Origin of the sequence: Sphingomonas tagetis, from assembly GCF_024211275.1 — a bacterium.
Taxonomy (GTDB): Bacteria; Pseudomonadota; Alphaproteobacteria; order Sphingomonadales; family Sphingomonadaceae; genus Sphingomonas; species Sphingomonas tagetis.
The window spans coordinates 1-56,247 of sequence record NZ_JAMLDX010000018.1 but is presented as its reverse complement, the minus strand read 5'-3'; the positions used below and the strand labels follow the sequence as shown (position 1 = coordinate 56,247).

Annotated in this window: 54 protein-coding genes and 1 tRNA gene (1 of these 55 only partly in view); 26 read left to right on the top strand and 29 right to left on the bottom strand. The window is 67.8% G+C overall.

The genetic code is table 11. The annotated features are described in order from the left end of the window. From M9978_RS18610 to M9978_RS18600, 3 genes are all read right to left on the bottom strand, one after another. Positions 1–242 carry the start of a circularly permuted type 2 ATP-grasp protein gene (locus M9978_RS18610; RefSeq protein WP_254295876.1) on the bottom strand. 1,237 nt of this gene lie to the left of the window's left edge, so only the first 242 of its 1,479 coding nucleotides appear in the window; it begins with the start codon at positions 240–242; its stop codon lies off the left edge, out of view. Positions 243–893: 651 nt separating this feature from the next. Then, on the bottom strand, positions 894–1,502 hold the full coding sequence (locus tag M9978_RS18605; protein ID WP_254295874.1) for a redoxin domain-containing protein: 609 nt from the start codon (positions 1,500–1,502) through the stop codon (positions 894–896). Positions 1,503–1,524: 22 nt separating this feature from the next. After that, positions 1,525–3,555: a protein-disulfide reductase DsbD family protein gene (locus tag M9978_RS18600; RefSeq protein ID WP_254295872.1), complete on the bottom strand. Its 2,031-nt coding sequence runs from the start codon at positions 3,553–3,555 to the stop codon at positions 1,525–1,527. A 70-nt stretch (positions 3,556–3,625) separates the two neighbouring features. On the opposite strand from M9978_RS18600, the gene M9978_RS18595 reads away from it, so the two are divergent. Continuing rightward, entirely contained in the window at positions 3,626–5,254 is a 1,629-nt protein-coding gene (locus M9978_RS18595) for an alkaline phosphatase family protein (RefSeq protein WP_254295869.1), read from the top strand. 3 nt (positions 5,255–5,257) lie between these two features. Here M9978_RS18595 and mmsB read toward each other — a convergent pair whose 3' ends face one another. The 5 genes from mmsB to M9978_RS18570 are packed head-to-tail and all read right to left on the bottom strand — an operon-like array spanning position 5,258 to position 10,640. Then, complete coding sequence (gene mmsB / locus M9978_RS18590; RefSeq protein WP_254295866.1) at positions 5,258–6,136, bottom strand: 3-hydroxyisobutyrate dehydrogenase; 879 nt, start codon at positions 6,134–6,136, stop codon at positions 5,258–5,260. 3 nt (positions 6,137–6,139) lie between these two features. Beyond that, positions 6,140–6,913, bottom strand: a complete 774-nt coding sequence (locus M9978_RS18585; protein ID WP_254295864.1) for an enoyl-CoA hydratase — start codon at positions 6,911–6,913, stop codon at positions 6,140–6,142. An 8-nt stretch (positions 6,914–6,921) separates the two neighbouring features. After that, entirely contained in the window at positions 6,922–7,965 is a 1,044-nt protein-coding gene (locus M9978_RS18580; protein ID WP_254295862.1) for an enoyl-CoA hydratase/isomerase family protein, read from the bottom strand. Continuing rightward, complete coding sequence (locus M9978_RS18575; RefSeq protein ID WP_254295861.1) at positions 7,962–9,122, bottom strand: acyl-CoA dehydrogenase family protein; 1,161 nt, start codon at positions 9,120–9,122, stop codon at positions 7,962–7,964. Before M9978_RS18575 ends, M9978_RS18580 begins: the two co-directional genes overlap by 4 nt. 3 nt (positions 9,123–9,125) lie before the next feature. Next, a complete protein-coding gene (locus M9978_RS18570; protein ID WP_254295859.1) occupies positions 9,126–10,640 on the bottom strand; it encodes a CoA-acylating methylmalonate-semialdehyde dehydrogenase in 1,515 nt (504 codons plus the stop codon). A 92-nt stretch (positions 10,641–10,732) separates the two neighbouring features. Here M9978_RS18570 and M9978_RS18565 point away from each other — a divergent pair, with 92 nt between their 5' ends. Both M9978_RS18565 and M9978_RS18560 read left to right on the top strand, forming a co-directional pair. Beyond that, a complete protein-coding gene (locus M9978_RS18565) occupies positions 10,733–11,614 on the top strand; it encodes a LysR family transcriptional regulator (protein WP_254295857.1) in 882 nt (293 codons plus the stop codon). A gap of 81 nt (positions 11,615–11,695) precedes the next feature. Then, positions 11,696–13,015: a methyl-accepting chemotaxis protein gene (locus M9978_RS18560; protein WP_254295855.1), complete on the top strand. Its 1,320-nt coding sequence runs from the start codon at positions 11,696–11,698 to the stop codon at positions 13,013–13,015. Here M9978_RS18560 and M9978_RS18555 read toward each other — a convergent pair. From M9978_RS18555 to M9978_RS18530, 6 genes are all read right to left on the bottom strand, one after another. Next, positions 13,012–14,262 (bottom strand): adenosylmethionine--8-amino-7-oxononanoate transaminase, encoded by a 1,251-nt coding sequence (locus tag M9978_RS18555; protein WP_254295853.1) that lies wholly within the window; start codon positions 14,260–14,262, stop codon positions 13,012–13,014. The two genes, M9978_RS18560 and M9978_RS18555, sit on opposite strands and share 4 nt — an antisense overlap. Continuing rightward, complete coding sequence (gene bioD / locus M9978_RS18550; RefSeq protein WP_254295851.1) at positions 14,259–14,855, bottom strand: dethiobiotin synthase; 597 nt, start codon at positions 14,853–14,855, stop codon at positions 14,259–14,261. The genes M9978_RS18555 and bioD overlap by 4 nt, the downstream gene beginning before the upstream one ends. Then, positions 14,852–15,973: an 8-amino-7-oxononanoate synthase gene (locus M9978_RS18545; RefSeq protein WP_254295848.1), complete on the bottom strand. Its 1,122-nt coding sequence runs from the start codon at positions 15,971–15,973 to the stop codon at positions 14,852–14,854. Before M9978_RS18545 ends, bioD begins: the two co-directional genes overlap by 4 nt. Further along, positions 15,970–16,806, bottom strand: a complete 837-nt coding sequence (locus M9978_RS18540; protein WP_254295846.1) for an HpcH/HpaI aldolase/citrate lyase family protein — start codon at positions 16,804–16,806, stop codon at positions 15,970–15,972. Before M9978_RS18540 ends, M9978_RS18545 begins: the two co-directional genes overlap by 4 nt. A gap of 58 nt (positions 16,807–16,864) precedes the next feature. Next, a tRNA-Gln gene (locus M9978_RS18535) sits at positions 16,865–16,939 on the bottom strand. A gap of 50 nt (positions 16,940–16,989) precedes the next feature. Then, on the bottom strand, positions 16,990–18,075 hold the full coding sequence (locus M9978_RS18530; RefSeq protein ID WP_254295844.1) for a branched-chain amino acid aminotransferase: 1,086 nt from the start codon (positions 18,073–18,075) through the stop codon (positions 16,990–16,992). A gap of 58 nt (positions 18,076–18,133) precedes the next feature. Here M9978_RS18530 and M9978_RS18525 point away from each other — a divergent pair, with 58 nt between their 5' ends. Then, positions 18,134–18,616 (top strand): MarR family winged helix-turn-helix transcriptional regulator, encoded by a 483-nt coding sequence (locus M9978_RS18525; RefSeq protein ID WP_254295842.1) that lies wholly within the window; start codon positions 18,134–18,136, stop codon positions 18,614–18,616. A gap of 121 nt (positions 18,617–18,737) precedes the next feature. Here M9978_RS18525 and M9978_RS18520 read toward each other — a convergent pair whose 3' ends face one another. From M9978_RS18520 to M9978_RS18475, 10 genes are all read right to left on the bottom strand, one after another. Next, on the bottom strand, positions 18,738–19,343 hold the full coding sequence (locus M9978_RS18520; protein WP_254295841.1) for a hemerythrin domain-containing protein: 606 nt from the start codon (positions 19,341–19,343) through the stop codon (positions 18,738–18,740). Positions 19,344–19,415: 72 nt separating this feature from the next. Further along, positions 19,416–19,919 carry a type III secretion system chaperone family protein gene (locus M9978_RS18515; RefSeq protein WP_254295840.1) on the bottom strand — a complete coding sequence of 168 codons (504 nt, stop codon included), beginning with the start codon at positions 19,917–19,919 and terminating at the stop codon, positions 19,416–19,418. Positions 19,920–20,032: 113 nt separating this feature from the next. Next, entirely contained in the window at positions 20,033–20,341 is a 309-nt protein-coding gene (locus M9978_RS18510; protein ID WP_254295839.1) for an accessory factor UbiK family protein, read from the bottom strand. A gap of 16 nt (positions 20,342–20,357) precedes the next feature. Next, complete coding sequence (locus M9978_RS18505) at positions 20,358–20,909, bottom strand: TspO/MBR family protein (RefSeq protein WP_254295838.1); 552 nt, start codon at positions 20,907–20,909, stop codon at positions 20,358–20,360. Between the two features lie 34 nt (positions 20,910–20,943). Next, positions 20,944–24,045 carry an efflux RND transporter permease subunit gene (locus M9978_RS18500; protein WP_254295837.1) on the bottom strand — a complete coding sequence of 1,034 codons (3,102 nt, stop codon included), beginning with the start codon at positions 24,043–24,045 and terminating at the stop codon, positions 20,944–20,946. Continuing rightward, a complete protein-coding gene (locus M9978_RS18495) occupies positions 24,045–25,106 on the bottom strand; it encodes an efflux RND transporter periplasmic adaptor subunit (protein WP_254295836.1) in 1,062 nt (353 codons plus the stop codon). The genes M9978_RS18500 and M9978_RS18495 overlap by 1 nt, the downstream gene beginning before the upstream one ends. A 139-nt stretch (positions 25,107–25,245) precedes the next feature. Then, on the bottom strand, positions 25,246–26,268 hold the full coding sequence (locus M9978_RS18490) for a glycosyltransferase family 4 protein (protein WP_254295942.1): 1,023 nt from the start codon (positions 26,266–26,268) through the stop codon (positions 25,246–25,248). Positions 26,269–26,279: 11 nt separating this feature from the next. After that, the gene (locus tag M9978_RS18485) at positions 26,280–27,167 is read right to left on the bottom strand and encodes a UDP-2,3-diacylglucosamine diphosphatase (protein WP_254295834.1); all 888 of its coding nucleotides are present in this window, start codon (positions 27,165–27,167) and stop codon (positions 26,280–26,282) included. Positions 27,168–27,250: 83 nt separating this feature from the next. After that, entirely contained in the window at positions 27,251–27,868 is a 618-nt protein-coding gene (locus tag M9978_RS18480) for a glutathione S-transferase family protein (protein ID WP_254295832.1), read from the bottom strand. After that, positions 27,865–28,845 (bottom strand): NAD(P)H-quinone oxidoreductase, encoded by a 981-nt coding sequence (locus M9978_RS18475; protein WP_254295940.1) that lies wholly within the window; start codon positions 28,843–28,845, stop codon positions 27,865–27,867. Before M9978_RS18475 ends, M9978_RS18480 begins: the two co-directional genes overlap by 4 nt. 86 nt (positions 28,846–28,931) lie before the next feature. Between M9978_RS18475 and M9978_RS18470 the strand changes: the two genes are divergently transcribed. The 11 genes from M9978_RS18470 (at position 28,932) to queA (ending at position 40,910) form a co-directional block, all read left to right on the top strand. After that, positions 28,932–29,126: a DUF1192 domain-containing protein gene (locus M9978_RS18470; RefSeq protein WP_254295830.1), complete on the top strand. Its 195-nt coding sequence runs from the start codon at positions 28,932–28,934 to the stop codon at positions 29,124–29,126. Between the two features lie 135 nt (positions 29,127–29,261). Further along, positions 29,262–31,586 (top strand): ATP-dependent Clp protease ATP-binding subunit ClpA, encoded by a 2,325-nt coding sequence (gene clpA / locus M9978_RS18465; RefSeq protein WP_254295828.1) that lies wholly within the window; start codon positions 29,262–29,264, stop codon positions 31,584–31,586. Positions 31,587–31,769: 183 nt separating this feature from the next. Further along, a complete protein-coding gene (locus M9978_RS18460) occupies positions 31,770–33,209 on the top strand; it encodes a calcium-binding protein (protein ID WP_254295826.1) in 1,440 nt (479 codons plus the stop codon). 112 nt (positions 33,210–33,321) lie between these two features. After that, positions 33,322–34,980 (top strand): GGDEF domain-containing protein, encoded by a 1,659-nt coding sequence (locus M9978_RS18455; protein WP_254295825.1) that lies wholly within the window; start codon positions 33,322–33,324, stop codon positions 34,978–34,980. Between the two features lie 79 nt (positions 34,981–35,059). After that, positions 35,060–35,263, top strand: a complete 204-nt coding sequence (locus M9978_RS18450; protein ID WP_254295823.1) for a hypothetical protein — start codon at positions 35,060–35,062, stop codon at positions 35,261–35,263. 44 nt (positions 35,264–35,307) lie between these two features. Continuing rightward, positions 35,308–37,002, top strand: coding sequence for a long-chain-fatty-acid--CoA ligase (locus M9978_RS18445; RefSeq protein ID WP_254295821.1), 1,695 nt, complete (start codon positions 35,308–35,310; stop codon positions 37,000–37,002). Between the two features lie 31 nt (positions 37,003–37,033). Beyond that, entirely contained in the window at positions 37,034–37,279 is a 246-nt protein-coding gene (locus tag M9978_RS18440) for an exodeoxyribonuclease VII small subunit (protein ID WP_254295819.1), read from the top strand. Then, the gene (locus M9978_RS18435) at positions 37,276–38,187 is read left to right on the top strand and encodes a polyprenyl synthetase family protein (RefSeq protein ID WP_254295817.1); all 912 of its coding nucleotides are present in this window, start codon (positions 37,276–37,278) and stop codon (positions 38,185–38,187) included. The genes M9978_RS18440 and M9978_RS18435 overlap by 4 nt, the downstream gene beginning before the upstream one ends. A gap of 28 nt (positions 38,188–38,215) precedes the next feature. After that, a complete protein-coding gene (coaD, locus tag M9978_RS18430) occupies positions 38,216–38,716 on the top strand; it encodes a pantetheine-phosphate adenylyltransferase (RefSeq protein WP_254295938.1) in 501 nt (166 codons plus the stop codon). 210 nt (positions 38,717–38,926) lie between these two features. Next, on the top strand, positions 38,927–39,583 hold the full coding sequence (locus M9978_RS18425) for a peptidylprolyl isomerase (protein ID WP_254295815.1): 657 nt from the start codon (positions 38,927–38,929) through the stop codon (positions 39,581–39,583). A gap of 301 nt (positions 39,584–39,884) precedes the next feature. Further along, on the top strand, positions 39,885–40,910 hold the full coding sequence (queA, locus tag M9978_RS18420) for a tRNA preQ1(34) S-adenosylmethionine ribosyltransferase-isomerase QueA (RefSeq protein WP_254295813.1): 1,026 nt from the start codon (positions 39,885–39,887) through the stop codon (positions 40,908–40,910). Here queA and M9978_RS18415 read toward each other — a convergent pair. Beyond that, positions 40,907–41,419, bottom strand: a complete 513-nt coding sequence (locus M9978_RS18415) for a hypothetical protein (protein ID WP_254295812.1) — start codon at positions 41,417–41,419, stop codon at positions 40,907–40,909. The genes queA and M9978_RS18415 overlap by 4 nt on opposite strands. A 170-nt stretch (positions 41,420–41,589) precedes the next feature. Between M9978_RS18415 and M9978_RS18410 the strand changes: the two genes are divergently transcribed. The 3 genes from M9978_RS18410 to M9978_RS18400 are packed head-to-tail and all read left to right on the top strand — an operon-like array spanning position 41,590 to position 43,748. Then, entirely contained in the window at positions 41,590–42,096 is a 507-nt protein-coding gene (locus M9978_RS18410; protein ID WP_254295810.1) for an EF-hand domain-containing protein, read from the top strand. A gap of 52 nt (positions 42,097–42,148) precedes the next feature. After that, positions 42,149–43,093 (top strand): cation diffusion facilitator family transporter, encoded by a 945-nt coding sequence (locus M9978_RS18405; RefSeq protein WP_254295808.1) that lies wholly within the window; start codon positions 42,149–42,151, stop codon positions 43,091–43,093. Next, complete coding sequence (locus tag M9978_RS18400; RefSeq protein ID WP_254295806.1) at positions 43,086–43,748, top strand: HAD hydrolase-like protein; 663 nt, start codon at positions 43,086–43,088, stop codon at positions 43,746–43,748. Before M9978_RS18405 ends, M9978_RS18400 begins: the two co-directional genes overlap by 8 nt. Here M9978_RS18400 and M9978_RS18395 read toward each other — a convergent pair. Further along, on the bottom strand, positions 43,728–44,342 hold the full coding sequence (locus tag M9978_RS18395; protein WP_254295804.1) for a cupin domain-containing protein: 615 nt from the start codon (positions 44,340–44,342) through the stop codon (positions 43,728–43,730). The genes M9978_RS18400 and M9978_RS18395 overlap by 21 nt on opposite strands. 28 nt (positions 44,343–44,370) lie before the next feature. On the opposite strand from M9978_RS18395, the gene tgt reads away from it, so the two are divergent. The 4 genes from tgt to M9978_RS18375 all read left to right on the top strand — a co-directional run bounded on the left by tgt (position 44,371) and on the right by M9978_RS18375 (position 49,819). Then, positions 44,371–45,504, top strand: a complete 1,134-nt coding sequence (gene tgt / locus M9978_RS18390; RefSeq protein WP_254295802.1) for a tRNA guanosine(34) transglycosylase Tgt — start codon at positions 44,371–44,373, stop codon at positions 45,502–45,504. A 51-nt stretch (positions 45,505–45,555) separates the two neighbouring features. Further along, the gene (locus M9978_RS18385; RefSeq protein WP_254295800.1) at positions 45,556–45,762 is read left to right on the top strand and encodes a hypothetical protein; all 207 of its coding nucleotides are present in this window, start codon (positions 45,556–45,558) and stop codon (positions 45,760–45,762) included. Positions 45,763–45,790: 28 nt separating this feature from the next. Further along, positions 45,791–48,619 carry a M16 family metallopeptidase gene (locus M9978_RS18380; RefSeq protein ID WP_254295798.1) on the top strand — a complete coding sequence of 943 codons (2,829 nt, stop codon included), beginning with the start codon at positions 45,791–45,793 and terminating at the stop codon, positions 48,617–48,619. Between the two features lie 195 nt (positions 48,620–48,814). Beyond that, a complete protein-coding gene (locus M9978_RS18375) occupies positions 48,815–49,819 on the top strand; it encodes a cell wall hydrolase (RefSeq protein WP_254295797.1) in 1,005 nt (334 codons plus the stop codon). 64 nt (positions 49,820–49,883) lie between these two features. On the opposite strand, the gene M9978_RS18370 is transcribed toward M9978_RS18375, so the two are convergent. Further along, on the bottom strand, positions 49,884–50,237 hold the full coding sequence (locus tag M9978_RS18370; RefSeq protein WP_254295795.1) for a hypothetical protein: 354 nt from the start codon (positions 50,235–50,237) through the stop codon (positions 49,884–49,886). 190 nt (positions 50,238–50,427) lie between these two features. On the opposite strand from M9978_RS18370, the gene M9978_RS18365 reads away from it, so the two are divergent. Beyond that, a complete protein-coding gene (locus tag M9978_RS18365) occupies positions 50,428–50,649 on the top strand; it encodes a hypothetical protein (RefSeq protein ID WP_254295794.1) in 222 nt (73 codons plus the stop codon). Between the two features lie 42 nt (positions 50,650–50,691). On the opposite strand, the gene M9978_RS18360 is transcribed toward M9978_RS18365, so the two are convergent. Together M9978_RS18360 and M9978_RS18355 are read right to left on the bottom strand one after the other, a co-directional pair. Continuing rightward, entirely contained in the window at positions 50,692–51,288 is a 597-nt protein-coding gene (locus M9978_RS18360; protein ID WP_254295792.1) for a glycine zipper 2TM domain-containing protein, read from the bottom strand. Positions 51,289–51,381: 93 nt separating this feature from the next. Further along, positions 51,382–52,206: a class I mannose-6-phosphate isomerase gene (locus M9978_RS18355; protein ID WP_254295790.1), complete on the bottom strand. Its 825-nt coding sequence runs from the start codon at positions 52,204–52,206 to the stop codon at positions 51,382–51,384. A gap of 123 nt (positions 52,207–52,329) precedes the next feature. Between M9978_RS18355 and M9978_RS18350 the strand changes: the two genes are divergently transcribed. The 3 genes from M9978_RS18350 to M9978_RS18340 all read left to right on the top strand — a co-directional run bounded on the left by M9978_RS18350 (position 52,330) and on the right by M9978_RS18340 (position 56,136). Continuing rightward, positions 52,330–53,181: an outer membrane protein assembly factor BamD gene (locus tag M9978_RS18350; protein WP_254295788.1), complete on the top strand. Its 852-nt coding sequence runs from the start codon at positions 52,330–52,332 to the stop codon at positions 53,179–53,181. A 62-nt stretch (positions 53,182–53,243) separates the two neighbouring features. Beyond that, a complete protein-coding gene (gene recN, locus M9978_RS18345) occupies positions 53,244–54,905 on the top strand; it encodes a DNA repair protein RecN (protein ID WP_254295786.1) in 1,662 nt (553 codons plus the stop codon). A 49-nt stretch (positions 54,906–54,954) separates the two neighbouring features. Further along, positions 54,955–56,136 (top strand): DUF885 domain-containing protein, encoded by a 1,182-nt coding sequence (locus tag M9978_RS18340; RefSeq protein WP_254295785.1) that lies wholly within the window; start codon positions 54,955–54,957, stop codon positions 56,134–56,136. Positions 56,137–56,247: the final 111 nt, after the last annotated feature.

Genomic DNA, 56,247 nt, shown 5'->3' with positions numbered 1-56,247 from the left:
TCGTGCAGGAAAATGCGCGGCACGATGTCGAACGGGATGATGCGTTCGCTCGCGTCGCTGTCGCCATAGACGGCAAAGGTGATGCCGAGCTGGCGGAAGGTCGCTTCGGCGGATTGCTGTCGCCGGTGGAGTTCGGATTGCGGGGTTTCCGCGACCCATTGCGACAGCGCGGCGAATTCCGGACGCGGGCGTTCCGGCCCGCCGTGCCCCCAGATTTCATCGAACGCGCGGCCTGTCCCCATTCAGCCCCCTTGAATGCCGGACACGACCGGCGGGTTCCATGCTGCAACGCTTTGCTGCGTTGCACAAGGGGGTGCGAAGTTGACGAAGTTGACAGTTTCACGGGGCTTTCGGGACGAAGCGACGGCGAAGCGCCCGGATCGCGACAGGATGCGACCGCGACGCGCCACCGACGCGACATCCACGCGACAACACGACGACGCTGGCGCGACACCGACGCGACACTCACGCGACGGTAAAGCGCCGACAGCGGACAGCTTTGCGACGCGACGCGACGCCCGGGCGACGGGTTCGCGACGCGCGGCTGGCGCGGCGGTTGGAAAAAAGGCGGCGTTGCACATCGAGCCAGTGAAGCACGGCGTGTCCAACAAGTATCCAACAATCGCGTGGCACGGGCGGGAGAGAATCGCGTCCTGACCGCCGTCACCCCGGCCTCGTGCCGGCGTCCACGGAGAGACGAATGACGGACAAGAGTCTGTAGCCCCCTCGCGGCACGGTGGACCCCGGCACAAGGCCGGGGTGACGAAGTGATGACTGCGGCGCTGATCGTCGCCTGCCAGAAGGGCAATTGCAGGCGGCCTCTTCCTCAAAAAAAAGGCCGGGGTTTCCCCCGGCCTTCGCCCTTCCCTGCCCCCTATAACAGGGAAGGAACCTCAATCGGCGTATTTGACCGAACAGCCATAGGGCTGGGTCTGTGCCACCGACACGGCCTTGCCGGCCTTGATCTCGTTCAATGCTGCCAGCGCGTGGTTCCGGGCGGCCGGCATCTCCTCGACGCGCGCGGCCGGCTTGTCGTCGATGGCGCCCTGATAGCGCAGCACGCCGCTCGCATCGATGATGTAGATGTGCGGGGTCGTCTTGGCAGCATAGCCCTTGCCCACCACGCCCTTGGGATCGAGCAGATAATGCGCCGGCGCGGCCTTCTTGGCCGCAACGAACTGGCGCGCGCCAGCGGCGTCCATATGGCCCTGCTTGCCCGGCGCGCTCGAATTGATCGTCAGCCACACCGCACCGCCGGCCTTTGCCGCGGCCTGGGTCTTCTGCATGTTGCCGCTGTCATAGTGGCGTTGCACGAAGGGGCAGCCGGGGTTGTTCCATTCGAGCACCACGGTCTTGCCGCGATAGTCGCTGAGCTGGACATTCTTGCCGCTGGCGTCGGTCAGTTTGAAGTCGGTCGCGGCCTGGCCGTTGGTCTGCTCGGCGGCGCCCGGCGCAGCGAGCGCGAAGGCGAGCACAGCGGCAACTGGAATGAACTTGGTCATCGAAGCCCTCTCCTGGTTCGCGTCATCCCCCCGGAAGCGCAGTCAACATGCCTTGCGTCAGCACCTGAGGCAAGACCTTCGGTTCGCTTACCCCTTTGGGATACCACAGATAAAGCGGCACGCCCGCGCGGTTGTGGCGTTCGATGAACCGGCCCAGCGCCGGATCGCCATCGGTCCAGTCGCCGACCAGCACCGCGACCTCGGCCTTTTCGAACGCCTGCGCGACCGCCGCGGTCTCGATCGCGGTCTTTTCGTTGACCTTGCAGGTCACGCACCAGTCGGCGGTGAAATAGGCGAAGACGGGCCTGCCCTCGGCCTGCAAGGCCGCCAGCCGCGCCTCGCTGAACGGCTCGGCTGCGCCCTTGGTCTGCGCGGCGGTGGCGGGCTTTTCGACCGCCGCGACCGCCCAGATCCCGGCCGCGGTCACCAGCGCGGCGGCGAGCCACGCCACGCCATTGCCCGCGCCGCGCATCTGCCGCCGCCCAAGCGCCCACAGCACCACTGCGAGGCCGAGCGCAACAAGGAGCCCGATCGCCATGCCGTTAACGCCCTTGAGCCCGCCCAGCACCCAGGCGAGCGCGATCGCGGTGAGGAACATCGGCACCGACAGGATCTTGCGGAAAATGTCCATCCACGCGCCCGGCCTGGGCAACGCGCGCCGCAGCGCGGGGACGAAGCCGAGCAGCAGGAAGGGCAATGCCAGTCCCAGCCCCAGCCCGAGAAAGATCACCAGCGCGACATACCAGGGCAGCACCAATGCTGCGCCCAATGCTGCGCCCATGAACGGACCGGTGCAGGGCGTGGCGATGAACGCCGCCAGCGCACCGGCCATGAACGCGCCGCCCGAACCGCCACCGGCAAGCTTGCCCGCAAATTTGGGCGTCATCAGCTCGAACAGGCCTGCGAGGTTCAGCGCGATGCCAAGCACCAGCAGCAGCAGGAACAGGATCACGCGCGCATCGGTGAGCTGGAACGCCCAGCCGACGCTCGCCCCGGCGGCGCGCAGCCCGAGCATCGCGCCACCGAGCGCCAGCACGACCAGCACGACGCCGGCGGTATAGGCCAGCGCCTCGGCGCGGGCATGGCCCTCGCTGGTGCCGCTCTTGGCGAGGCTCAGCGCCTTGAGGCTGAGGATCGGGAAGACGCACGGCATGATGTTGAGGATCAGCCCGCCGAGCAGCGCGCCGCCGAGTGCGACAAGTGCCGCCTGCCAGTCGATGCCCGCCGGGGTTGCGGCGCCGACCGCGCCCGGCATGGCGGTGAGCGCAAAGCCCTGACCGTTACCCGGCGCCAGCACGCCCTCGAGCTTGGCGACCGATCCCGTCGCCTTGGTCTCGATCACCAGCGTGTCGCCGTCGCGCGTGAGCTTTTGGGGCGCATTGTAGGTCAGCGCGAGCTGAGTCAGCGGGTAGAAATAGGCGTCACCGGTCAGCGGGGCGTTCGCCGGATACGGGATCGCGATGCGCGCCACCCCGTCGGCGATGGCGAACTTGCCCTCACTGCCCAGCGGCCGCGGGAAGGCCCGCCGCCAGCCGTCGAAGCGCGCGCGCCGCTCGGGGCGAATCGCGCCGTCGCCGACGGTCAGCGTGATCGACAGGTTCTCGGTCTCGGGCACGCACACTTCGTCGGTGCAGACGAGGTAATCGGCGCGCACCGCGATCGGCAGCGCGCTGCCCGGCTCGAGGCCCGCGGGGATCCTGAGCGTCGCGAACTGGGTGAAGCTGCCCTTGTAGACATAGTTCATGATGCCCGCGATCATCAGCCGCGTCGGCACCGGGTAGCGCAGCTCGCCCGCGGTCACGCCCTGCGGCAGCTTCCAGTCGAGCCGCGTTTCCAGCCCTGCATCGCCCGGATTCTTCCAGTATCCGTGCCAGCCGGGATCGGGGGTCGCGGCAAAGGCGAGCGTGACTTCGCTGCCCGGTGCGGGATTGTCGGTCTCGGCGACCAGTTCGACGGTGAGATTGTCCTGCCCGGCCTGTTGCGCCTGTGCCGGGGCCAAGGCGGCGATCAGGCAAATCAACCATGTCACGAACGCGAAACCGAATCTGCGCATTGGGCATCCTTGCCGGGCCGGAATGGATCGAACATAGCGGGCGCGGCCGTTTTAGCCATCCGGAGGGAAGATGTTTCGCCCGTTCGCCGCCGCCTTGCTGCTCGCCGCCCCCGCTCTTGCGCAGGAAGCGGCGCCACCGGCGAAACCGCCGCGGCTGATCGTCGCGATCGCGGTCGATCAGTTCTCGGCCGACGTGTTCGCGGAATATCGCCAGCACTTCACCGGCGGGCTCGCGCGGCTGGCCAATGGGGTGGTGTTTCCTTCGGGTTATCAGAGCCATGCCGCGACCGAGACTTGTCCCGGCCACTCGACCATCCTCACCGGCAGCCGCCCCGCGCGCAGCGGGATCATCGCCAATGACTGGGTCGATCTGAAGACCGCGCGGGCGGACAAGACCGTCTATTGCAGCGAGGACGAACGCGTGCCGGGCAGCAGTTCGTCCAGCTACACCGTCTCGCCATGGCATCTGAAGGTGCCCACGCTGGGCGAGCGGATGAAAGCCGCCGCGCCTGCGACGCGCGTGGTCGCGGTCGCGGGCAAGGACCGCGCGGCGGTGATGATGTCGGGGCAGAATCCCGATCAGGCGTGGTGGTGGGGCGGCAAGGGCTTCGTCAGCTATGTCGGTCGCGCCGAACCCAGCGCCGTCACCCGCGCGAACGCCGCCGTCACCGCGGGGATCGCGCAGGCTCAGCCCGCCCGCGACCTGCCCGCCTTTTGCCGCTCGCGCGACGTCGCGGTGCCGGTCGGCGGGGGCAAGACCGTCGGTACCGGCCGCTTCGCGCGCGCCGCGGGGGAGACCGGCAAGTTCCGCGCCTCGCCCGAATTCGACGCCGCGATCGTCGCGCTCGCCGCGGAGATGCGCGCGGAGATGAAGCTCGGCGAAGGTGCGGCGACCGACCTGCTGATCGTCGGCGCCTCGGCCAGCGACTATATCGGGCACACCTATGGCACCGAGGGCACCGAGATGTGCCTGCAGATGGCCGCGCTCGACCGCACGCTCGGCACGTTCTTCGAGACGCTCGACGCGACCGGCATCGACTATCAGGTGGTGCTGACCGCCGATCATGGCGGCCATGACCTGCCCGAGCGGCACAACATGCACGGCATCACCGAAGCGGCACGAGTCGATGCCGGATTCAGCGCGAAGCAGATCGGCGAGCCGATCGCGCGCAAGCTCGGCATATCGGGCCAGCTGCTATGGGGCGGGAATTTCGGCGATATGTGGGTCGATCCCAAGGTCACCGGCGGCAAGCGCAAACGGGCGATGACGGAGATCGCGCGCGCGCTCGCGGCGCACCGGCAGGTGCAGGCGGTGCTGACCCGCGAGGAAATTCTCGCCACGCCCGGCCCGAAGGGGCCGCCCGAGACGTGGACGCTGCTCCAGCGCGCGCGCGCTTCCTATGTCGAGGGGCGCTCGGGCGATTTCGTGGTGGCGTTGAAGCCGCGGATCACGCCGATTTCGGACGGATCGAAGGGCAGCACCGCCACGCACGGCAGCTTCTGGGACTATGACCGGCGCGTGCCGATCCTGTTCTGGCGCAAGGGGCTGACGGGGTTCGAGCAGCCGATGTCGGTCGAGACGGTCGATATCCTGCCGACGCTCGCCGCGACGATCGGGCTCAAGGTGCCGGCGGACGAGATCGATGGCCGCTGCCTCGACCTGGACGCCGGGCCGGGCACGACCTGCCCCGCCCCGTAAGGCTCATTCGTCGAGCATCCGGATGATGCCCGAGAAATCGACCCCGGCATTCCCGGCATCGGCGAACTGCGTGTAGAGTTCCGCCGCGCGCGCACCCATCGGGGTGTTGGCGTCAGCGCTCGCGGCGGCTTCCATCGCGAGCTTGAGGTCCTTGAGCATCAGGCCCGCCGCGAAGCCGCCCTGATAGCCATTGTCGGCAGGCGTCTGCGGCCCGACGCCGGGGAGCGGGGCGTAGGTGTTGAGCGACCAGCACGAGCCGGATGACACCGAGGCGATGTCGTAGAAGGTCTGCGGATCGAGCCCCAGCTTCTTCGCCAGCAGCATCGCTTCGCAGGTGGCGACCATCGTCGCGCCGAGCAGCATGTTGTTGCAGATCTTCGCCGCCTGGCCCGCGCCATTGGCGCCGGCATGGATCACCGCCTTGCCCATCGCCGACAGGAAGGGTTCGGCGCGCGCGAACGCGGCATCGTCGCCGCCGACCATGAAGGTGAGCGTGCCGGCGCTTGCGGCCGCGATCCCGCCGGACACCGGCGCATCGACCGCCGCCAGCCCCTTGGCGATTGCCGCATCGGCGACACGGCGCGCGGTATCGACGTCGATCGTCGAGCAGTCGATCAGGATCGCGCCGGTATCCGCCGCGCCGAACACGCTGTCCTCATAGACCTGCGCGACATGCTTGCCGGCGGGCAGCATCGTGATCACCGCTTCGGCGCCCTCCGCAGCGGCGGCGGCGCTCTCGACGGGCAGGCAGCCCGCCGCCCTGGCGCGCTCCAGCGCCTCGGCGGAGAGGTCGAAGGCGCGGACGTCATGCCCCGCCTTGGCAAGGTTCGCGGCCATGCCGCCGCCCATATTGCCGAGCCCGATGAAACCAACGCGTGCCATGCCTTATTTCCCCGTCCAGTTGCCGGGCCGCTTCTCAACGAACGCGGCCATGCCTTCCTTCTGATCGGCGGTGCCGAACAGGCCGTGGAACAGCCGCCGCTCAAACTGCACGCCCTGCGCCAGCGTCGTCTCGAACGCGGCGTTGACCAGCTCCTTGTTCGCCAGCACCGACAGCGGCGCCATGCCCGCGATGGTCGCGGCGGTCTTGACCGCTTCCTCGACCAGATCGGCGGCGGGAACGATGCGGCTGACGAGGCCGGCACGTTCGGCCTCTTCCGCGCCCATCATGCGACCGGTGAGACACATGTCCATCGCCTTGGCCTTGCCGACCGCGCGCGCCAGCCGCTGCGAGCCGCCCATGCCCGGCGCGACCGCCAACTTGACCTCGGGCTGGCCGAACTTGGCGGTGTCGGCGGCGAGGATGAAGTCGCACATCATCGCCAGCTCGCACCCGCCGCCGAGCGCGAAGCCCGCGACCGCCGCGATCACCGGCTTGCGCGTGCGGGTGAAGCCTTCCCAGCCGGCGAAGAAATTGCTGCCGTACATGTCGGCAAAGCCCTGCGACGACATCTCCTTGATGTCCGCGCCCGCTGCGAACGCCTTTTCGCCGCCGGTCAGCACCGCGCAGCCCTGCGAGGCGTCGGCGTCGAATTTGGCGAAGGCGTCGAGCAGGTCGGCCAGCACCGCGCTGTTGAGCGCGTTAAGAGCCTGCGGGCGGTTGAGCGTCACCAGCGTCACGGCGCCGCGCTGTTCGACGAGGATGGTTTCGTAGCTCATGTCTTCTCCTATGCTGGCGACCACGCCTGATCGTCCGGCAATGGCGCGAAAATCTGGTCGATCAAGTGATCGCTGACATCCGCGGGCGTCGCCGGGTCCCAGCGCGGCGCATTGTCCTTGTCGACGATCAGCGCGCGCACGCCTTCGACGAAGTCGTGGCGCTGGACGACATGGGCGGCGACCGCGAACTCCTGCCGCATCTCGTCCTCGAAGGTCGGCATCGTCGCGCCGTCGAGGAGGAGTTTGAGGCTGACTTTCATCGCCTGCGGCGATTTGGTGCGGATCGTGGCGAGCTGCTGCGCCGCCCAGTCGCCGCCATCGGCCTCGAGCGCGACGATGATATCCTCGAGCCTGTCCGACGCGAACAGCCGGTCGATCGCACCGCGATGCGCGAGGATGCGGGCATCGGGGGCCGGGGCCGACAGTTCGTTCAGCACTGCCTCGATACCCTGCGGATCGGCGGTGATGCGCGCCTTGGCCTCGTCCAGCCTGTCGAACGGCAGGTAATGGCTCGCCAGCCCCAGCGCGACGCACTCGGCGCCGTCGATCCGGTGTCCGGTCACCGCGAGATACTGGCCGATCCGCCCCGGCAGCCGCGACAGATACCAGCCGCCGCCGACATCGGGGAACAGCCCGATCCCGGTCTCCGGCATGGCGAACTTCGTGTTCTCCGTCGCCACTCGATATTTCGCCGGCTGCGAAATCCCGACGCCACCGCCCATCGTGATGCCGTCCATGAACGCCACGATCGGCTTGGCATAGGTGAACAGCGCGTGGTTCATGCGGTATTCGACGCGGAAGAAGTCGCGCGCTGCGCTGCCATCGCCCGCCCCGCTTTCGGCGGCCATGCGGATGTCGCCACCGGCACAGAAGCCGCGTCCCTCAGCGTGGTCGATCATTACCACCTCGACCGCCGGGTCGCTGCGCCAGGCGTTCAGCGCATCGAGCGCGGCGGCGCACATGCCGGTGTTGAGCGCGTGGATTGCTTTCGGGCGGTTGAGCCGGATACGACCGACCCTACCCTCCACGGAGATCAGCACGTCATCGGTCATTGCCGCGTCAGTTCCCGCCCGACGATCATCCGCATCACCTGATTGGTCCCCTCCAGGATCGAATTGACGCGCAGGTCGCGCCAGAAACGCTCGATCGGATAGTCCTTGAGATAGCCATAGCCGCCGTGCAGCTGGAGCGCGCGATCGACCACCGACGAGCCGGTGTCGGTGGCGAAACGCTTGGCCATCGCGGCGAACTTGGTCTTGTCGGGCGCGTTGGCGCTGACCTTGGCGGCAGCGAGATAGAGCAGCGCGCGGGCGGCCTCCAGCTCGGTCGCCATGTCGGCGAGCGTGAACTGCGTGTTCTGGAAATCGGCGATCGCCTTGCCGAACTGCTGGCGCTCCTTGGTGTACTTCACCGCCTCGTCGAGGCAACGCTGCGCACCGCCGAGCGAGGTCGCACCGATGTTGAGCCGCCCGCCGTCCAGCCCCATCATCGCGATGCGGAAGCCCTCGCCCTCGCCGCCGACGATATTCTCGACCGGCACACGGACATTTTCGAACGTCACGCCCGCGGTCGGGCTGGCGTTCCAGCCGAGCTTGCGCTCCTTCGCGCCGAAGCTGACGCCGGGCATGTCCTTTTCGATCACCATGCAGGTGATCCCCTTCGGCCCGTTGCCCTCGGGGGTATTTGGGCCGGTGCGGACCATCGTCACATAGATGTCGTTGACGCCCGCGCCCGAGATGAACTGCTTCGAGCCGTTGACGACATAATGGTCGCCGTCCCGAACCGCGCGGGTCTTGAGCGCCGCCGCATCGGAGCCGGACGAGGGCTCGGTCAGGCAATAGCTGGCGATCAGGTCCATCGAGATCAGCGAGGGAAGGTATTTGTCCTTCACCGTCTGCCCGCCGAACCGGTCGATCATCCAGCTCGCCATGTTGTGGATCGAGATGAACGCGCTGGTCGGCACGCAGCCATAGGCCATGGCCTCCATGATCAGCGCGGATTCAAGGCGGCCAAGGCCGATCCCGCCCGATTCCCCGGAGACGTAGATCGCACCGAAGCCGAGCTCGGCGGCGGCCTTCACCGTGTCGCGCGGGAAGTGGTGCTGCTCGTCCCACTCGGCGGCGTGCGGCGTGATCGCGTCGGCGGTGAATTTGCGCGCCATGTCCTGAATGGCGCGCTGGTCCTCGGTCAGGTCGAACTGGTCGGTCATCGATTACCCCATCGTCGGAATGACGAACGCGTTGGCGGCGTCGCCTACGCCGCCATCGGGCCAGCGCTGGGTGATCGTCTTCACCTTGGTGAAGAACTTCACCCCCTCCATGCCGTGCTGGTTGGTGTCGCCGAAAGCGCTGCGCTTCCACCCGCCAAAGCTGTGATAGGCAACCGGCACCGGGATCGGCACGTTGATGCCGACCATGCCGACATTGACGCGCGCCGCGAACTCGCGCGCGGCGTGGCCGTTGCGGGTGAAGATCGCGACGCCGTTGCCGTACTGGTGGTCGCTGGCGAGCTTGAGCGCATCCTCGAAGCCGTCGGCGCGGACCATCTGGAGCACCGGGCCGAAGATTTCCTCCTGGTAGGAGCGCATCTGCGGCGTCACGCGGTCGAACAGCGTCGGGCCGACGAAGAAGCCGTCCTCATGCCCCTGCAAGCTGAAGCCGCGGCCGTCGACCACCAGCTCGGCGCCCTCGTCGACGCCCATCTGGATATAGCTTTCGATCTTGGCCTTGTGCGCGGCGGTGACGACCGGGCCGTAATGCGCGTCATTGTCGGTCGAGACGCCGACGCGCAGCGCATCGATCGCCGGGATCAGCTTTTCGCGCAGCGCAATCGCGGTCTTCTCGCCGACCGGCACGACCACCGGCAGCGCCATGCAGCGCTCGCCCGCCGAGCCGAACGCAGCGCCGGCGAGGTCGTTGACGACCTGATCGAGGTCGGCATCGGGCATGACGATGCCATGGTTCTTGGCCCCGCCCATCGCCTGCACGCGCTTGCCCGCCTCGACGCCGCGGCGATAGACATAATGCGCGATGTCGGACGAGCCGACGAAGCTCACCGCCTTGATCTCCGGATGGTCGAGGATCGCGTCGACCATCTCCTTGTCGCCCTGCACGACCTGCAGCACGCCTTCGGGCAGCCCGGCTTCGAGCATCAGTTCGGCGAGGCGGACGGGCACCGACGGATCGCGCTCGCTCGGCTTGAGGATGAAGGCGTTGCCGACCGCGATGGCGATGCCGAACATCCACATCGGGATCATCGCCGGGAAGTTGAACGGGGTGATCCCGGCGACCACGCCAAGCGGCTGACGCATCGAATAGACGTCGATCCCCGGCCCCGCGCCCTGGGTGTACTCGCCCTTGAGCACATGCGGGATGCCGCAGGCGAACTCGATTACTTCGAGCCCGCGCTGGATGTCGCCCTTCGAGTCCGCGATTACCTTGCCATGTTCGGAGCTGAGCAGATGCGCCAGCTCGTCCATGTGCTTCTCGATCAGCGCCTTGAAGTTGAACATGACGCGTGCGCGGCGCTGCGGGTTGGTCGCCGCCCAGCCGATCTGCGCCTTGACCGCGAGCGCCATCGCCGCGTCGAGATCGGCCTGCGCGCCGAGCGTCACCTGCGCCTGCACCTTGCCCGTGTTGGGATCGAACACGTCCGAGCGGCGCGTGCCGGTGCCGGCCGTCGCGGCATTGCCGATGAAGTGTGAAATCTCGCGAACCGCGGTCGCCATCATCTCTCTCCTGTGTTGCGGCGCTGTCTGCACCCCACCCTCCGGCGCGGCAACCCATCGACATGCAGCCACAACCTGCATATTTGCAGGCGATGGAGTGGAGCGACTTGCCCATCTTTCTCGCCATCGCGCGCACCGGACAGCTGGCGAAGGCCGCGGATATGCTTGCGATCGACGCGACCACCGCGGGGCGCCGCCTGCGCCGGCTGGAGAAATCGGTCGGCGAGCGATTGTTCGAGCAAGGTCCGGACGGCCAGTCGCTGACCCCCGCGGGCGAGCGGCTGCTGACCCATGCGCGCGAGATGGAGCGCGCCGCCGCTGCGATCGGGCGCCGCGACCCCGGCGGGCCGGTGCGCGGGACGATCCGGGTGAGCGTGTCGGAAGGCTTCGGCACCTGGTTCGTCAGCCGCCATCTCGGCACGCTGGCCGACGCGCATCCCGGCCTCGCCGTCGATCTGGTCGCGTCAAGCGGTTTCCTCAGCCCCTCGCGGCGCGAGACCGATGTCGCGGTGCTGCTCGCGCGGCCGCGGCGCGGGCCGCTGATCACGCGCAAGCTCGCGGACTATGGGCTGCGGCTCTACGCCTCGCGCGAGTATCTCAAGGCGGCCCCGCCGCTCGCCAGCGCCGCCGACCTCGGCCAGCACCGGCTGATCGGCTATGTCCCCGACATCCTCTACGCGCCCGAGCTGCGCTATCTCGACGAGATCCCCGGCGCGCCCGAGCCGCAGCTTCGATCGTCGAGCATCAACGCGCAGTTTCGCATGGCGACCTATGGCGCGGGCGTCGCGGTGCTGCCCTGCTTCATCGGCGATTCGAGCTCGCAGCTGATCCGGTTGCTGCCCGAGATCGTGCTGCGCCGCGCCTTCTGGCTGGTGACGCACGAGGAAACGCGCCACTTCGCGCAGGTCGCCGCGTTCGTCGATTGGCTCACCCGCCTCGCCTCACGCCACCGGGCCGAGCTGGAAGGCGCGTAACAGGCAAAAAACCGCGCTTTGTCATCAAAGCGTCACGCCCGGATAACGGCGCGTTTACCCTCATGGCCCTAGTCCCGGGCCATGTTGCGCGCATCCGAAGATCGAGCCGAACCCACCGCCACCGCGCGCCACTGGCTGTCGACGGGCGAGCGCAATCCGGCATTCCTGCGGCCCGGCGACACGCTGTTCACCGCGATCGAGATGTTCCAGACGAGCATGGACTTGCGGCTGCTGCCGGTGGTCGATGCCGCGCACCGCCCGGTCGGCGCGGTGTTCGAAAAGGATGTGCGGCGCCTGCTGCTCAATCCCTTCGGCCATGCGCTGATGCGCAACCCGGCCTATGGCAGCGGTCTTGCCGCGCATGTCCGCGCATGCCCGTCGGTCGAGGCGGACGAGCCGCTCGGGACGCTGATCGAGACCTATCGCGCGGCAAACGGCAATGAGGGCATGATGGTGACGCATCAGGGCCGGCTGTTCGCGGTCGTCGCCAACCGCCGCCTGATCCAGCTGGCGGCAGAGCAACGGTCAATTGCAGCGAGCCACCAACTCGCGCGGGCGGAGCGGATCGAGCTGGCCGCGCGCCAATTCGAGCATCGTGTCGCGGCGCTCGCCGGGACGCTCGCCCAGCTTTCCAGCCGCATCGGCGGCAATGCCCGTTCGACCGCGTCGCGCGCCGGCGACACCGGCGACCGCGCCGCTGCCGTAGCCGCTGCCGCCGCGCAGACCAGCGCGAGCATGAGCGGCATCGCCGATCGCGGCCGCCTGCTCGCCGACGCCTTTGCGGCGATCAACGGCGATACGCTCCGCGCGAAATCCGCCGCGGGCGATGCGGTGACGCTGGTCAATACCGGCGGCACGCGGCTGCGCGAACTCATGCACTCTGCGCAATCGATCGATACGGTGATCGCGCTGATCGGCGAGATCGCGGCGCAGGTGAACCTGCTCGCGCTTAACGCGACGATCGAGGCGGCGCGCGCGGGTGAAGCGGGCCGCGGCTTCACCGTCGTCGCCAATGAGGTGAAGACGCTGGCCAGCCAGGCGGGCGATGCGGCGCGGCGCATCACCGCGCATGTCGAGGAGCTTTGCGCCGGCATCGCGCACGTCGCCGACGGCCATGCGCATGTCGAACAGGCCATCGCCGCGATGGCGCGCCTTTCCGACACGGTCGAAGGCGCGGTCGCGACGCAGGAGGAAACCACCCGCCTGATCGCGCTGACCGTCGAGGAAACCGTCGCGGCGGGCACCGTGATCAGCAGCGACGTCGCGGCGATCAGCGGTACCGCACGCGCGACCTGCGACGGGGCGCAGGAGATGGGGGAACTGGCGGGGCGGATTCAGGCCGAGGCCGACGCGCTGGGCGGCGCGGTCAGCGCCTTCCTTACCGATCTGCGGGCGGCCTAGAGGTCGAGTGCCTCGCCGATCACCGCATAGATGCCGGCGAGGTCGTCGTCCGAAATGCAATAGGGCGGCATGACATAGACGGTGTTGCCGAGCGGGCGCAGCAGCACGTCGCGCTCGCGGAAAAACGTCATCAGCTTCGGACCGAGACTGGACAGATAGGCGCCCGCGCGATCTTCCAACTCCATCGCCACGATCGTTCCCAACTGACGTAGATTGTTGACCTTTCCTTCCAACGCGCGGGCATGTGCGGCCTGCCGCCGACCGAGATCGGCAACGCGCTCCAGCACCGGCTCGTCACGCCAGATGGCGAGGTTCGCCGCCGCCGCCGCGCAGGCGATCGGGTTGGCGGTGTAGCTCGACGAGTGGAAGAACATCTTCGCGCGGTCGGTCGAGCGGTGGCTCTCGAAAATCGCCGGCGTCGCCATCGTCACCGCCAGCGGCAGCGACCCGCCGGTCAGCCCTTTGGACAGGCACAGCAGGTCCGGCACCACGCCGGCTTGCTCGCATGCCAGCAGCGTGCCGGTCCGGCCCCAGCCCGTCATCACCTCGTCGGCGATGAACAGTACGCCGTGCGCCGCGCACAGCTCGCGCAACGCCTTGAGCACGTGCGCCGGGTACATCCGCATGCCGCCCGCGCCGAGCAGCAGCGGCTCGACGATCAGCGCGGCGGGGCGATCCGCGCACAGCCGCTCGAACGCGTCGATGCTCGCCTGCTCGGCCCCGGCTTGCGGGAACGGGATGACGTCGACGTCGAACAGCAGCGGCGCATAGCTCTTGTTGAACACGCCGCGCGCGCCGACCGACATGCCGCCGACCGTGTCGCCATGATAGCTGTCCGCCATCACCACGATGCGGTGGCGCCAACCGTTTTTGGCCTCCCCGCGATTGGCGAAATGACCGAGCGCCATCTTGAGCGCCACCTCGACGCTGGTCGATCCGCTGTCGGAGAAGAAGACATGGTCGAGCGGGCGGGGCATCAGCGCGACCAGCTCGCGCGCGACCGTCTCGGCGGGTTCGTGCGTCCAGCCGGCGAAGATCAGCTGGTCGAGCTTTTCCGCCTGCTCACGGATCGCCGCCATGATCTTGGGATGGCAATGGCCATGCGTCGTCACCCACCAGGACGAGATCGCGTCGATCACCCGCCGCCCGTCCGCTGTGTAGAGCGCGGCACCCTCGGCATGCGTCACCAGCGGCACCGGCTCGTTCAGCCCATGCTGCGTGAAGGGATGCCAGACCGGCGAGGTCACAGCCCGTCCAGATCGAGCGTTGCCGCGGCCTCGCGCAGCGTTTCCGGCGTCAGCGGATCGAGATGCGGCAGCCGGCCGAGCGAGCGCAGCTTGCCGATCGCGCAGATCGTCGCCTGGCTGTCCGCCACCTCATCGCCGACGAACAACATGCCGGCAATCGGGACGCCGCGCGTGCGCAGCGCTTCGATCGTCAGCAGGCTGTGGCTGATGGTGCCGAGCGCGGTCCGCGCGACGATCGCCACCGGCAGCCGCCAGCGCGCGAACAGATCGGCGAACAGCAGCTCGCGCGTCACCGGTACCAGCGCGCCCCCTGCCCCTTCGATCACGACACGGCCCGGCGGCAGCGCCAGCCGCGCCGGATCGATCGTCACCCCGTCAATCTCCGCCGCGCGATGCGGCGAGCAGGGCGTGGTCAGCCGATAGGCTTCGGGCAGCACGTCGACGCCGGCCAGCCGCGCGACGGTCTCGCTGTCGGTCTCGTCTTCAATGCCGGCCTGAACCGGCTTCCAGTAAGCCGCGCCCAACCGCCACGCCAACGCCGCCGCCGCCACCGTCTTGCCGATGCCGGTGTCGGTGCCGGTGACGACGATCATCGCCCCGACACCGCAAGCGCCTCCGCCAGCGCATCGACATCCGCCTCGCTCGCATTGAGCGTCAGCGAGATGCGCAGCCGCGCGGTGCCGGGCGGCACGGTCGGCGGGCGGATGCCGCGCACGTCGAACCCCCTGGCCTGAACCGCGGCGGCACGCGCCATCGTCGCGGCGTCCTCGCCAACGATCAGCGGCAGGATCTGCGACCCGGTCGGTTCGACACCCAGCGGCGCCAGCACGCGCTCGGCATGCGCGATCAGCGCCGCCAGCCGCGCGCGCCGCTCGGGCTCGTCCACGACGATGCGAAGCGCGGCGCGCACCGCCGCCGCCATCAGCGGTGACGGCGCGGTCGAGAAGATGAAAGGCCGCGCGCGATTGACCAGGAAATCGATGAAGACGCGCGGCGCGGTCACCAATGCGCCCTCGCAGCCCAGCGCCTTGCCGCACGTATGCAGCGTGATGACGTTGGGCCGCCCCTCCAGTTCCGCGGCGATGCCGCGCCCGCCCGTGCCCCACACACCGGTCGAATGCGCCTCGTCGACCAGCAGCATCGCGTCATGGCGGTCGGCCACCTGCGCCAGATCGGCCACCGGCGCGAAATCGCCGTCCATCGAATAGAGGCTCTCGACCGCGATCCACGGCGTGCCCGTCCCGCCCTCACGCCGCCAGCGCGTAATGGCGTCGTCCACCGCCTGCGCGTCATTATGTCCCGCCGGGACCGCCGGCGCGCGCGCCAGCTTGAAGCCGTCATGCATGCTGGCATGGACCAGCGCGTCATGCACGATCACATCGCCCGGCTGCGGCAGCGTCGCCAGCAAGGCGACATTGGCGGCGAAGCCAGTCGAGAAATACAGCGCCGCTTCGCTGCCGAACATCGCCGCGGCGTCGGCCTCGAGCGCCTCGATCTCGGGATCGTTGCCGCGCAGCAGCCGCGACCCGCCCGATCCCACAGCAACGCCGCGCTCCAGCGCTTCGGCGACCGCCGCGCGCAGCCGCGGATCGCCGGCAAGGCCGAGATAGTCGTTCGAAGCGAAGTCCACGCCTGCGCGCGGCGTAAGGCTGCGGTAACGCCCCGCCTCGCGCAGCCGCTGCAGATCGGCGCGGTGGAAACCGCCGGTCACGCCGCGCCGGCTCGCCGGAGTAACGCCTCCGCCTGCTTGAGATGCGGGGCATCGATCATCTTGCCGTCGAGCTGAAGCGCACCGGCACCGGGGTTCGCCGCAAAGGCCGCCACCACCTGACGCGCATGCTCGATCGCCGCGTCGGACGGCGAAAAGGCGCGGTTGATCACCTCGACCTGGGTCGGATGGATCGCCATCATGCCGGTGAAGCCGTCGCGCATCGCGCGCGCGCAATAGCGCTCCAGCCCTTCGAGATTGCGGAAATCGGGATAGACCGTCTCGATCGGCGCCACACCCGCGGCATGCGCGCCGAACAGGACGAGCGCGCGCACCATCTCGTAAGGCGCGGTGTAGCTGCCGTCTTCTTCGCGCGACGAGACCGCCCCGATCGCGGCCGGCAAATCCTCGGCCCCCCAGGTGACCCCAGCGAGGCGCGGTGAGCAGCCGGCATAGCTGCCGAGGCCGAACACCGCGGACGGCGTCTCGCTGGCGATCGGCAGGATCCGCGCACTGACCCCGGCGAGCATCGCATCGAGCCGCGCGACATCCTCGCCCGATTGCGATTTGGGCAGCAAAATCCCGTCCGCGCCGTGCGCCGCCGCCAGATCGTCGACGGTCATGCCGGAATCGAGCGGATTGATCCGCACCCAGCGCGCGACGCCGGGATGCGGGCGGGCGAGGAACGCCGCGACATCGTCGCGCGCCTGCGCCTTTTTCGTGGGCGAAACCGAGTCCTCGAGGTCGAGGATCAGCGCATCGGCGCCGGTGGCCAGCGCTTTCTCCATCCGCTCCGGCCGGTCACCTGGCACGAACAGCATCGATCTCAGGCGCATTTTACCTCCCGCGGCGTCTCGTGGCCGAATTCAGGGCCAAAACCGGCCGATCGAGAATTGGCTGGGGCGGCAGGATTCGAACCTGCGAATGGCGGCACCAAAAGCCGCTGCCTTACCACTTGGCGACGCCCCAGCACGGACGGTCCGACGCCCTTAGAGCGCCAGAACCGCCAAGGAAAGGGGTCAGCCGAAGCGATGCACCCAGCCGTGCGGGTCGGGCGTCTGGGCGCGCTGGATCGCGGTCAGCCGCGCCTTGAGCGCCTGCGTCACCTGTCCCGGCCCGCCGCTGCCGATGGTGAACTCGCCGTCGCGGCTCTTCACCCTGCCGACCGGCGTGACCACCGCGGCGGTGCCGCAGGCGAAGGTCTCGACCAGCTTGCCGCTCTTCGCGTCCGCTTCCCACTGGTCGATCGCATAAGGCGCCTCGCGCACGGCGATGCCCTGGTCGCGCGCCAGCGTCAGCACCGAATCGCGCGTGATGCCGGGCAGGATCGTGCCGAGCGGCGGAGTGAGCATGCTGCCGTCGTCGAACACGAAGAACAGGTTCATGCCACCCAGCTCGTCGATCCAGCGGCGCTCGGCGGTGTCGAGGAACACCACCTGGTCGCAGCCCTGCGCGATCGCCTCGCGCTGCGCCACAAGGCTAGCGGCGTAGTTGCCGCCGCACTTGGCCGCACCGGTGCCGCCGGGCGCGGCGCGGGTATAGTGATCGGACACCCAGATCGTCACCGCAGGCGCGCCGCCCTTGAAGTAATTGCCCGCGGGCGAGGCAATGACGAGGTAGAGATATTCCGAGGCCGGCTTGACGCCGAGGAACACCTCGCTCGCGAACATGAAGGGGCGCAGATAGAGCGAGCTGCCGTCGATCGAGGGAATCCAGTCGCGGTCGGCCTTCACCAGCGCCTCGATCGAGCCGAGGAACAGGTCGTCGGGCAGCAGCGGCATCGCCATGCGCTCGGCGGATTCGCGGAAACGGCGGGCATTTTCGAGCGGCCGGAACAGCGCGGTGCCGCCGTCGTCGAGGCGATAGGCCTTGAGCCCCTCGAAAATCTCCTGTGCGTAATGCAGCACGGCGGTCGCCGGATCGAGCGTCAGCGGGCCGCGCGGCATGACTTTGGCATCGTGCCAGCCCTTGTCGTCCGACCAGCGCACCATCGCCATATGATCGGTGAACAGCTTGCCGAAACCGGGATTTTCGAGGAGACGGCTGCGCTCGTTGGCCTCGACCGGTGCGGGGTTGGCTTCGAACTGAAACAACGGGCTGCTCACTTCCGACTCCTCATTCGCAGGTTGCGCACGCCTAAGCCCGATGGCAAAACAGGTCAACATGGCTGTCCCAACTGCATCCCCATTGTTCCTGCGCGAGGCCGAGATCCGGCGCGGCGTGGAGCTGCTCTATTTCGGCTACAGCCATCTGACGCGCTCGATCGACGACAATCTCGCCGCGCAGGGCCTCGGCCGCGCGCATCACCGCGCGCTCTATTTCGTCGCGCGTCAGCCGGGCATTTCGGTGGGCGAGCTGATCGCGCTGCTGGCGATCACCAAACAGTCGCTCGGCCGCGTGCTGACCGACCTTGCCGAACGCGGGCTGATGGAGACACGGCCCGGGCAGGAAGACCGCCGGCAGAGGCTGCTGCGCCTGACCGAAGCGGGCGCGGCTCTGGAAGCGGAGTTGTTCGAAGCGCTGCGCGACAAGCTCGCTGCGGCCTATTCGAGCGCGGGCCAGGGCGCTGTCGGCGGGTTCTGGGCGGTGCTGGAAGGGTTGATCCCCGAGGCCGAGCGCCAGCGCGTCTCGGCACTGGGGAAATAGCGTTGTCTGCGGCTCGGCGATGCCGAGCCGGTCTCCGCACCGGCCCGCTCCCCCACCCGGCCACCCAGCGGCAGTATCATATGGGTGGCCGGGTGGGGGAGCGGGCCGGTGCGGCCAACAATTACGCGAGCTTGAAGCCCTCCTTGTTCATCGCCACCGTCACCGTCTTGATCTTTTCCTCCGGCAACTGCGCGCGCAGCGCCGGGAACAGCTCGGTCTCCTCCTCGCGGATGTGATCCTCGAGGTCGGCGCGGAACTTGCGCACCTTCTCGAGGAACGCCGGGCTGGTGTTGGTCATGTTCTCCAGCTCGTAGAGATATTGCTTCACATAGCCGTGCTCGCGCGTCAGTTCGTCGGCCTCCTCGATCTTCCCAGCCTCACGCAGCGCGGGGTAGATCACATTCTCTTCCTCCAGCGCGTGCTTCGCCAGCGCATGCTTGATCTGGGTCAGCAACATCGTGCGCCGCCCGGCGGCATTGTCGTCGGTCGCCTCGATCGCGTCGAACAGCTTGAGCACCGCCTGATGCTCGGCGATCAGCCCGTCCATCCAGTCGCCCGCCAGCACGGTCGGCGACTGCACCGCCGCCTTGCGCCCGAGCATCGCCAGCACGCCAAGCGCCGCGCCGGCCGCGGTCGCGCCGGCGAGCTTGCCGAGATTGCCGAGGTCGAAGCTGCTTTCGTGCTTGAAACGACCCTTGTTGTCGCGAGCCTGCGTCGTCGTCGCCATCCTTGCCTCCATCGAAAGGGGTGTGGCGCTTCAACCCCTTAGCGACAGCGGCGTTCCCGCAATTCAGCGCTGTCAGGCTTCGCCCTGCGTCTCGATCAACGCCGCGGCCAGCGCTTCCTTCGGCGTCTTGCCGCCCCACAGCACGAACTGGAACACGGGATAGAAGCGCTCGCACTCGTCGATCGCGCTCTCGACCAGCAATTCGGTCTGGGCGAGCGTCAGCGACCCGCCCTCCTCGCCGCCGATCATCGCGGCGTGACGGAACAACAGGATGCCGCTCGTCGACCAGAGTTCGAAATGGCCGACCCACAGCTGTTCGTTGACCAGTCCGATCGTCTCATAGATGTCGCTGCGCCGCTCGTCGGGGACGCGCACGTCGGGAAATCCGAGGAACTGCAGCACGCCGTCGTCCTCGCGCCAGATCGCGCGCAGCTCATATTCGGTCCAGCTGCCCTTTACGCGGGCGACGATCTCGTCGTCCTCGCGCTCATGGCTCCAGCCATGCGCCGCGTAATAGCTTTCCAGCATGTCGATCGGCGCGGCATCATCGCGCTCATATTCGCTCTCATCGAGCATCCGGTCGTCCCTCCGCCCGGCCCTTGCCGGGTTTCGAAGTGCCACGACCGCGCTGCGCCGCACAAGCGGTCATGGTGAACAAAGCGGAAATAGATGTGGAAAAGCGCGGGGTATCAGAGCGCCGGGTCGGCGTCGCCCTTCTTTGCCTTCACCTTCTTTGCCGCCGGCGCCGCAGTCGCGCCCAACCGCGCTTCCAGCGCCTCGATCCGGGCGCGCAGCGCGTCATTCTCGTCACGCGCCGCGGCCGCCATCGCCTTTACCGCATCGAACTCGTCGCGGGCGACGAAGTCCATCCCGCCGACAAAGCCCTTGAACCGCTCGCGCGCGGCGGCCTCGCCCTCGCGCGCCATGCCAGCGAAGGTGCCGGCCGCGCCGTTCACGAACTTCACGAAATCGTCGAAAACCCGGTTGTCGCTCTGCATGTCAGCCTCGAAAAATTCAGATCTTCATCTGGGGTGCGGATTGCCCCTCGACAAGGGTTTCGGCGTTGGGGTTCATCCGGTCGATCTGGTAATTGAGGATGCCGGCAAAGCAGAGCCACGCCAGATACGGCACCATCAGCCACGCCGCGCCCTTGCGGATGCGCCCGAACACTAACGTCGTGGCGAGCGCCAGCACGAAGATCACGACGATCAGCACGAGCGCCCAGAACACCTGATGCGCGCCGAAGAACAGCGGAGACCAGACGAGGTTCGCCGCCAGCTGCACCGCGAACAGCGTCAGCGCCAGCCCCCGCAGCCGCGATCCGCGCGCGTTGATGATCATCGCCAGCGCCAGTCCCATCATCGCGTAGAGCGCGGTCCAGGCGACCGGGAACACCCAGCCGGGCGGCGTCTCCGCCGGCTTTTGCAGCATCTGGTACCACAGATTCTCGTCGCCGCTCGGCACCAGCCGGCCCGAGGCGAAGCCCAGCAGCAGGACGAAGGGCACAGTCACGATCGCCCAGCGCAGGAATGCGAGCCGCAACTGAGCCTTGGATGCGATCTCCATGCACGTCCCTTTGTACGCGGTTTCACTCCGCGGCTCATTCGGCCGGTTGGGGCGCTCCCATGGCGGCGTCGAGCTCGCGGCTTACTGCTTGGGGCGAACCGGTCCACTTCGCAAGCCTGCTGTAGAGGATCGGGATCAGGAACAGCGTGATCAGCGTCGCCAGGATCACGCCGAACACGATCACCACGCCGATCGCCTGCCGCGCGCCCGCGCCCGCGCCGCTCGCGATCATCAGCGGCACCGCGCCTGCCGCGGTCGCGATCGACGTCATCAGGATCGCGCGCAGGCGGCGGGCAGAGGCCATGCGGATCGCCTCGGCGATCGACTTGCCCGCGTCGCGCAACTGGTTGGCGAACTCGACGATCAGGATGCCGTTCTTCGCCGCGAGGCCCACCAGCATGACGATACCGACCTGACTATAGAGGTTGAGCGTCTTGCCGAACAGGAACAACCCCAGCACGCCGCCGGCAACGGCGAGCGGCACGGTCATGATGATCACGCCGGGATGGACGAAGCTCTCGAACTGCGCCGCCAGCACCAGATAGACGATCAGGATGGTCAGGCCGAACACCAGCATGATCGAGCCGCCGGTCTCGACGAACGACTGGCTTTCACCGCGATAGCCGACCGCGACCACCTCGGGCGACTGCGCCGCCTGTTCCTGCAGGAAGGCCAGCGCCTCGCCCAGCGAATAGCCGGGAGCAAGACCGCCCGACAGCGTGATCGCGCGCAGCTTGTTGTAGCGCCCAAGGTCGCGCGGCCCCGACACTTCGCGCGTCTTCACCAGATTGGACAGCGGCACGAGGCTGCCGTCACGCGCACGGACATGGATTTGCGCGAGATTGGCCAATGTCGAACGCCCGGCCGCGTCGGCCTGCACGATCACGCGATACTCCTCGCCGCGATCGACATAGGTCGAAACGCGCCGCGAGCCGAGCAGCGTCTGTAATGCCTGGCTGACGTCGTTGACCGACACGCCGAGATCGCCCGCCCGCGTCGTATCGACATCGATGCGCAGCTGCGGCTTGGTTTCCTTGTAGTCCGAATCGAGGTTGACGATGCCCGGATTCTGCGCGGCGGCGGCGAGGATGCGGTCGCGCGCCGCGGCCAGCCCCTCATAGGTCGTTCCCGCCAGCACGAAGCCGATCGGCTGCCCGCGCCCGCGCCCGAGCGACGAGCGGACCTGCGCGTTCCCGCGCAACGCTGGCAGCTCGGCGACGATACGGTTGACCCGCTGCACGACGTCCTGCGTGCTCAGCTCGCGGTCCTCCCACGGCTTCAGGAAGATGGTGAACTGGCCGCTGTTGAAATCGTCGCTGGTGCCGAAGCCTGCCGGCACGCGCGAGATGAGCCCGCGAACAGCCTCTTTGTCGACCATCGGCAGCAATTTGCCCTGCGCGTCGAGCTGGTAACGGTCCATCTGCTCGAAGCCGGTGCCTTCGGGCGCGCTCAATTGCACCTGCAGGATGCCCGAATCCTCGGGCGGCACGAGTTCGGATTGCAGCGAAAGGAAGCCCATCGTCGCAACCGCCATGAACCCGATCACGCCCGCCAGCGGCAGCAACGGACGGCGGATCGCGCGATCGAGCCACTTGCCGTAGCGCGCTTCGAGCCGCTGGAACTTGTCGTCGACCCAGCCGGTGAAGCGCCCGCGCTTCTCTTTCCGCAGCATCTTCGAGCACAGCATCGGCGTCAGGCTGAGCGCGAGGAAGCCGGAAAAGGCGACCGCGCCGATCATCGCAACCGCCAGCTCGCGGAACAGCAGGCCGGTCTGCCCGGCGAGGAAACAGATCGGCACGAACACCGCGCAGACGACCAGCGTGGTCGAGATCACGGCGAACCCGACCTGCCGCGTGCCCTGGAAAGCGGCGACGAGCGGCGTCTCGCCCTCTTCGATCCGGTGATAGACATTTTCGAGCACGACGATCGCGTCGTCCACGACCAGCCCGATCGCCAGCACCAGGGCGAGCAGCGTCAGCAAGTTGATCGAGTAACCGAATGCCCACAGCACCGCAAAGGCGCCCAGCAGGCAGATCGGCACCGTGATCGCCGGGATCAATGTGGCGCGCCATGATCCCAGGAACAGGAAGATCACCAGCACCACCAGCACCGCGGCCTCGGCCAGCGTATGCCACACGCCCTCGATCGCGCGGCCGATAAACAGCGATTCGTCGCCGCCGACGGTCAGCGTCATACCTTCGGGAAGATCGCCTTCGATCTCGGCCATGCGGGCCTTCGCGGCATCGGCGACGGCCAGCGTATTGGCGCCGGATTGGCGCACGATGCCGACGCCGACCGCGGTCGCCCCGTTGAGCCGGAAGGTCGTGTAGGGATTTTCGGCATCCTCCTCGACCCGCGCGACATCGCCCAGCTTGACCTGATACCCATCCGCACCGCGGCCCACCACGAGCGTCCTGAAGCTGTCGGCCGAAGCATAGCGCCGGCTGACGCGGAGCGTCACATTCTGCTGCTGCGATTCGATGCGGCCGGCCGGCAGCTCGACATTCTGCGTGCGCAGCGCGGTCTCGACATCCGCGGGGGTGAGCTGGAACGCGGCGAGCCGGGCCGCATCGAGCCAGACGCGCATCGACGGCCGCGCCTCGCCGCCGACAAATGCCCGGGCGACGCCGTCGATCGTGCTGAACCGGTCGACGAGGTTGCGGTCGACATAGTCGGAGAGCTGGAGCCGGCTCCAGCCTGGCCGCGAGACGACGACGAACATGATCGGCTGCGAGTCGGCGTCCACCTTGCGCACTTCCGGCGCCAACGCCTCTTCAGGCAGGTCCTCCGTGACGCTGCCCACCCGGTCGCGCACATCGTTCGCCGCCGAATCGATATCGCGGCCCGGACGGAACTCGATCGAGATTTCCGAAGATCCATCGCGCGAGCGCGAAGTGATCGTCTCGATGCCCTCGATCCCGGCCAGCGCCTCTTCGATCGGCTGGGTGATGCGCGCCTCGACCACGGTTGCCGCGGCGCCGGTATAGGCCGTCTGCACCGACACCACCGGCGGATCGGTGTCAGGATATTCGCGGACCGACAGGCTCAGAAAGGCGACGATGCCGATGATGGTCAGCAGGATCGCCATCACCGCGGCAAACACCGGCCGCCGGACCGAAATATCGGAAAGCTGCATCAGTTGCCGCTCTTGCTGCGAGCGCCCGCCTTGGCATTGCCGGGGCCGCCGGTACGCACCTGCTGGCCGTCCGCGATCTTGACCACGCCCTCGGTCACCACCCGCTGTCCGGGGCGCAGGCCCTCACGAATCTCGACCAGCCCGTTCTGGCGCAGTCCGGTGACGACCTTGACGCGCTTCGCCTTGCCGTTCTCGACGATGAAGACATAGCTCTGGTCGCCCTCGCCCACCACCGACAGCTCGGGCACCGACGGCACCGTTCGCGCCGCCGCCTCGATCGCGACCGTTAGCAGCATGCCGGGCTTGAGCTTGCGGTCGCCATTGGCGAGCACTGCCCGCACCGTCGCCGCGCGCGTCTGCGGGTTGAGCACCGGATCGACCGTCGCGACCGTGCCGCGGAACGGCTGGTCGGGATAGGCGGCCGCAATCGCGACGATCGGCTGCCCCGGCTGGACCCGCGCCAGCAGCGTCTCGGGCACCGCGAAATCGAGCTTGATGCGGCTGACGTCGCTGACCGTCGCGATCTCGGTGCCAGCGCTCACCACCGCGCCGGCCGAAATGTTGCGCAGCGACACCCAGCCGCCGAACGGCGCGCGCACCACGCGGTCGGCGATCGTCGCGCGCGCCTCGGCCGCCTGCGCCCGCGCCTGCCCTTCGAGCGCCACTTGCGCATCGACCGCGCTGCGCGTCGCAAAGCCGCGCGCCTTCAACGCCTCGAGCCGGTTGAGCTGCTGCCGCGCCTCGCGCTGCACCACCGCCGCCTGCGCCAGTTGCGCCTGCTGCTGGCCCTGCGCCAGCACCGCGATCACCTGGCCGCGGCCGACATAGGCGCCGTCGTCGAAATTGAGCCGCTCGATCCGTTGCGTCACCGGCGCGGTCAGCGTCACCTGCTCGTTGGCGCGCGCGGTCCCGACCGCGTCGATGCGGTCGACGAACCGCGCCGGCTGGACCGCCGCCAGCGTGACGAGCGGCGCCTCGCGTCCCTTTTTCTGCGCCGCGTCACCGCCGCCGCACGCTGTCAGGACAAGGGCCGAGGCCGACAGAATAAGGATTAATCGCATCAAACCACGCGCTAAGGTCAGTCCGGAGGGGAGGCAAGCTTGTCCTACGAGTTTGTCGCAAAACTATGTCAAATAGCTGTCGTGGCGAGAAGAACCGGCGCATTTGCGCCGATCAGTCCGAGCAGCGGCCAGCACCGCGTCAGGCGGCGCGCGCTTCCTCGTCGATCGGCGCCAGCGCGGCGAGGAACTGGCGCGCGCTCGCCTCCCAGGTGAAGCCCCGCCCATAATCGGCGCAGGCAGCGGAATCGCAGGTCAGCGCAGCGGCGATAGCGGCGTCGAGATCGTCGTCCATCGCGCCAGTCTGCGGCGTCAGGATGTCGACCGGCCCGGTCACGGGATAGGCGGCGACCGGGGTGCCGCATGCCAGCGCCTCGATCATCACCAGCCCGAACGTGTCGGTCTTGCTCGGAAAGACGAACACGTCCGCCGCGGCATAGGCGCTGGCCAGCTCGGCGCCGAACATCGAGCCGAGAAAACGCACATCGGGATATTTGGCTTCGAGCGTGGCGCGCGCCGGACCGTCGCCAACGACGACTTTCGTCCCCGCATGACCCGACGCCAGGAACGCCTCCAGATTCTTCTCGACCGCGACGCGCCCGACATAGAGCTGCACCGGCCCGGGCAGCCCGGCGATCGCCGGATGCGGGGTGGCATCCGGCCGGAAATTGGCGAGATCGACGCCCCGCCCCCAGTGCCGCACCCGGCTCAGGCCATGCGCGCGCAGCGACGTGCGGATCGACTCGGTCGAGGCGAGGATCGCCTGCGCAGGCTCGTGGAACCAGCGGATATAGCGCCACACCCATTCCGCCGGCACGCCCGAGCGCGCCTCGACATAATCGGGGAATTGCGTGTGATAGGCGGTGGTGAAGGGGAAATCATGTTTGAGGCACCAGCGCCGCGCCGCGACGCACACCGGCCCTTCGGTCGCCAGATGCACGGCGTGCGGCGAAAACTCGTCGAGCAGGTCGCCGATCGTCTTGCTGCGAACCATCGCCAGCCGGATCTCGGGATAGGTCGGGCACGGCACCGAGTAGAACCGGTCGGGCGAGATCACCAGCACCTGATGGCCCTGCTTCTCCAGCACCTGACGCACCGACTGCAGCGTCCGGACGACCCCGTTCACCTGGGGCTCCCAGGCGTCGGTCACGATCGCGATCCGCATCTGCTCTTCGCTCAAGCTGCCGCCAGCGCCTCGACCCGTTCGGGGCCGAGGGGCTCGCGTGCTGCGATCTCGTCGGCCCAATGGAGAATTTCCATCCGGCCATCGTAATGCTCGACCAGAGCGGTGCAACCCTCCACCCAGTCGCCGTCATTATAATATTCGATCCCGTCGATCGTGCGCATCTCGGCGGTGTGGATGTGCCCGGCGATCACGCCGTCGACGCCGCGCGCGCCGGCTTCCTTCGCCACGATCTCCTCGAAGCCGCAGATGAACTCGACCGCGTTCTTGACCTTCTGCTTGGCGTGCTTGCTCAGCGACCAATAGGGCAGCCCGCGCCAGCGCCGGTATTTGTTGCACCAGCGGTTGAGCGTCATCACCGCGGTATAGGCGGCGTCGCCGACATGCGCGAGCCAGCGATGCGACAGCGTGATCGCGTCGAACTCGTCGCCGTGCAGCACCAGCAGGCGGCGGCCATCGGCGGTCTGGTGGATCGCCTGACGCTTGATCTCGACCCCGCCGAAATTGAGCCCGCTGAACTGGCGGAAGATCTCGTCATGGTTGCCCGGGATGTAGATCACCCGCGCGCCGCGCTTGGCGCGCTTGAGAATGCGCCACACGATGTCGTTGTGCGCGGCGGGCCAGTAGAATTTCCGCTTGAGCTGCCACCCGTCGATGATGTCGCCGACGAGGTAGATCATCTCGCTGTCGACATGGTCGAGAAAATCGATCAGCATTTCCGTGTTGCAGCCGCGCGTGCCGAGATGGATGTCGCTGATCCAGATCGTGCGGAACTGCTTGCGCCCGCCGATCACCCGCTCCGGAATGGCCGGATTGGCGGCGGTGAAATCGGAAAGGTCGGCAAATTTTCCGTCGAACGGAAGTCGAGTGATCGTGGCCATGCGAGCCCCGCAAATGTCCTTGCCCGGGGCGGCTAATGGCCGTGAAATGTTACAGCTCGGCGCGTGCAGCCGTCACCGCATTGTCACGCGGTGATGGGAATATAGCCCTTCAACGCCTCGACCCGCGCGATCCAGCCCCGCACCGCCGGCCAGGGCGCGAGCGCGAACCCGCCCTCCTCGGCGACATGGGTATAGGCATAGAGGCAGATGTCGGCGAGCGTCGGCCCGTCCCCGACGAACCACTCGCGCCCTGCCAGATGCTCGTCCATCAGCCGGAGCGCCGCCGTGCCGGCCTCGCACTTACCCGGCAGCAGCGCGCGCTGGAGATCGTTGAGGTTCGCTTCGCCGATCCAGCCCATCCAGAAGCGCACCGTCGCGATATTGGGCTCGTGGTTATATTGTTCCCAGAACATCCAGCGCAGCATGTCGGCGCGGTCGAACGGATCGGCCGGGATCAGCGCCGTGCCGTCGGCGACATAGACGCACGCCGCGTTGCTCTCGGGCATGAAGCGCTCGCCGACCTGAAGCACCGGGATGCGGCCATTGGCGTTGACCTTCGCCAGAAAGTCCGCCGTCCGCGTTTCCCCCTGCATGATGTCATATTCGCGCCGGACCAGCGCCTTGCCCGCCAGCGCCGCCGTCAGCCGGATCTTGTAGCAATTCCCCGACGCGGCGTATTCATGGAGGACCAGTTCGCTCACAGCACCTCCAGCACGATCTTGCCCATATGCGCGCCCGCCTCCATCCGCCGGTGCGCTTCGGCGGCTTCCGCGAGCGGAAAAATTTTATCGATCACCGGTTTGAGCTTGCCCGCCTCGACATGCGGCCACACCGCGCGCGCCAGCTCGTCGGCGACCAGCGTCTTGAACGCCACGTCGCGCGCGCGCAGCGTTGATCCGGTCAGGGTCAGGCGGCGGCGCATGATCTCGAACACCGGCACGGTCGCCTGCATCCCGCCCTGCGCTGCGATCGAGACGTGGCGGCCGTCATCGGCCATGCACTTGATGTTGCGCGCGACATAGTCGCCGCCGACCATGTCGAGCACGACATTGACGCCGCGCCCGCCGGTCAATTCCTTGACCCGCACGACGAAATCCTCGGTCTTGTAATTGATCGCATGATCCGCGCCGTGGGCGAGGCAGGCGGCGACCTTGTCGTCGCTCCCGGCGGTGACGATCACCTTGACGCCGAACAGCTTGCACAGCGAGACCGCCATCGTGCCGATCCCGCTCGTCCCGCCATGCACCAGCACGGTGTCGCCCTCGCTCGCATAACCGCGCTCGAACAAATTGGTCCACACGGTGAACAGCGTCTCGGGCATCGCCGCGGCTTCGGCCATGCTCAGCGCTTGCGGCACGGGCAGGCACTGGCCGAGCGGCGCCACGGCATATTCGGCATAGCCGCCGCCGGCGACCAGCGCGCACATCGGCTGGCCGATCACCTCCCGGGGCACGTCCTCGCCGACGGCCACGACCTCACCAGCGACTTCCAGCCCCAGGATGCTCGTCGTGCCCGGCGGTGGCGGATAGGCGCCGATCCGCTGCACGATATCGGGCCGGTTCACGCCCGCCGCGGCGACGCGGATCAGCACCTCGCCCGCGCCCGGCTGCGGCACCGGGCGCTGGACCTCGACCAGCATCTCCGGCCCGCCCGGCGCTTCGGGATCGATCGCTCGCATCATGTCAGGCAGCGTCACTCGTATCCCCCGGTTTTGCGCCGGGGCGTTATTGACATCGCCCGTCCCCCGGTCAACGCTGCACTGCAATGGAAATGGACGATCTTCCCCGCCGGAAAGATGATCCCGCCGCGCAGCTCGGCAAACAGGACCTCGATCCGTTCTCGGTCGAGGAACTGGACGAGCGGATCGCGCTGCTGGAGGCCGAGATCGCGCGCTGCCGGCAAAAGAAAGAACGCGCCGTTAACCATCGCGCAAGCGCCGACTCGCTATTCAAGCGATGAGCGTCGCACCGGAGCAGGGGCGAAACGCCATGCTACTCCGGTGCGAAGCCGCTGCGCTTGCAGCAGAGGGCCGCACTTCCAACATTGGAAAAGACGGGCCGGATAGTCTGACGGTCCGACGGGAGTTGTATCCGAATGCCTAGTTTCGCCTCCGCCCTCGAATCCACCCTCCATCGCGCTCTGGAGGCCGCCTCGTCGCGCCGCCACGAATATGCGACGCTCGAGCATCTGCTGCTCGCGCTGGTCGATGACGAGCATGCCTCCAAGGTGATGAGCTCGTGCGGGGTGGACCTGGGCGAACTCAAGACCACCGTCGCGCATTATCTCGATACCGAGCTTCAGGCGCTGCGGGTCGATCAGCAGACCGACCCCTCGCCCACCAGCGGCTTCCAGCGCGTGGTCCAGCGCGCGATCCTCCACGTCCAGTCCTCGGGCCGCGACGAAGTGACCGGCGCCAACGTGCTCGTCGCGCTGTTCAGCGAGCGCGAGAGCTATGCCGTCTATTTCCTGCAGCAGCAGGATATGAGCCGGCTCGATGCGGTCAGCTTCATCAGCCACGGCGTCGGCAAGGGCTCGGCCCCGACCGAGGCTTCGACCCCCAAGGGCGCCGAGGAGGAGAAGCCGCAGAAGAGCGAGAGCAAGAACGGCAAGGGCGAAAGCGCGCTCAAGCAGTTCACCGTCGACCTCAACGAAAAGGCCAAGGCCGGCAAGGTCGATCCGCTGATCGGGCGCGGGCCGGAGGTCGATCGTACCGTCCAGATCCTGTGCCGCCGGTCGAAGAACAACCCACTCTATGTCGGCGATCCCGGCGTCGGCAAGACCGCCATCGCCGAAGGTCTCGCGCGCAAGATCGTCGAGGGCGACGTGCCCGAGGTACTGAGGGAAGCGGTGATCTACTCACTCGACATGGGCGCGCTGCTTGCCGGTACGCGCTATCGCGGCGATTTCGAGGAGCGGCTCAAGCAGGTCGTGTCGGAGCTGGAGAAGCTGCCGCACGCGGTGCTGTTCATCGACGAGATCCACACCGTGATCGGCGCGGGCGCCACCAGCGGCGGCGCGATGGACGCGTCGAACCTGCTCAAGCCGGCGCTGTCGGGCGGTTCGATCCGCTGCATCGGTTCCACCACCTACAAGGAATTCCGCAACCATTTCGAGAAGGACCGCGCGCTGCTGCGCCGCTTCCAGAAGATCGACGTCAACGAGCCGACGATCGAGGATACGGTGAAGATCCTCGCGGGCCTGCGCACCGCGTTCGAGGACCATCACAACGTCAAATACACGCCTGACGCGATCAAGTCGGCGGTGGAACTCTCGGCGCGCTACATCAATGACCGCAAGCTGCCCGACAAGGCGATCGACGTGATCGACGAGGTCGGCGCGATGCAGATGCTGGTGCCGCCGTCCAAGCGCAAGAAGACGATCACCGCCAAGGAGATCGAACAGGTCATCGCGACGATGGCGCGCATCCCGCCAAAGACCGTGTCGGCCGACGACACGCGAGTGCTGGCGAGCCTCGAGACCGACCTCAAGCGCGTCGTGTTCGGACAGGATAAGGCGATCGAGGTGCTGTCCAGCGCGATCAAGCTCAGCCGCGCGGGCCTGCGCGATCCGAGCAAGCCGATCGGCAATTACCTGTTCAGCGGCCCCACCGGCGTCGGCAAGACCGAGGTCGCCAAGCAGCTCGCCGAGATCATGGGTATTCCGCTCCAGCGCTTCGACATGTCCGAATATATGGAGCGCCACTCGGTCAGCCGTCTGATCGGCGCCCCTCCGGGCTATGTCGGCTATGATCAGGGCGGCCTGCTGACCGATGCGGTCGACCAGCAGCCGCATTGCGTGCTGCTGCTCGACGAGGTGGAAAAGGCGCATCCCGACCTGTTCAACATCCTGTTGCAGGTGATGGACAACGGCAAGCTGACCGACCACCACGGCAAGACGGTCGATTTCCGCAACACGATCCTGATCATGACCACCAATGCCGGTGCGTCCGACATGGCGCGCGAGAGCATCGGCTTCGGCGAACTCAGCCGCGAGGACGTTCAGGAAGAGGCGGTGAAGAAGCTCTTCACCCCCGAATTCCGCAACCGTCTCGATGCGATCGTGCCGTTCGATTACCTGCCGACCAAGGTGGTCGAGCGGGTGGTGGAGAAGTTCATCCTCCAGCTCGAGCTCCAGCTCGCCGACCGTGGCGTCCACATCAATCTGGACGATGCCGCCAAGGCGTGGCTCACCGAGAAGGGCTATGACAAGCTCTATGGCGCGCGCCCGATGGGCCGCCTCATTCAGGAGAAGATCAAGCAGCCGCTGGCCGAGGAGCTGCTGTTCGGCAAGCTCATCCATGGCGGCGAGGTCGAGGTGAAGCTCAAGGACAATGCACTCAGCTTCGCGATCGTGCCGGCCGCGCCGAAGCGCCCGAAAAAGGGCGGTGGCAAGAAGGCCGAGGCGGCCAAGGCGAAGTAACCGCACACAGACCAGCCGATCGAAGGGGCGGGCCGATGGCTCGCCCCTTTTATTTGGGCATTCCCTCGCTGCGGCCCGGCACAGCCATTGCCGCTGCATCGGGCGGCAAACCGCCTAGCCTGTGCACCGTGCAACCACGGACCGGCGCGAGAACGCAGCCGGCCGGTGCACGGGGAGAGCAGGATGCGAAAGACGCTTTCGGTCGCCATTTTCGCGGCAGGCACAGCCGCCGCCTTCGGCATCACCAGCGGCATGCCATCGGGCGGCGCGGGCGGCCTGATCGTCGCCCCTTCCGCGCCCGAGCCTCAGTCCGCCACGGCCTCCACCACATCGTCCTCGACCGCCATGACGACCGGCAGCTGCCCGGCCCCCGCGAGCTCCGCCGGACTCGCCGTGTGCGGCCTCCCCGGCGACGTCACGCTGCAGGACCGCGTCTATTTCGGAACCTTCTGGGAAGGCCTCGACGCCAAGCCCGAGACGCGCGCGATCGCGATCGGCGGCGGCTATGTCATCGACCGGATCGAGCGCAGTTCGGAAGGCGACTTCTTCGCCGGCATCGTCGAGAAACGCGACGCCGCCGGTCGCGTCACCGACGTGATCCTCGCCTTTGCCGGCGCGGACGGTCCGGACGCGATCCAGGGCGAATCGATCCTGCTCGGCATCCCGCTCGACGAGGCCGCCCGCGCCACTTCGCTCTATGACGGCCTACTCGCCGATCCGCGGCTCGCGGAGGCGCGCATCCATGTCACCGGCCACTCGCTCGGCGCGGGCTACACCCAATATGTCCTCGCCCATGCCATTGCCGCGAACGGCGCCGCCGCGACGCAGGCGCGCGCCGATTTCGTCGCGTTCGGCGCGCCCAACTGGATTCCCTCCGCCGCGCTGCATTTCTGGATCGACCCCGCCGATGTCGCCGCGCAGTTCGTCGACTTCACCTCGGCCAACGATCCGGTGCTGCTCAACGGCGTGATCCGCATGGGGATCAACAACACCTTGCCGGCCTTTACCGGCCTGCCCTTCCCCAACAGCGCACTCAACGCCGTCGCGGCGCACTGGCCGACCACCTATGCCAGCGCGCTCGGTCTGCCCGGCTGGCTGACCCCGGCGCAGCAGCAGGTGGCGATGGCCGCGCTGAGCGGCTCGTTCCAGACCGGCAATTCGATCGATCCCAACTACCCCGCCCCCGGCACCGCCCCGCTCACCCTCACCGGCAGCCCGCGCGGCGACCGGCTCCACGGCATGGGCGGCGGCGACCTGATCACCGGCGGCACCGGCGCGGACATCCTCTCGGGCGGCGCAGGCGCGGACCGCTTCATCTGGCGCGGCACGGGCGACGGGGCGGCCGATCCCGACGCCAGTGATCGGATCGCCGATTTCAACGCAACCGCCGGCGACCGCATCGATCTCGCCGCGCTCGCGCCGCTGCTCGGGCGGCTGACTTTCATCGGCGAAGCGCCGTTCAGCTGGGTCAATCAGGTCCGCTATCGCGTCCATGGCAACGACACGGTGGTCGAGGTCAATCTCGTCCCCGGTGCTGCGCCGGAACTGTCGATCCGGCTCGATGGCCGCATCGCGCTGCGCGCCGGCGATTTCGTGCTGGAGGGACCGCTGACGCTGTTCTGAGCGGAATCTCCGCTTCCATCCCTAACGCCCCGTTATCTTTACCAGTTGTTCGCTTCCGGGGCCTAGACCGGCGCGGATGGGAACGAGGCTGACGGCTTGGGTCTTGGCGGCCATGATCGTTGCGCTCGCGCTGCTCGGCGCGGCGACGCCCGCTCTGGCCGCCGGTTTCGCCGGAGGCCAGGTCGGGCGCGAGCTCAAGGTCTGCATCCGCCGAGTCCAGCCCGGTGACGACCCGGCGCTGCTGATCCGCCAGCCCGAACGATTCGACTGCCGGACGAAGCAGACCGACTTCGGCCCCGGCGACTATTGGGCGATCTCCAACCCGATCGACCTGCGCTCGCGCTCGCGCCAGCCGCTCGTCGCGCGTCAGGGCAGCCTGTGGCAGCAGGCGCTCGAGCTTCATGTCCTCTATGCCGACGGGCGGCTCGCCACGCTGCGCGACGATCACGACACGCTCTCGCGCCGCATCCAGCTCGGCGCGATCGTCGAATATCCGCTGCCGCGCTACCGGGCCAAGGTGCAACGGCTGATGTGGAAGGTCGAGGGCGCGGCGAACCTGCGCGGCATCGTCATCGGCCCGCGCCTCGCCAGCGAGGCGCAGAGCGACCGCTCCAACCTGATGATGGCTACGATCTATGCGGGCTTTGCGGGACTGGCCTTCGCGCTGCTGGTGTACAATCTCGCGCTGTGGGCCTCGCTCCGCCACCGCTTCCAGCTTGCCTATTGCGTCATGATCGCGGCGCTGATGGCGTACACCTTCACCTCATCCGGCGCGCTGGCCTGGGCATGGCCCGGCATCGACAATAACGACCGGCTGCGGCTCAACTATCTGCTGCTCACCTTTGCCTGCGCCTCGGCGCTGCTGTTCGCCCGCGCCTTTTTCGAAGAGCATGTGTTCGGCCCGCGGCTGCGGCTCGCTCTGAAAATCACGGTCGTCACCTTGCTCGGCACCGGCACGCTGTTCGTCGTGATCGCCCCGCTCGGCGTGCGGTATATCGACCCGCTCTATAGCTGGATGTTCATCGGCGTGCTCGGGACGGTCGCCGCGACGCTGTGGCAGGCGTGGCGCGCTCGCTCGAACTATCTGTGGATCTTCGCCATCGCCTGGGCGCTGCCGATCTTCGCCGCCAGCCTGCGCGTGTTCGCCAATTTCGGGCTGATCCCGTGGAATTTCTGGATCGACAATTCGACGATCGTGTCGATGGCGGCGGAGGCACTGATCTCCTCGGTCGCGATCGCCTATCGCATCCGCCTGCTCAGCCGCGAGCGCGACCAGGCGATCGCGGCGGAGACGGTCGCGCGCCGCCTCGCCGATACCGATCCGCTCACCGGCCTGCTCAACCGCCGCGCGTTCCTCGCCAGCGCGATCGGCCGTCCGGGGCCGCAGACGCTGCTGGTCCTCGACCTCGATCACTTCAAGCAGGTCAACGAAACGCTCGGCCATGACGGCGGCGACGAAGTGCTGCGCGTCGTCGCGCGCACGCTGCGCCAGCTCGCCCCGCCGGGCGCGCTCGTCGCGCGGATCGGCGGCGAGGAGTTCGCGGTCATCGCCGACATGGCCAATCCGCTCGAACCCAACCTGCTGCTCGGCCGCCTGCGCGCCACGCGCATGCCGTTCGACCTGCGCGTGACTGCCAGCATCGGCACCGCCACCGGCACGCTGATGGCCGAGTCCGACTGGAAAACGCTCTACCGCGCCGCCGACACCGCGCTGTTCGCCGCCAAATCAGCTGGCCGCGACCGCGCGCGATCCGCCCCGCTCGCGGCCTAATATAATCAAACGCTTCGCCGCAGTTCACTTGCGGTTCAGCCGTCGCATGCGTAATGATCGCCCGCATAGGGAGGCGGTCATGACCAGCTTGGACAAGCGCAGGATTGCATTGGCGGGTGGCGGCATCGCCCTGGCCGGGCTGTTCGCCTTCTCCGATCCGATCGCCGATATACGCGTCACCCACGATGCCGCGCCGAGCACGATCAGCAAGCTCGAAGCGAAGGTCGATCTCGGCCTCGTCGCCTTCTCGTTCCTGCACAGCTGGAAGCGCGTCCTCCGCTGACACGCCGCGTTGACACGCCACACCGCCTGCTTACACTCATGTAAATGAGCGATCCCGAGCAGGTCTGGCGTACTGCCTATCGTCACCCCGGCCCGTGGGACCAGCATCTCCCGCCGCTCTCGATGGCGACGGCGTTCGATGAGTCCGCGAAGCGGATGGGCAACGCCCCGCTGCTCGATTTCCTCGGCCGTCACTACAGCTATGCCGAGACGCTCGACGGCGCCAACCGCGTGGCGTGCGGCCTCGCCGCGCTCGGCTATGGCCCGGGCGACCGCATCGGGCTGTTCCTGCCCAACGTCCCGCATTATGTCGCGGCCTATTACGGCATCCTCAAGCTAGGCGCGACGGTCGTCAATTTCTCGCCGCTCTACTCGGTCGAGGAACTGGGCGCGCAGGTCGAGGATTCGGGCACCCGCCTGCTGTTCACCCTCAGCGCCACTGCCCTGCTGCCCACCGCGCTCAAGGTGCTCGAAGCCAGCAGCCTGGAACGCCTCGTCGTCGGCTCGGTCGCGGGCGCCCTGCCCGCCGCCAAGTCGCTGCTCTACCGCATGTTCAAGCGCAAGGAGGTCGCCGAAAAGCCCGACGACCCGCGCATCCTCGCCTTTTCGAAGCTGATCGCCAATGACGGCGCCTGCGCCTCGCCGCACATCGACCCCGAAACCCATCTCGCGCTGATCCAGTACACCGGCGGCACCACCGGCGTGCCCAAGGGCGCGATGCTGACTCACCAGAACCTCACCGCAAATGCGCGGCAGGTCGCCCGCCTCGACCCCGATCTCGGCACCTCGCACGACAAGGTGCTGGGCGTCCTCCCCTTCTTCCACGTCTTCGCCAACACCTGCGTGCTCAACCGCACGGTGATCACCGGCGGCGAGATCGTCATGCTCCCGCGCTTCGACGGCGCGCAGGCCCTGGACGCGATCAACCGCACGCGCCCCGCCGCACTGCCCGGCGTGCCGACGATGTTCCAGGCGCTGCTCGACCACCCCAACATGGCGGGCACCGACTGGTCGAGCGTCAAATATTGCATCTCGGGCGGCGCGCCGTTGCCCGCCGAACTCAAAGCGCGGTTCGAGGCGGCGACCGGCGCGCGTCTGCTCGAAGGCTATGGCCTGTCGGAAAGCTCGGGCGTCGTCTCCGCCAATCCCTACCGGGCCGAGGGCAAGCCCGGCACGATCGGCCAGCCCATCATCGCCACCCGCGTCCGGCTGGTCGACAAGGAAGACCCGCGCCAGCCCGCACCCGACGGCGAACCGGGCGAGATCGTGCTCGCCGGGCCGCAAATGATGCAGGGCTATTGGGACCGGCCCGAGACCGACGACACGACCTTCTGCACCGACGCAACCGGCCAGCGCTGGCTGCGCACCGGCGATGTCGGGCAAATCGACGAGGACGGCTTCATCCGCATCGTCGACCGGCTCAAGGACATGATCGCCGTCGGGGGGTTCAAGGTCTTCCCCAAGCATATCGAGGAGGTCCTTTACCGCCACCCTGCGGTGAAGGAGGCACTGGTCGTCGGCATGCCCGACGCCTATCGCGGCGAGACCCCGCGCGCCTATGTCTCCCTCAACGAGGACGCCGAGCCCGTCACCGGACAGGCACTGCACGACTGGCTCAACCCGCAGGTCGGCAAGCACGAGCGCGTCGATGCGGTGGTGATCCGCGAGAAGCTGCCCAAGACGATGATCGGCAAGCTCAGCCGCAAGGACCTGTTGCTGGAGATTGCGGCGGAAGGTTGAATCGCCGCCCCTGCTGCCGCATAGCATCGGCATGACAGACGGCGCCCAAACCGCAGACCTTTCCTTCGAACAAGCGCTTCGCGAACTCGAGCAGATCGTCGGCCGGCTCGAAAGCGGAGAAGTCCCGCTCGACCAGGCGATCAGCCTCTACGAAGAGGGCGATCGCCTGCGCAAACTCTGCCAGGCCCGCCTCGATTCGGCGCAGGCGCGGATCGAGCAGGTGCGCGCCGATTCGGCCGGCAACGTCACCGGCACCACGCCGTTCGCTGCAGGATGAGTGCCGCGGTGGCGGATGCTTCGCTATCCTTCGAAACCGCGCTGCGCGACGTCGCCGCGGAGATCGACCGCCAGTTCGACCATCTGCTCGCCATCCCAACTGATCCGCGCTCGCGGCTGTATGAGGCGATGCGCTACGCCGCGATCGGCGGCGGCAAGCGGCTGCGCCCGCTGCTCGCCTTCGCCACCGCCGGGCTGTTCGGCGTCGATCGCGCCTGCACCGCGCGCGCCGCGACCGCGATCGAGTGCATCCATGTCTATTCGCTGATCCATGACGATCTGCCCGCGATGGACGACGACGATCTGCGCCGCGGCAAGCCGACCGTTCACCGCGCGTTCGACGAGGCGACCGCGATCCTCGCCGGCGACTGCCTCCACGCGCTGGCCTTCGAAATTCTCGCCGATCCAGCGACCCATGCCGACCCGTTCGTCCGCGCCGAGCTGGTCGCCGACCTCGCGCGCGCCGCCGGCCCCGGCGGCATGGCCGGCGGGCAGATGATGGATCTCGCCGCCGAACAGTCGAGCTTCGATCTCGCCACCGTCACGCGATTGCAGGCGCTCAAGACCGGCGCGCTGATCGCCTGCTCGGTCGAGGCCGGCGCGATCCTCGGCCGCGTACCGCCGGAAGGCCGCACCGGTCTGCGCGGCTATGCCCGCGACATCGGCCTCGCCTTCCAGATCGCTGACGACATCCTCGACGTCGAGGGCGACGAGGCGGCGGTCGGCAAGCAGCTGCGCAAGGACGAGGCGGCGGGCAAGGAAACCTTCCTCACCCTGCTTGGCCTCGACCGTGCGCGCGAACAGGCGCGGCTGCTGGTCGACCAGTCGATCGATCACCTGCGCCATTTCGGTCCCGAAGCCGACCTGCTGCGCGACATCGCCCGCTACACGCTCGAGCGGGACCGCTAATTCTCAGGGGGGAGCCTGAACCATGACCATTCGCACCGGCGTCTATCCCGGCACCTTCGATCCGATCACGCTCGGCCATATGGACATCATCCGCCGCGGCGCGAAGCTGGTCGACCGGCTCGTCATCGGCGTCACCACCAACCCATCCAAGAACCCGATGTTCACCGTCGAGGAGCGGATGGAAATGGTGAAGCGCGAAGTCGCCGACATCGCGGGCGAAATCCATGTCGTCAGCTTCGATTCGCTGCTGATGGATTTTGCCGAGCGCGAGGGCGCAAGCGTGATCGTGCGCGGCCTGCGCGCGGTCGCGGACTTCGAATATGAGTATCAGATGGCCGGCATGAACCAGCAGCTCAACGGCCGCATCGAGACCGTCTTCCTGATGGCCGACGTCTCGCTCCAGCCGATCGCCAGCCGGCTGGTCAAGGAAATCGCGATGTATGGCGGCGAGATCCGCAAGTTCGTCCCGGCCACCGTCCGCGACGAGGTCGCCGAGCGCGTCGAGCAGATCGGGCGCAAGGGAAGCTGAGCTCTGATTTGCGGTGCCAGCCCGCTCCCCACCCGGCCACCCATCAAAGATACACTGAAGTGGGTGGCCGGGTGGGGGAGCGGGCCGGCACCGCCGATTCAGCGAAGCTGAATCGAACGACGCCCCAATTTCGCCACCAGCCTCATTCACTTTACCGACAGCAGCGAATTGCTCTAAGCGGCTGCAACTTCCTGTCCGGTGGGGATTCTGATGCGTTTTGTTGCCCTTCTTCTTGCCTTTGCGGGATCGCTGTTCGCGAGCCAGGCCAGCGCCCAGATCGTGCCCCCGCCCGCCGGCCGCGCCACGCCGCCGCAGACCACCGACAAGGCGAACCTCTGGCTGCTCGACCTGTCGACCGGCGGCCGCGTCACCATCTGGCTGCGCCCCGATGTCGCGCCCAAGGCGGTCGAGCGGATTAAGACGCTCACCCGCCAGAAATTCTATGACGGCCTGATCTTCCACCGCGTGATCGAAGGATTCATGGCGCAGGGCGGCGACCCCAAGGGCGACGGCACCGGCCAGTCCGAACTGCCGAACCTCGAAAAGGAGTTCAACTACCTCCCCCATGTGCGCGGCGCGGTGTCGTCGGCGCGCGCGGAGGACGAGAACAGCGCGAACAGCCAGTTCTTCATCATGTTCGCGCCGCGGCTTCAGCTCGACCAGAAATACACCGTGTTCGGCCGGGTGATCGAGGGCATGGCCTATGTCGATTCGATCCCGCGCGGCGAGCCGCCCGCACAGCCGGCGCGCATCCTCCACGCGTATATCGCCGAGGACAACCCGCCGGCCTACACGCCGGCGCCCGCCGCTCCTGCGCCCATGCTCGACGTGCCCGCTGCGCTGCCGCCGGGTCCGGTCAAGAAGTGAGAGGCGGCCCGGCACGACCGGGCTGACCAGGGGGCTGAACTCAAGCAGAACGAGGATCGAGATCGTCCGTGGAAAGCCGCCGACGAGGAGTGCAGCGCAGACGCGTAGCTGAAGCTACGCGCAAGCAAGCGACGACGCTCGGCGGCTTTCCACGGACGACCGCGCAGCGGCGGGCCGAATTTGCCGACAGGACGTCGTCGCGCGTCGGTCACGATGCTACAGCATCGCTCTCTCCTTGCTCCTCGCCTGTCGGCAAATTCGGCTCCGTCTCGACCTCGTTCTGCTTGAGTTCAGCCCCCCAATGAACGTCGACCTGTTCGATTTCGAGCTGCCCGCCGAGCGCATCGCGCTGCGGCCCGCTGCCCCACGTGATTCCGCTCGCCTGCTGCTGCTCGACGGAGACCGCACCGAGGACCGCGGCGTCCGCGACCTCCCCGCCCTGCTGCGCGCGGGCGACCTGCTGGTGTTCAACGACACCCGCGTCATCCCCGCCCAGCTCGAAGGGCGCCGCGGCGAGGCAAATATCGGCGCCACGCTGCACAAGCGCGAAGGCCCGCGTCACTGGATCGCCTTCATCCGCAACGCCAAGCGGCTGCGCACCGGCGAGACCATCGATTTCGGCAACGGCGTTACGGCGATCGCCGAGGCGCGCCACGACGACGGCAGCTTCACGCTGTTCTTCCCCGGCGACGAACCGGTCGAACTGCTGCTCGAACGCGCCGGCCGCATGCCGCTCCCTCCCTATATCGCAGCCAAGCGCCAGACCGACGCGCGCGACGCGGACGACTATCAGACGATGTTCGCCAACGAACCCGGCGCCGTCGCCGCGCCCACCGCCGCGCTGCACTTCACGCCCGAGCTGATGGCCGCGTTCGATGCCGCCGGGATCGGCCACACCACGCTGACGCTGCATGTCGGCGCGGGCACCTTCCTGCCGGTCAAGGCCGACGACACCACCGATCACAAGATGCACGCCGAATGGGGCCGGATCGATGCCGCGACGGCCGACCGCCTCAACACCGTCCGCGCCAATGGCGGCCGCGTCATCGCCGTCGGCACCACCAGCCTGCGCCTGATCGAAAGCGCCAGCGGCGAGGACGGCATCGTCCGCCCGTTCGACGGCGACACCGCAATCTTCATCACCCCCGGCTATCGCTTCCGCGGTATCGACGGCCTGATCACCAACTTCCACCTGCCGCGCTCGACGCTCTTCATGCTCGTGAGCGCGCTGATGGGCCTCGATCGGATGCAGGCGGCCTATGCCCATGCGATCGAGAATGACTACCGCTTCTACAGCTATGGCGATGCGAGCCTGTTGCTGCCCTAGCTCTTGGGAATGCGCTTCGCGTCGCCCGGTTTGACCGGCTCTTCCGACCCGATCCGCCATTCGCCGAAGCTGTCGACATAGAAGTTGAGCACGCGGATCCAGTCCGCCTCTTCCTCGGTCGCCGCGCGATACAGCGTTCGCACGGTGTAGGTCGCCTTGACCGGATTAACGATCGTGTCCGCCTGACCGGTGCCGCTATCCTGACGATAGCTCCACGGGCGCGAGCTGCCGATATCGACCGACTTGACCTCGACCTCGACCGCGCCTTCCTGACCTTCCGGCACGGTCTTCGCGCCCTTGGCGCAGCGGATGATGCGCCTGAACAGCGCTTCATCGGGCTTCGCGCCATTCTCGACCTTGGACTGCTTGACCGGGCATTCGAGCGGGCCGGTGCTGGCTGCCTGCGACGCTTCCCCGCTTTGCCCTCCGCTTTCGCCGCCGCTGCAACCGGCGACCAGCATCGCGGCAACCAGCATCCAGCCCCGGCGCGTAACGGTCGTCATCTTCATCGCGATCTCCCCTTGTTGCTGCGAGCATGTTGCTCGGCAATGCCGCTCGCCACTGACAGCCTACCCGAAATGACGACGCGCACCGCAAAAGGCCGGTCCCGCCATGCCACCGCCGCAAAGTTCCGCTTTGTCCCGATCGCGCACTTCTCCGCGCCGCCCGAAAGACCCTGATGATCCTTGCCCTTGCCTTTGCTCTCGCCGCTGCGGCGCAGAACGGCCCGCCGCCGCCCGGCGTCGCGGTCCAGCAGCCGCAGCCCGGCGCCGAGCCGATCCCGCTGATGATCGCCGAACCGGTGGCGATGGCGATCGCCGCGTTCGACAAGGATGGCGACGCCGCGGTCAGCCGCACCGAATTCACCGCAGGGGTCGCGCGCACGTTTGAGACCGTGGCGAAGGGCCAGCCCGCGATCGGCTATATCGGCTTCGGCGACTGGGCCGAGCGCTGGCTGGGCAACCGCAACGCGCTGCCCAGCCCGTTCGAGGTCGACCAGGATGGCGACAACAAGGTCAGCCTGGCCGAGTTGCAGGCGCGCTTCGAGCTGTTCTTCGACCGATTCGACCGCGACAAGGACGGCGTGCTGAAGCGATCCGAACTGCTGACCGTGCGCCAGATGCTCCGTCCGGGCGAACGCCCCGGTGAGCGCGACGCCCGCCCGCCGCAACGCCAGCGCCGCTGATGCGCAACGTGTCCTAGCATCACATGCTGCACCGCGGCTAAGACACTCACATATGCACGGCTCGCACGATCATCACGGCCATTCGCACGCCGGTCACTCGCACGGCGCTGGCCACAGCCATGCGCCCGCCGATTTCGGCCGCGCCTTCCTGATCGGCACCACGCTCAATCTCGCCTTCGTCATCGTCGAGGGCGCCGCCGGCATCCTCACCGATTCGATGGCGCTGCTGGCGGACGCGGGGCACAATCTGTCCGACGTACTCGGGCTGCTGATCGCCTGGGGCGGCGCCTCGCTCGCCAGGCGCCCCGCCTCGCGCCGCTTCACCTATGGCCTGCGCAGCTCGACCATTCTCGCCGCGCTCGCCAACGCCGTGCTGCTGCTGTTCGCGGTCGGCGCGATCACGCTCGAAGCATCACGCCGCTTCGCCGCGCCGCCGCCGGTCGAAGGCAGCACGGTGATGATCGTCGCGGGCATCGGCATCCTGATCAACACCGCGACCGCGCTGATGTTCGCGCGCGGGCGCAAGGGCGACATCAACATTCGCGGCGCCTATCTGCACATGGCCGCTGACGCCGCGGTGTCGGCGGGGGTAGTCGCGGGCGGCGCGCTGATGCTGTGGACCGGCGCGGCATGGATCGATCCCGCGCTCAGCCTGATCATCGTCGCGGTGATCCTGTGGAGCACCTGGGGCCTGCTGCGCGACTCGCTGACGATGGCGCTGCACGCTGTGCCGCCCGGCATCGATCCCGAGAAGGTCGAGAGCGCGCTGGCCGCGCTGCCCGGCGTCAGCCGTGTCCACGATCTGCACATCTGGCCGATGAGCACGACCGAAGTCGCGCTCACCGCGCATCTGCTGATGCCCGATGGCCACCCCGGCGACACCTTCCTCCACGATGCCGAGCACCGGCTGCAGCATGATTTCGGCATCGGCCACGCGACGCTGCAGATCGAGATCGGCGACGGCGATCCGTGCAGCCTGCACCACGGCCATGGCTGAGCTTGCGCCGCCGATCCGGCTGGTGATCTTCGATTTCGACGGCACGCTGTCCGACAGCGGCGGCTGGTTCCTGTCGATCATGGACCACCTCGCCGACCGCTACGGCTTTCGCCGCGTCGACCCTGACGAGGTCGAGACGCTGCGCCGACTCAGCACGCGCGACGTGGTCAGCCGGCTCGCCATCCCGCGCTGGAAGCTGCCGTTCATCTCGCGCTACACGCGCGGCCTGTTCGGGCGGAACACGGGCAAGGTTCATCTCTTCCCCGGCGTGCCCGAGATGCTCGCCGCGATCGGGACGGCGGGCGTGAAGATGGCCGTCGTCACCTCCAACAGCGAAGCCAATGCCCGCGCCGTGCTGGGGGAGATCAACGCCGCGCGCATCGATTATTGGGCATGCGGCGCATCGCTGTTCGGCAAGGCGCCCAAATTCCGCAAGGTGTTGAAGGCGAGCGGCATCCCGCCGATGCAGGTGCTTTCGCTGGGCGACGAGACTCGCGACGTCGACGCCGCACGCGAGACCGGCGTGCTGGCGGGCGCGGTGCTGTGGGGCTATGCCAACCCCGAGGCGTTCGCGCACTTGCAGCCCGATATCGCCTTCGACACGCCCTCGGCAGTCGCCGCGCATCTCGTCGCGTCAGCCAAAATGCACCGCTAGCCACACCGTCGGCTCGTCCGGATCGGTCCGCGTCACCCAATGCCGCGTGCCCGCCGGGATCAGCAGATGGTCGCCGGGCATCAGCGCCGCCTCCTCGCTGTCCTCGAACCGGATCGCCGCGCTGCCCGCGAGCAGCACGACCCATTCGTCCGCGTCCTGTTTGAACGGCTTGTCCTCTGGCGTCGCCTGCCCGCCCGACACGATCCGCTCGACTCGCACACGCCCTGCGCTTGCCAGCTGCGTGAACACCTCGCTGCGCTTTGCGGACGGTAATTTCGCCAGCAAATTCTCGATCTTGAGCTTCTTGAGCTTCGGCTTCGGCGGCGCCTTGGGCTTTGGCGCGGGTTTCGCTTTGGGCAGTCCCTTCGCGGCTTCCTTCCAGTCGCTCCGCATCGCCCCGCGAAGATAGGCCTCGACCTCGTCCGCGCTCGCGGTCAGCCCGCCCTTGCCGAACCCGAGCAATTGCGTCCCGCCCGCATCGGTCAGCCCATAATTGCCATAGTCCCCGCCCGCCTTGCGCCGCCGCGACTTGACCAGCTTCAGGCCGCGGTGCCGCGCGCTTTCCCGCAATTGCTCGTCACGTTCGCTTGCCATCGGCCCTCCAACGCACCAATCGGGCGAAATGCTTCCGCGTTTCGACTTCCACATTCACGCCACCGACGGCAAGGCTCGCACCGGCATCATCGCCATGCGCCGCGGCGAGATCCGCACCCCCGCCTTCATGCCGGTCGGCACCGCCGCCACGGTCAAGGCGATGAAGCCGCAGGACGTGCGCGCGTCGGGCGCGGACATCATCCTCGGCAACACCTATCACCTGATGCTGCGCCCCACCGCCGAGCGAGTCCACCGCCTCGGCGGGCTGCACGGCTTCATGGGCTGGGATCGCCCGATCCTGACCGACAGCGGCGGTTATCAGGTGATGAGCCTGTCCGAGCTGACCAAGCGCAGCGAGGACGGCATCGTCTTCAAGTCGCACCTCGACGGCAGCCGCCACCTCCTCTCCCCCGAACGCTCGATGGAGATCCAGCGATTGCTTGGCAGCAACATCGTGATGGCGTTCGACGAGCTGGTCCCCACCACCTCGACCCGCGAGGTGCAGGCCGCGGCGATGGAACGCTCGATGCGCTGGGCAAAACGCAGCCGTCAGGGCTTCGACGCCGGCGGCGACCACGCCGAGAGCAACGCCCTGTTCGGCATCCAGCAGGGCGCGCTGGATGAAGGGCTGCGCAAGGTCAGCGCCGACGCGCTGCTCGACATCGGCTTCGACGGTTACGCGATCGGCGGCCTCGCCGTCGGCGAAGGGCAGGCGGCGATGTTCGGCGTACTCGATTACGCGCCGGGCCAGCTCGACGCCGCCAAGCCCCGCTATTTGATGGGCGTGGGCAAGCCCGACGACATCGTCGGCGCGGTCGAGCGCGGGATCGACATGTTCGACTGCGTGCTTCCCACCCGCTCGGGCCGCACCGGCCAGGCCTTCACCGCACGCGGCCCGGTCAACATCCGCAACGCGAAGCATGCCGAAGATCAGGGACCGCTCGATCCCAGCTGCGGCTGCCCGACCTGCGGCAGTTTCAGCCGCGCCTATCTCCATCACCTCGTGCGGGCGGGCGAAATTCTCGGCGCGATGCTGATGACCGAGCATAATCTATGGTTCTACCAGCAGCTGATGGCCGGCCTGCGCGCCGCGATCGCCAACGGCCGGCTGAGCGATCACGCCAACGCGTTCAGATCGGCCTATTATGGCGGCGAAGGCTGATTGCACGGACTCGCCGGGAGTCTTAGGTTGGTGAGGCACAAGGAGAGTTGCGTGACCGACAAGCCTGAATCTGCCGACGAAATCGCCAACGAGATCACCGCCGCCGCCCGCATCGCACGCGAGACTGCCGAGCGCGCGGAGGGCACACCACAGCCCGGCGAGGGCAAGAAATGGCCGCTCGGCAAGATCGGTCTCGGCATCGGCTCCGCCGCACTCGCCGCCGCGGTGATCTACGCCGCGCGCCGCAACAAAGACTGAGTCCTTTCCTCCCCTTCCGGAGAACCGAATGCGCCTGACCCGCACCGCGCTGTACCTCGGCGCCGCCCTGCTCCCGTTCACCGCGCACGCGCAGCAGGCCGCGCCCATGCCGGCAAAGGAGATCGCGGTCGCGCCGCTCGCCTATACCGAGCGCACGCTGCCCAACGGCCTCAAACTCTATGCCATCCGCGACACCTCGACCGCCAATGTCTCGGTGCAGGTCTGGTACGATGTCGGCAGCAAGGACGATCCCGCGGGCAAGTCCGGCTTCGCGCACATGTTCGAGCATCTGATGTTCAAGGGCACGCGCAACCTGGTCGACGAGCAGATGGACCGCCTGACCGAGGATGTCGGCGGCTACAACAACGCCTCGACCAATTCGGACTATACCAATTACTATGAGGTGGTCCCCGCCAACCACCTCGAGCGCCTGCTGTTCGCCGAGGCCGACCGCATGGCCAGCCTCGTCGTCGACGCCAAGGTCTTCGCCAGCGAACGCGATGTGGTGAAAGAGGAACTGCGCAGCCGCGTGCTCGCCTCGCCCTATGGCAAGCTGTTCTACGTCTATTTCCCGAACATCTCCTACGCGGTGCATCCCTATGCCCGCCCCGGCATCGGCAGCATCGAGGATCTCGACGCCGCGACGATCGACGACATCCGTGCCTTCCACGCGACCTATTACCGGCCCGACAACGCCGTGCTGGTGGTCGCCGGCAATTTCGACCCCAAACAGCTCGACCAGTGGGTCGACAAATATTTCGCCAAGATCGCAAAGCCCAACCGCCCGATCCCGCGCGTCACCGTCGCCGAACCGCCACGCACCAAGGCGACGCGCCAGACGGTCTATGAAGCCAACACGCCGCTTCCCGCGGTGCTGCTGAGCTACCAGCTGCCCGCCGACAACAGTCCCGACACGCCCGCGCTCACCGTGCTCGACGGCATCCTGTCGGGCGGCGAGAATTCGCGGCTCTACCGCAACATCGTCTATCGCGACCAGCTCGCCGCGCAGGCCGACACCTTCCTCGATTCGCGCCAGTCGACCGGCTCCTATGCGATGTACGCCATCCTCGCCGGCGGCAAATCGGCGGACGAGGGCGAGAAGGCGATGCGCCGCGAACTTGCCGATCTGCGCGACAAGCCAGTCACCGCCGCCGAGCTGGCCGAGGCCAAGAACGAGATCCTCACCGCCGCGCTCAAGAGCCGCGAGACCGCCGAGGGCAAGGCCTCGACCCTCGCCGCCTCGATCATCATCGATCGCGATCCACGCCACAGCGACCGCCAGCTCGCCGACATCGCCAAGGTCACCGCCGCCGACGTCCAGCGCGTCGCGCGCAAATATCTGGGCGACAATCAGTCGGCGGCGCTGGTCTATCTGCCCGAGGAAGCCGGCAAGAAGGGCGACGCGATCGCCGTCGCGCCGACCGTCAAGGTCGCGCCGCTCGTCGCGCCCAGGGACGTGGTCATCCACACCCAGGCGAGTGCCGCCGATCGCGTCGCCGTCCCCGCCCCGACCGCGCCGGTCACGCCCGCCATCCCGGCCGTCAGCGAATCTAGGCTCGCCAATGGCATGCGCGTGATCGTGGTCGAAAAGCGCGACCTGCCGATCGTCACCGCCACCGTCGTCAGCCAGGCCGGCGGCGCACGCGACCCGTCGGGCAAGGCCGGCACCGCCAGCCTCGCCGCCGACCTGCTGACCAAGGGCACGAAGACCCGCTCGGCCGAGCAGATCGCGCAGCAGATCGAATCGCTCGGCGGCTCGATCGGCGCCGGCGCGGACTGGGATGCCGCCTTCGCCACCGTGACGGTCAAGGCCGATCAGGTCGCGCCCGCGCTCACCATCCTCGCCGACGTCGCGCGCAATCCCGCATTCGCGCAAGACGAGATCGACCGCGCGCGCAAACAGTCGATCGACGGCGTCGCGGTCCAGCTCAAGGACCCCGCCGCGGTATCGGGCATGGTCGCCAGCCGCGCGGTGTTCGGCGCGCAGCCCTATGGCAATCTGTTGAGCGGCACGCCCACCTCGCTGCCCAAGATCACGCGCGCCGATGTCGCCACAGCCTATGCCGAGGGCTGGCATCCTTCGCAGGCTGCGCTGGTCGTCGTCGGTGACATCGCGCAGAAGGACGCGGTCGCGCTCGCGCAGAAGCTGTTCGGCGACTGGAAGGGCTCGGTCCAGACCGTCAGCACGCGCGCGAGCGAGCCGCAGCCCGCGCCGCGCGTGATCGTTGTCGATATGCCCGATGCGGGGCAGGCCGGCGTGGTGGTCGCCCGTCCCGGCATCGCGCGCAGCGATCCCGCATTCTATGCCGCGCAGGTCGCCAACGCGACGCTCGGCGTCGGCTTCACCTCGCGGCTCAACCGCGAGATCCGCATCAAGCGCGGCCTCGCTTATGGCGCCAGCAGCAGCGTCGATACGCGCCGCATGCCCGGCATCGTGAGTGCCGCGACGCAGACGAAGAACCCGTCCGCACCCGAAGTCGTGGCGCTGCTCGCCGCCGAGATGAAGCGCATGGCCGACGAACCCGTCCCCGCCGCCGAGCTCGAAACGCGCAAGGCGGTGCTGGTCGGCAGCTTCGGCCGCCGCATCGAGCGCACCGACGGCATCGCCGGCGCGCTCGCCGACTATGTGGCTGAGGATGTCCCGCTCGACACGCTGCGCAGCTACATCCCGTCGATCCAGGGCGTCGATCCGGCCGCGGTGCAGGCCGCGGCGAAGAAGGTGCTCGATCCGGCGGGCGCGAGCATCGTCGTGGTCGGCGATGCGAAGCAGTTCGTCGATGCGCTGCGCAAGACCTATCCGCAGGTCGAAGTGATCCCGGCGGCGGCGCTGAATCTGGACAGCGCGGCGTTGAAGTAGGACTAACACCGAGACCTGCACTTGAGGCCCGGCCCCACCCGAACCCCTCCCCTGAAGGGGAGGGGCTTGATCATCGCCCACCCCTAAAAATTGCATTAACTATCAACCGTTTCACCCCGGGACACCGCCAAATCAGGAGCAGAAATCCGCCTCCTTTTCCGCTACATGCCCTGCCTCGATCGGGGACAGACAAGCGTGCTGCGGCGATTTACGCGACTTCAGCTTCGGGGCATCGCGGCGGCATTGCTGGTGTCGCTGGTGGGCGCTGGCATGTCGGCGCAGGCCGGACTCGCCTCGCTCGAAGCATCGGAGCAGAAGGCGCGCGCCGTCGCTCCCGCCGCGGCCGGCTATGAGGCCGACGATCACTTCCCCGGGGCTGCCTATTATCATCTTGCGGCCGACGAGACCGCCTTCGCCGCGCCGGGCGCAGGCACGACCGGCACGGTCGAGCTGCCCGACGCCCCCGTTCCCGAAAACGCCGTGCTCGATCCGTCGCTGCGCCCCGCCCCGCCCTTTATCATGCGCGGCTCCGCGCAGGACAAGGCGCGCGCGCTCGAATGCCTGACCACGGCGATCTATTACGAAGCGGCGAGCGAACCCGATGACGGCCAGCGCGCCGTCGCACAGGTGATCCTCAACCGCGCCCGCCATCCGACCTTCCCCTCGACGGTCTGCGGCGTGGTCTATCAGGGTTCGGACAAGACCGTCTGTCAGTTCAGCTTCGCCTGCGACGGATCGATGGCACGCGTCCCGTCCCGCGCCTATTGGCAGCGCGCCGCGCGCGTTGCCGCTGCCGCGCTCAACGGCGCCGTATTCGCGCCGGTCGGCATGGCGACGCATTATCACACCTATGCGGTCACCCCGAGCTGGAACAAGTCGCTGGTCATGACCGGCGTGTTCGGCGCGCATTTCTTCCACCGGTGGAAGGGCTATTGGGGCACCGGCGCAGCATTCCGCCAAGCCTATCATGGCGGCGAGCCCTATCCCGGCCCGCTTCCCCGCGCCGTGACCGCGACGCCGGCCCTCGCCGCCGCGATGCCGGAAATGCCGATGCCCGTCCCCGGCAAACCGCCCCGCACGCAGCCCGCCGAGGTGCAGCGCGCCTATGTCCAGAGCGGCGACGTCCTCCCGCAATATGCCGCCGCGCCGGAGTCGCAAGTGCTCGATCGCTGGAAGGACAGCGGCAAGCCGCTCCGCTGAAACGCCAAACGGCCCCCGCCATTGCTGGCGGAGGCCGTCCGTTTACCCTTAACGGGCGATCGACTTAGCGGCGATAGTCGCGCCGGTCACCACGGCGATCGTCGCGATCGCGGCGCTCCCAGCGGATCTTCGCCGACAGCGCGTCGAAACGGCGGTCGAGATCGCGGCGCTCCCACTGGGTCAGGCCCGGCGCCGAGCGGCGATAGCGCGATTCGAGGATCTCGATCTGGCGGAACTCGGTGCGCAGGCGGATCGCCTCGCGGCGGCTCAGCTGACCGTTGCGCACGCCCTGGTCGATGCGACGATCGAGCTGCGCCTGGCGCTGGTTGAGGTTCTGCCACGCGCCCTGCGCCGAAGCGGCGGGGACAGCGGAAACCGCGATGCCGATACCGGCGATCATCAGTGCGAACTTCTTCATGACTTTACTCCTCACTCAAAAATTTCGGCCATTCAGCGGCCTGAGCCCGTTATCGGGGGCGGATGTCGCAACACTTTCACCGCTTTCGTGTTTTTGTGTCGCGGGGTGTCGCAAGTGCGATGGCTTCGTTCATCAGGGCGATCGACTGTCTTACCTTGCCAAAACACCCGAAAGGACCCATGTTTCCGTCATGCTGAACCTGATTTCGCTCATCGTCGGTGTCGTCACGGTCCCCGTGATGCTCGTCGCGCTCATCCCGTTGCTCGGATGGCTCAACTACCTCGTCATCCCGATGGCGATCGTCGGCCTGGTGCTTGGGGTGCTGTCGGATTCCAACACCGGCCGTAACCTCAACATCGTCGTGCTGGTGATCGGCGCGATCCGGCTGTCGCTCGGCGGCTTCATCTTCTGAGCGAAACGGGGTCCGGAAACCGGACCCCGCCTCTCCTCAGCCTTAGCGGCAGCGCATGTTGCCGCGGTCGATCGACGACCCCAGCGCCGCGCCGCCGGCCGCGCCGAGCAATACGCCCAACACGCTCGAGCGGCCGTTCGACAGCGCGCTCCCCAGGAAACCGCCGGCAATACCGCCCACGATCAGCCCGGTCGTACCGTCGCCACGGCGGCAATAATAGCGGCCGTCACGCCCGCGATAGATGCGGTCCTGACGCGTCAGGCGGCGTTCCTGATAATAGCGGCCGTCACGATAATAATCGTCGGCATAATAGGCGCGCTGGCCCTGACCCGGCCGGTTCCAGTCATAGTTGCGATAGCGGCGCCAGTCGCGGCGGTCCGCCCGGCGGCCGTCGCGCCACTGTTCCTGACGGTCTTCGCGATAGTCGCGGCGCGCATCGCGCACCTCGTCCTGATATTCGCGCTGCGCCTCGCGCACGTCCTGCGGGTCATCCGCACGGCGCACGTCGCGGCGATAGTCACGCTGTGCGTCGCGGACCTCGTCGCGATATTCTTCGCGCGGGGTCTGCTGCTGGGCGACCGCCGGGATCGGGGCGAGCGCCACCGACGCCAACACGGCGGCCATGATTGAACTACGCATTATACTCTCCTGCCTCATGAACCACCCCAACGGGTGACCGATGTGCAAGTTGCGTGAATGCGAAACTACGTGCCGTTCATCGCACGGCTACCTTCAGATGTGCGACGTTCCGGGGTAAGCGAACAGCAGATCGCTGTCCTCCGACGCGTCGATCAGCGCTGTGCCGGTCACCGCCAGGCATTCGCCCGCCTGCCAGGCAACGCCGTCGATCTCGCCCGCACCGCGCACCGGCACCAGCCAGCCGGTCACGCCATCGGGCAGCCGCAGCGCGCGCTCGCCGCCCGGCCAGCGCTCGAGCACGAACTTCGGTCCTTCGACCAGAATCGTGCGCCCCGGCGCCACCTCGCCCGGCATCGGCGCCGGCACGAACGGCCGCGCGTCGGACACCGCCACGCCATCCTCCAGATGCAGTTCGCGCGGGCGGCCATAATCATACAGCCGGTACGTCGTCTCGCTGTTCTGCTGGATCTCGATCAACGTGATCCCCGCGCCGATCGCATGCACCGTGCCTGACGGCGCGTAGAAGAAGTCACCCGCCTTGACCGGCTTCCAGTCGAGCAATTGCTCGATCGACCCGTCGAGCGCCGCCGCGCGCAGCGTGGCGTGATCGACCGGTTGATGCGTCCCCAGCGCGATCGTCGAATCGGGTTCGGCGTCGAGGATCACCCAGCATTCGTCCTTGCCCCGCGGCAGCCCGCGGGCATGCGCCTGCGCATCGTCGGGGTGCACCTGCACCGACAATTTCTCGCTGGTGAAGAGATATTTGACGAGCAGGTCGGGCGTGCTGTCGCCCGGCGACTGGAACCACACCTCGCCCACCGGCTCGCCCTCGGGCGCCGGATCGGCGAAGCCCGGCCACAATTTGTGCCGCCCCCAGGGCTTTTCCACCCGATGCATTTCAAGAAGCGTGGCGGGCATCTGTCCTCCATTTGTCGGAATCGCGGCGGTAAACGCGCCGTTTCTGGGTGACGATCCCTGTCCCCGCAACCCTTGCCAAAAAACATTTCGCGCCGCCGCATCTCTCGGCTAACAACGCCCCCTATGCGTATCTCCCCCACTCGTCCGCTCGCGCTTGTTCTCGTCGCGGCGCTCGCCCTTCCGCTCGCCGGCTGTAACCGCGGCGGCGGCACCCGCGCCGATCTGCCCTATGTCGCGCGCGACGTCGGCACGCTCTACACCGCGGCCAAGGACCGGCTCGACCGCGGCCAGTACAAGCTCGCCGCCGCCTTGTTCGACGAGGTCGAGCGCCAGCACCCCTATTCGGTGTGGGCGCGCCGCGCGCAGCTGATGGGCGCCTTCGCTTATTATCTCGACAAGAATTACACCCAGGCGATCCAGTCGGCGCAGCGCTTCCTCGCCGTCCACCCCGGCAACCGCGACGCGCCCTATGCCTATTATCTGATCGCGCTCAGCTATTATGAGCAGATCAGCGACGTGACGCGCGACCAGAAGATCACGCAGCAGTCGCTCGACGCGCTGGGCGAGCTCAACCGCCGGTATCCCAATACGCGCTACGCCGCCGACGCGCGGCTCAAGATCGACCTCGTCCGCGATCACCTCGCCGGCAAGGAGATGGAGGTCGGGCGCTATTATCAGGTACGCGGCCAGTGGCTCGCCTCGGTGATGCGCTTCCGCACCGTGATCGACACCTATCAGACCACCACGCACACGCCCGAGGCGCTGATGCGGCTGGTCGAAAGCTATCTCGCGCTCGGCATCAAGGACGAGGCGAAGAAGGCCGCAGCCGTGCTCGGCGCCAACTATCCCGGCACCGAATGGTACGAGCGCGCCTATGAGCTGATCGGGAAGCATGGCGAGCCGGTCCCGGTGCCTGCGGTCGAAACGCCCGCGCCGGCACCCGCCGCCTCGCCCACGCCCGCGACGACGAGCTGAGCGCGCAAGCCCCTGATGAAACGCCTCTCCCAAGGCGGAACAAAACAGGGTAACAGCGCGCGATGCTGACCGCGCTTTCCATCCGCGATGTCGTGCTGATCGAGGCGCTCGACCTCGATTTCGGCGCGGGGCTCGGCGTGCTCACCGGCGAGACCGGCGCGGGCAAGTCGATCCTGCTCGATTCGCTCGGTCTGGCGCTGGGCGCGCGGGCGGATAGCGGCCTCGTCCGGCAGGGCGCGGCGCAGTCGGTCGTCACCGCCGTGTTCGATCTCCCCGATCCCGCCGCGGCCGCCACGCTGCTCGCTGACAGCGGGCTCGATTTCGACACGTCCGAACCGCTCACCATCCGCCGGATCGTCAAGGCCGATGGCGGCAGCCGCGCCTTCGTCAACGACCAGCCCGCCTCCGCCGGCCTGCTGCGCGAACTCGGGCCTTATCTGGTCGAGATCCACGGCCAGCATGACGATCGCGGCCTGCTGAACGCCCGTGGGCATCGAGCGCTGCTCGACAGCTTCGGCAAGCTCGACACCGCCGCCGTCACCACCGCGCATCGCGAGTTCCGCGACGCCGAGGACGCGCTGGCGCAAGCTCGCGCCACCCAGGACAGCGCCGCGCGCGACCGCGAATGGCTCGAACACGCCGTCGCCGAACTCACCGCGCTCGCGGCCGAGCCCGGCGAGGAAGCCCAGCTCGCCGAACGCCGCGCGACGATGCAGCGGGGCGAGAAGATCGCGACCGAGCTCCAGGCCATCGCCGAACTGCTCGACGGCAGCGACGGCGCGCTCACCCGGCTGCGTCAGGCCGCGCGCATTCTCGACCGCATCGCACAGGACCACCCCGCCCTGACGGAAGCGCTTGCCGCGCTCGACCGCGCGCTGATCGAGGGCGGCGCGACGCAGGACAAGGTCGACGAGGCCGCCGAAGCGCTCGCCTTCGACCCCGCGCAGCTCGAGGCCGACGAGACTCGCCTATTCGAACTGCGCGCCATCGCCCGCAAGCACCGCGTCCAGCCCGACGATCTCGCCGAGCTGACCGAAACGCTGGCCGCGCGCCTGACCCTCATCGAAGGCGGCGAAGGCGAGATCGCCAGGCTCGAAGCCGCCGTCGCCACCGCCGAAGCGGCCTATACGCAAGCCGCCGAAGCGCTCTCCGCCGCGCGCACGGCCGCCGCCGCGCGGCTCGATGCCGCGGTCGCCAGCGAACTGGCGCCGCTCAAGCTCGACGCCGCGCGCTTCCGCACCGTCGTTGACCCGCTACCCCGCGATTCATGGTCGGCATCCGGCCGCGACCGCGTCGAGTTCGAAGTCTCGACCAATCCCGGCGCACCCTTCGCGCCGCTGATCAAGATCGCCTCGGGCGGCGAGCTGTCGCGCTTCATCCTCGCGCTCAAGGTCGCGCTGGCCGAGGAAGGCGGCGCGCGCACGCTGATCTTCGACGAGATCGACCGCGGCGTCGGCGGCGCCGTCGCCAGCGCGATCGGCGAACGCCTCGCCCGCCTGTCGGCCGGCGCGCAGCTGCTCGTCGTCACGCACAGCCCGCAGGTCGCGGCGCGTGGCGCGCATCACTTGCTGATCGCCAAAAGCCATGACGGCCTCGTCACCCGTACTGGCGTCCGCGCGCTCGACGATGCCGCCCGCCGCGAGGAGATCGCCCGCATGCTCTCCGGCGCGCAGATCACCGACGAAGCGCGCGCACAGGCGGAACGGCTGCTGGAAGCCGCCTAGCGGCACGACACGCATTGCAATGCGGGCGCGGGTCTGCTTGCCTCGTTTCATGCGAAACCACCGTCTTGCCCTTGCCGCCCTCCTCCTGTCCGCCACCCCGGCCCTCGCCACCCCGTCCGATGACTTCCAGAAGCTGCTCGACGAGCATTTCGAGTGGGTGCTGCGCGAAAACCCCGGCTTCGCGCGCTCGCTCGGCCAGGACCGCGACCCGACCGGCACCGGCGATGTCAGCCTCGCCGCCGAAGACCGCCGCGCCGCGCAGGAGGGCGTGTTCCTCAAGCGGCTCGACGCGATCCCCGATGCCGGCCTCTCGCCCGTCCAGCGCACCGACAAGGCGATCCTGCGCCGCCTGCTCGCCGAGAGCATCGAGGGCAATGGCTATGGCCAGCGCACCATATTGTTCACCAGCTATTCCAATCCCTGGCAGAGCGCCGCCGGTCAGGGCGAGCGCGGCGGATTTCGCACCAAGCCCGATTACGCCAATTATCTCGCCCGGCTCGAAAAATACCCCGCGACCAATGACGAGCTGATCGCCATCACGCGGCAGGCGATCAAGGGCGGCTATGTCCAGCCCTGCGTCAGCCTCGCCGGGTTCGAAAAGACGATCACCGGCGTCATCGCCGAGGACGCCACCAAATCGCGCTTCTACATCCCCTTCACCCGCGCCAAGCCCGCCGACGCGACCGATGCCGAATGGGCCGCGTTGCAGAACCGCGCCAGGCGCGTGATCACCACCACCCTCAACCCGGCCTATGCCAAGGCGGCGGCGTTCTATCGCAGCGAATATGCGCCCAAATGCGCCAAGGCCGCCGGCGTCTCGGCCCAGCCCGGCGGCGCGAAATACTATGCCTTCCGCATCCGCCAGCTCACCACCACCAACCTCTCCGCCGACCAGATCCACGAGATCGGCCTCGATGAGGTGGCGCGCATCCGAACCGAGATGGAGAAGGTCGCAAAGGCTGCCGGCTTCCCCACCCGCGAAGCCTATGTCTCCGATCTGCGCACCAACCCCAAATACTACCCCAAATCCGCCGACGAGCTGATGGCCGCCGCCGCGCTTCAGGCCAAAAGGATCGACGGCCTGATGCCGGGCTATTTCAACCGCCTGCCGCGCCTGCCCTATGGCCTGAAAGCGATCCCCGCCGAAACCGCCGAAGGCACCACCACCGCCTATTACGGCCCCGGCAATCCGCCGCTCGGGCTTGCCGGCCATTATTACGTCATCGTGTAATTTGTGGCTGCTTCCTCGGGCCGGCTGAGCGGCGCACACTTCTGGTGGTCGAAGCCTGAAGGAAGGAAGCAGCCATGAAACACTATGCCGGATTAGACCTGTCGATGGAAA

Bases quoted from the DNA above. Each gene is read 5' to 3' on its own strand.
- M9978_RS18425 (WP_254295815.1), top strand. From the start codon at position 38,927: ATGCGTTTTGTTGCCCTTCTTCTTGCCTTTGCGGGATCGCTGTTCGCG.
- M9978_RS18400 (WP_254295806.1), top strand. From the start codon at position 43,086: ATGGCTGAGCTTGCGCCGCCGATCCGGCTGGTGATCTTCGATTTCGAC.
- M9978_RS18360 (WP_254295792.1), bottom strand. From the start codon at position 51,288: ATGCGTAGTTCAATCATGGCCGCCGTGTTGGCGTCGGTGGCGCTCGCC.
- M9978_RS18340 (WP_254295785.1), top strand. From the start codon at position 54,955: ATGCGAAACCACCGTCTTGCCCTTGCCGCCCTCCTCCTGTCCGCCACC.
- M9978_RS18495 (WP_254295836.1), bottom strand. From the start codon at position 25,106: ATGCGATTAATCCTTATTCTGTCGGCCTCGGCCCTTGTCCTGACAGCG.
- M9978_RS18540 (WP_254295846.1), bottom strand. From the start codon at position 16,806: ATGCGCCTGAGATCGATGCTGTTCGTGCCAGGTGACCGGCCGGAGCGG.
- M9978_RS18440 (WP_254295819.1), top strand. From the start codon at position 37,034: ATGACAGACGGCGCCCAAACCGCAGACCTTTCCTTCGAACAAGCGCTT.
- M9978_RS18580 (WP_254295862.1), bottom strand. From the start codon at position 7,965: ATGACCGATGACGTGCTGATCTCCGTGGAGGGTAGGGTCGGTCGTATC.
- M9978_RS18485 (WP_254295834.1), bottom strand. From the start codon at position 27,167: ATGGCCACGATCACTCGACTTCCGTTCGACGGAAAATTTGCCGACCTT.
- M9978_RS18570 (WP_254295859.1), bottom strand. From the start codon at position 10,640: ATGGCGACCGCGGTTCGCGAGATTTCACACTTCATCGGCAATGCCGCG.
- M9978_RS18415 (WP_254295812.1), bottom strand. From the start codon at position 41,419: ATGAAGATGACGACCGTTACGCGCCGGGGCTGGATGCTGGTTGCCGCG.
- M9978_RS18605 (WP_254295874.1), bottom strand. From the start codon at position 1,502: ATGACCAAGTTCATTCCAGTTGCCGCTGTGCTCGCCTTCGCGCTCGCT.
- M9978_RS18515 (WP_254295840.1), bottom strand. From the start codon at position 19,919: ATGCTCGATGAGAGCGAATATGAGCGCGATGATGCCGCGCCGATCGAC.
- M9978_RS18395 (WP_254295804.1), bottom strand. From the start codon at position 44,342: ATGGCAAGCGAACGTGACGAGCAATTGCGGGAAAGCGCGCGGCACCGC.
- M9978_RS18370 (WP_254295795.1), bottom strand. From the start codon at position 50,237: ATGAAGAAGTTCGCACTGATGATCGCCGGTATCGGCATCGCGGTTTCC.
- M9978_RS18575 (WP_254295861.1), bottom strand. From the start codon at position 9,122: ATGACCGACCAGTTCGACCTGACCGAGGACCAGCGCGCCATTCAGGAC.
- tgt (WP_254295802.1), top strand. From the start codon at position 44,371: ATGCTTCCGCGTTTCGACTTCCACATTCACGCCACCGACGGCAAGGCT.
- M9978_RS18520 (WP_254295841.1), bottom strand. From the start codon at position 19,343: ATGGCGACGACGACGCAGGCTCGCGACAACAAGGGTCGTTTCAAGCAC.
- M9978_RS18380 (WP_254295798.1), top strand. From the start codon at position 45,791: ATGCGCCTGACCCGCACCGCGCTGTACCTCGGCGCCGCCCTGCTCCCG.
- M9978_RS18405 (WP_254295808.1), top strand. From the start codon at position 42,149: ATGCACGGCTCGCACGATCATCACGGCCATTCGCACGCCGGTCACTCG.
- M9978_RS18525 (WP_254295842.1), top strand. From the start codon at position 18,134: ATGGCTGTCCCAACTGCATCCCCATTGTTCCTGCGCGAGGCCGAGATC.
- mmsB (WP_254295866.1), bottom strand. From the start codon at position 6,136: ATGGCACGCGTTGGTTTCATCGGGCTCGGCAATATGGGCGGCGGCATG.
- M9978_RS18410 (WP_254295810.1), top strand. From the start codon at position 41,590: ATGATCCTTGCCCTTGCCTTTGCTCTCGCCGCTGCGGCGCAGAACGGC.
- M9978_RS18460 (WP_254295826.1), top strand. From the start codon at position 31,770: ATGCGAAAGACGCTTTCGGTCGCCATTTTCGCGGCAGGCACAGCCGCC.
- M9978_RS18435 (WP_254295817.1), top strand. From the start codon at position 37,276: ATGAGTGCCGCGGTGGCGGATGCTTCGCTATCCTTCGAAACCGCGCTG.
- M9978_RS18470 (WP_254295830.1), top strand. From the start codon at position 28,932: ATGGAAATGGACGATCTTCCCCGCCGGAAAGATGATCCCGCCGCGCAG.
- M9978_RS18500 (WP_254295837.1), bottom strand. From the start codon at position 24,045: ATGCAGCTTTCCGATATTTCGGTCCGGCGGCCGGTGTTTGCCGCGGTG.
- M9978_RS18455 (WP_254295825.1), top strand. From the start codon at position 33,322: ATGATCGTTGCGCTCGCGCTGCTCGGCGCGGCGACGCCCGCTCTGGCC.
- M9978_RS18505 (WP_254295838.1), bottom strand. From the start codon at position 20,909: ATGGAGATCGCATCCAAGGCTCAGTTGCGGCTCGCATTCCTGCGCTGG.
- M9978_RS18565 (WP_254295857.1), top strand. From the start codon at position 10,733: ATGGAGTGGAGCGACTTGCCCATCTTTCTCGCCATCGCGCGCACCGGA.
- M9978_RS18445 (WP_254295821.1), top strand. From the start codon at position 35,308: ATGAGCGATCCCGAGCAGGTCTGGCGTACTGCCTATCGTCACCCCGGC.
- bioD (WP_254295851.1), bottom strand. From the start codon at position 14,855: ATGATCGTCGTCACCGGCACCGACACCGGCATCGGCAAGACGGTGGCG.
- M9978_RS18350 (WP_254295788.1), top strand. From the start codon at position 52,330: ATGCGTATCTCCCCCACTCGTCCGCTCGCGCTTGTTCTCGTCGCGGCG.
- M9978_RS18450 (WP_254295823.1), top strand. From the start codon at position 35,060: ATGACCAGCTTGGACAAGCGCAGGATTGCATTGGCGGGTGGCGGCATC.
- M9978_RS18490 (WP_254295942.1), bottom strand. From the start codon at position 26,268: ATGCGGATCGCGATCGTGACCGACGCCTGGGAGCCCCAGGTGAACGGG.
- clpA (WP_254295828.1), top strand. From the start codon at position 29,262: ATGCCTAGTTTCGCCTCCGCCCTCGAATCCACCCTCCATCGCGCTCTG.
- M9978_RS18355 (WP_254295790.1), bottom strand. From the start codon at position 52,206: ATGCCCGCCACGCTTCTTGAAATGCATCGGGTGGAAAAGCCCTGGGGG.
- M9978_RS18365 (WP_254295794.1), top strand. From the start codon at position 50,428: ATGCTGAACCTGATTTCGCTCATCGTCGGTGTCGTCACGGTCCCCGTG.
- queA (WP_254295813.1), top strand. From the start codon at position 39,885: ATGAACGTCGACCTGTTCGATTTCGAGCTGCCCGCCGAGCGCATCGCG.
- recN (WP_254295786.1), top strand. From the start codon at position 53,244: ATGCTGACCGCGCTTTCCATCCGCGATGTCGTGCTGATCGAGGCGCTC.
- M9978_RS18585 (WP_254295864.1), bottom strand. From the start codon at position 6,913: ATGAGCTACGAAACCATCCTCGTCGAACAGCGCGGCGCCGTGACGCTG.
- M9978_RS18560 (WP_254295855.1), top strand. From the start codon at position 11,696: ATGTTGCGCGCATCCGAAGATCGAGCCGAACCCACCGCCACCGCGCGC.
- M9978_RS18600 (WP_254295872.1), bottom strand. From the start codon at position 3,555: ATGCGCAGATTCGGTTTCGCGTTCGTGACATGGTTGATTTGCCTGATC.
- M9978_RS18510 (WP_254295839.1), bottom strand. From the start codon at position 20,341: ATGCAGAGCGACAACCGGGTTTTCGACGATTTCGTGAAGTTCGTGAAC.
- M9978_RS18475 (WP_254295940.1), bottom strand. From the start codon at position 28,845: ATGCGAGCGATCGATCCCGAAGCGCCGGGCGGGCCGGAGATGCTGGTC.
- M9978_RS18595 (WP_254295869.1), top strand. From the start codon at position 3,626: ATGTTTCGCCCGTTCGCCGCCGCCTTGCTGCTCGCCGCCCCCGCTCTT.